General features: G+C 35.7%; 54 protein-coding genes and 1 pseudogene (1 of these 55 only partly in view). 34 read left to right on the top strand and 21 right to left on the bottom strand.

Annotated features, from left to right (window positions below; translation table 11 throughout):
• From CIK00_RS03575 to CIK00_RS03540, 8 genes are all read left to right on the top strand, one after another.
• A protein-coding gene (locus tag CIK00_RS03575) for a ParB/RepB/Spo0J family partition protein (RefSeq protein WP_101767564.1) crosses the window boundary here: on the top strand, positions 1-1360 show its 3' portion. 488 nt of this gene lie to the left of the window's left edge; only the last 1360 of its 1848 coding nucleotides appear in the window; the start codon falls outside the window, past its left edge; the stop codon is at positions 1358-1360.
• A gap of 93 nt (positions 1361-1453) precedes the next feature.
• Positions 1454-1960 carry a hypothetical protein gene (locus CIK00_RS03570; RefSeq protein WP_101767563.1) on the top strand — a complete coding sequence of 169 codons (507 nt, stop codon included), beginning with the start codon at positions 1454-1456 and terminating at the stop codon, positions 1958-1960.
• 50 nt (positions 1961-2010) lie between these two features.
• Positions 2011-2226, top strand: a complete 216-nt coding sequence (locus CIK00_RS03565) for a hypothetical protein (RefSeq protein WP_101767562.1) — start codon at positions 2011-2013, stop codon at positions 2224-2226.
• Positions 2227-2291: 65 nt separating this feature from the next.
• A complete protein-coding gene (locus CIK00_RS03560; protein ID WP_101767561.1) occupies positions 2292-3656 on the top strand; it encodes a hypothetical protein in 1365 nt (454 codons plus the stop codon).
• Positions 3657-3787: 131 nt separating this feature from the next.
• A complete protein-coding gene (locus tag CIK00_RS03555; RefSeq protein WP_101767560.1) occupies positions 3788-4009 on the top strand; it encodes a hypothetical protein in 222 nt (73 codons plus the stop codon).
• Positions 4009-5304 (top strand): hypothetical protein, encoded by a 1296-nt coding sequence (locus CIK00_RS03550; protein ID WP_101767559.1) that lies wholly within the window; start codon positions 4009-4011, stop codon positions 5302-5304. Before CIK00_RS03555 ends, CIK00_RS03550 begins: the two co-directional genes overlap by 1 nt.
• A 175-nt stretch (positions 5305-5479) precedes the next feature.
• The gene (locus CIK00_RS03545; RefSeq protein ID WP_101767558.1) at positions 5480-6235 is read left to right on the top strand and encodes a hypothetical protein; all 756 of its coding nucleotides are present in this window, start codon (positions 5480-5482) and stop codon (positions 6233-6235) included.
• 226 nt (positions 6236-6461) lie between these two features.
• The gene (locus CIK00_RS03540) at positions 6462-7235 is read left to right on the top strand and encodes a PRTRC system ThiF family protein (protein ID WP_167388504.1); all 774 of its coding nucleotides are present in this window, start codon (positions 6462-6464) and stop codon (positions 7233-7235) included.
• A gap of 180 nt (positions 7236-7415) precedes the next feature.
• Here CIK00_RS03540 and CIK00_RS03535 read toward each other — a convergent pair whose 3' ends face one another.
• Positions 7416-7595, bottom strand: coding sequence for a hypothetical protein (locus tag CIK00_RS03535; RefSeq protein ID WP_101767556.1), 180 nt, complete (start codon positions 7593-7595; stop codon positions 7416-7418).
• Positions 7596-7661: 66 nt separating this feature from the next.
• On the opposite strand from CIK00_RS03535, the gene CIK00_RS03530 reads away from it, so the two are divergent.
• A complete protein-coding gene (locus CIK00_RS03530; protein ID WP_101767555.1) occupies positions 7662-10049 on the top strand; it encodes a phosphoadenosine phosphosulfate reductase domain-containing protein in 2388 nt (795 codons plus the stop codon).
• On the opposite strand, the gene CIK00_RS03525 is transcribed toward CIK00_RS03530, so the two are convergent.
• Entirely contained in the window at positions 10046-10867 is an 822-nt protein-coding gene (locus CIK00_RS03525; RefSeq protein WP_101767554.1) for a hypothetical protein, read from the bottom strand. The two genes, CIK00_RS03530 and CIK00_RS03525, sit on opposite strands and share 4 nt — an antisense overlap.
• Positions 10868-10951: 84 nt before the next feature.
• A pseudogene (gene lepB / locus CIK00_RS03520) lies at positions 10952-11467 on the bottom strand (signal peptidase I); the annotation flags it as partial.
• A gap of 341 nt (positions 11468-11808) precedes the next feature.
• Here lepB and CIK00_RS03515 point away from each other — a divergent pair.
• Positions 11809-13731 (top strand): BRCT domain-containing protein, encoded by a 1923-nt coding sequence (locus CIK00_RS03515; protein ID WP_101767552.1) that lies wholly within the window; start codon positions 11809-11811, stop codon positions 13729-13731.
• Between the two features lie 73 nt (positions 13732-13804).
• On the opposite strand, the gene CIK00_RS03510 is transcribed toward CIK00_RS03515, so the two are convergent.
• From CIK00_RS03510 to CIK00_RS03490, 5 genes are all read right to left on the bottom strand, one after another.
• On the bottom strand, positions 13805-14521 hold the full coding sequence (locus CIK00_RS03510; RefSeq protein ID WP_101767551.1) for a hypothetical protein: 717 nt from the start codon (positions 14519-14521) through the stop codon (positions 13805-13807).
• On the bottom strand, positions 14522-14908 hold the full coding sequence (locus tag CIK00_RS03505; RefSeq protein WP_101767550.1) for a hypothetical protein: 387 nt from the start codon (positions 14906-14908) through the stop codon (positions 14522-14524).
• 231 nt (positions 14909-15139) lie between these two features.
• Entirely contained in the window at positions 15140-15682 is a 543-nt protein-coding gene (locus tag CIK00_RS03500; protein ID WP_101767549.1) for a DUF6884 domain-containing protein, read from the bottom strand.
• A 117-nt stretch (positions 15683-15799) separates the two neighbouring features.
• Complete coding sequence (locus CIK00_RS03495; RefSeq protein WP_101767548.1) at positions 15800-16372, bottom strand: hypothetical protein; 573 nt, start codon at positions 16370-16372, stop codon at positions 15800-15802.
• Positions 16372-16689 carry a hypothetical protein gene (locus tag CIK00_RS03490; RefSeq protein ID WP_144043143.1) on the bottom strand — a complete coding sequence of 106 codons (318 nt, stop codon included), beginning with the start codon at positions 16687-16689 and terminating at the stop codon, positions 16372-16374. Before CIK00_RS03490 ends, CIK00_RS03495 begins: the two co-directional genes overlap by 1 nt.
• A 250-nt stretch (positions 16690-16939) precedes the next feature.
• On the opposite strand from CIK00_RS03490, the gene CIK00_RS03485 reads away from it, so the two are divergent.
• The gene (locus CIK00_RS03485) at positions 16940-17242 is read left to right on the top strand and encodes a ParE family toxin-like protein (RefSeq protein WP_101767546.1); all 303 of its coding nucleotides are present in this window, start codon (positions 16940-16942) and stop codon (positions 17240-17242) included.
• A gap of 19 nt (positions 17243-17261) precedes the next feature.
• Entirely contained in the window at positions 17262-18932 is a 1671-nt protein-coding gene (locus CIK00_RS03480) for a DUF6884 domain-containing protein (RefSeq protein WP_101767545.1), read from the top strand.
• Positions 18933-18977: 45 nt separating this feature from the next.
• On the opposite strand, the gene CIK00_RS03475 is transcribed toward CIK00_RS03480, so the two are convergent.
• Positions 18978-20261: an L-cysteine desulfidase family protein gene (locus CIK00_RS03475; protein WP_101767544.1), complete on the bottom strand. Its 1284-nt coding sequence runs from the start codon at positions 20259-20261 to the stop codon at positions 18978-18980.
• Positions 20262-20270: 9 nt separating this feature from the next.
• Entirely contained in the window at positions 20271-20645 is a 375-nt protein-coding gene (locus tag CIK00_RS03470) for a Rid family detoxifying hydrolase (protein WP_101767543.1), read from the bottom strand.
• 227 nt (positions 20646-20872) lie between these two features.
• Between CIK00_RS03470 and CIK00_RS03465 the strand changes: the two genes are divergently transcribed.
• The 7 genes from CIK00_RS03465 (at position 20873) to CIK00_RS03435 (ending at position 25408) form a co-directional block, all read left to right on the top strand.
• A complete protein-coding gene (locus CIK00_RS03465) occupies positions 20873-21607 on the top strand; it encodes an AzlC family ABC transporter permease (RefSeq protein WP_101767542.1) in 735 nt (244 codons plus the stop codon).
• Positions 21607-21933, top strand: coding sequence for an AzlD domain-containing protein (locus CIK00_RS03460; RefSeq protein ID WP_101767541.1), 327 nt, complete (start codon positions 21607-21609; stop codon positions 21931-21933). Before CIK00_RS03465 ends, CIK00_RS03460 begins: the two co-directional genes overlap by 1 nt.
• A gap of 167 nt (positions 21934-22100) precedes the next feature.
• Entirely contained in the window at positions 22101-22724 is a 624-nt protein-coding gene (locus tag CIK00_RS03455) for a WGR domain-containing protein (RefSeq protein ID WP_167388503.1), read from the top strand.
• Positions 22725-22796: 72 nt separating this feature from the next.
• On the top strand, positions 22797-23072 hold the full coding sequence (locus CIK00_RS03450) for a hypothetical protein (RefSeq protein ID WP_101767539.1): 276 nt from the start codon (positions 22797-22799) through the stop codon (positions 23070-23072).
• Between the two features lie 8 nt (positions 23073-23080).
• Entirely contained in the window at positions 23081-23821 is a 741-nt protein-coding gene (locus CIK00_RS03445; protein WP_101767538.1) for a hypothetical protein, read from the top strand.
• 125 nt (positions 23822-23946) lie between these two features.
• Positions 23947-24645, top strand: a complete 699-nt coding sequence (locus CIK00_RS03440) for a hypothetical protein (protein WP_101767537.1) — start codon at positions 23947-23949, stop codon at positions 24643-24645.
• A gap of 391 nt (positions 24646-25036) precedes the next feature.
• Positions 25037-25408: a hypothetical protein gene (locus CIK00_RS03435; protein ID WP_101767536.1), complete on the top strand. Its 372-nt coding sequence runs from the start codon at positions 25037-25039 to the stop codon at positions 25406-25408.
• A gap of 543 nt (positions 25409-25951) precedes the next feature.
• Here CIK00_RS03435 and CIK00_RS03425 read toward each other — a convergent pair.
• On the bottom strand, positions 25952-26653 hold the full coding sequence (locus CIK00_RS03425; RefSeq protein ID WP_101767534.1) for a hypothetical protein: 702 nt from the start codon (positions 26651-26653) through the stop codon (positions 25952-25954).
• 192 nt (positions 26654-26845) lie between these two features.
• Here CIK00_RS03425 and CIK00_RS03420 point away from each other — a divergent pair, with 192 nt between their 5' ends.
• Positions 26846-28105: a PD-(D/E)XK nuclease-like domain-containing protein gene (locus tag CIK00_RS03420; RefSeq protein WP_101767533.1), complete on the top strand. Its 1260-nt coding sequence runs from the start codon at positions 26846-26848 to the stop codon at positions 28103-28105.
• 574 nt (positions 28106-28679) lie between these two features.
• A complete protein-coding gene (locus CIK00_RS03415) occupies positions 28680-31091 on the top strand; it encodes an Ig-like domain-containing protein (RefSeq protein ID WP_101767532.1) in 2412 nt (803 codons plus the stop codon).
• A gap of 53 nt (positions 31092-31144) precedes the next feature.
• Here the strand turns inward: CIK00_RS03415 and CIK00_RS03410 are convergent, their stop codons facing one another.
• Positions 31145-32218 (bottom strand): RepB family plasmid replication initiator protein, encoded by a 1074-nt coding sequence (locus CIK00_RS03410; protein WP_167388502.1) that lies wholly within the window; start codon positions 32216-32218, stop codon positions 31145-31147.
• A gap of 1251 nt (positions 32219-33469) precedes the next feature.
• Between CIK00_RS03410 and CIK00_RS03400 the strand changes: the two genes are divergently transcribed.
• Positions 33470-34150 carry a DUF223 domain-containing protein gene (locus tag CIK00_RS03400; RefSeq protein WP_101767529.1) on the top strand — a complete coding sequence of 227 codons (681 nt, stop codon included), beginning with the start codon at positions 33470-33472 and terminating at the stop codon, positions 34148-34150.
• Between the two features lie 76 nt (positions 34151-34226).
• Here the strand turns inward: CIK00_RS03400 and CIK00_RS03395 are convergent, their stop codons facing one another.
• Positions 34227-35342, bottom strand: coding sequence for a coiled-coil domain-containing protein (locus tag CIK00_RS03395; protein ID WP_101767528.1), 1116 nt, complete (start codon positions 35340-35342; stop codon positions 34227-34229).
• Positions 35343-35500: 158 nt separating this feature from the next.
• Here CIK00_RS03395 and CIK00_RS03390 point away from each other — a divergent pair, with 158 nt between their 5' ends.
• From CIK00_RS03390 to CIK00_RS03380, 3 genes are all read left to right on the top strand, one after another.
• Entirely contained in the window at positions 35501-36700 is a 1200-nt protein-coding gene (locus CIK00_RS03390) for a hypothetical protein (protein WP_101767527.1), read from the top strand.
• Positions 36700-37035 (top strand): hypothetical protein, encoded by a 336-nt coding sequence (locus CIK00_RS03385; RefSeq protein ID WP_101767526.1) that lies wholly within the window; start codon positions 36700-36702, stop codon positions 37033-37035. The genes CIK00_RS03390 and CIK00_RS03385 overlap by 1 nt, the downstream gene beginning before the upstream one ends.
• A 1630-nt stretch (positions 37036-38665) precedes the next feature.
• Complete coding sequence (locus CIK00_RS03380; RefSeq protein WP_101767525.1) at positions 38666-40957, top strand: hypothetical protein; 2292 nt, start codon at positions 38666-38668, stop codon at positions 40955-40957.
• A gap of 788 nt (positions 40958-41745) precedes the next feature.
• On the opposite strand, the gene CIK00_RS03375 is transcribed toward CIK00_RS03380, so the two are convergent.
• Positions 41746-42759, bottom strand: a complete 1014-nt coding sequence (locus tag CIK00_RS03375) for a replication initiation protein (RefSeq protein ID WP_101767524.1) — start codon at positions 42757-42759, stop codon at positions 41746-41748.
• A 1230-nt stretch (positions 42760-43989) separates the two neighbouring features.
• Here CIK00_RS03375 and dnaN point away from each other — a divergent pair.
• The 3 genes from dnaN to CIK00_RS03360 all read left to right on the top strand — a co-directional run bounded on the left by dnaN (position 43990) and on the right by CIK00_RS03360 (position 46250).
• On the top strand, positions 43990-45141 hold the full coding sequence (dnaN, locus tag CIK00_RS03370; RefSeq protein WP_101767523.1) for a DNA polymerase III subunit beta: 1152 nt from the start codon (positions 43990-43992) through the stop codon (positions 45139-45141).
• A gap of 64 nt (positions 45142-45205) precedes the next feature.
• Entirely contained in the window at positions 45206-45526 is a 321-nt protein-coding gene (locus CIK00_RS03365) for a hypothetical protein (RefSeq protein ID WP_101767522.1), read from the top strand.
• A gap of 106 nt (positions 45527-45632) precedes the next feature.
• Positions 45633-46250 (top strand): hypothetical protein, encoded by a 618-nt coding sequence (locus CIK00_RS03360; RefSeq protein ID WP_101767521.1) that lies wholly within the window; start codon positions 45633-45635, stop codon positions 46248-46250.
• A gap of 58 nt (positions 46251-46308) precedes the next feature.
• Here CIK00_RS03360 and CIK00_RS03355 read toward each other — a convergent pair whose 3' ends face one another.
• Together CIK00_RS03355 and CIK00_RS03350 are read right to left on the bottom strand one after the other, a co-directional pair.
• Positions 46309-46887 (bottom strand): porin family protein, encoded by a 579-nt coding sequence (locus CIK00_RS03355; RefSeq protein ID WP_144043142.1) that lies wholly within the window; start codon positions 46885-46887, stop codon positions 46309-46311.
• On the bottom strand, positions 46881-48365 hold the full coding sequence (locus CIK00_RS03350; protein ID WP_101767519.1) for a hypothetical protein: 1485 nt from the start codon (positions 48363-48365) through the stop codon (positions 46881-46883). The genes CIK00_RS03355 and CIK00_RS03350 overlap by 7 nt, the downstream gene beginning before the upstream one ends.
• A gap of 552 nt (positions 48366-48917) precedes the next feature.
• On the opposite strand from CIK00_RS03350, the gene parM reads away from it, so the two are divergent.
• From parM to CIK00_RS03325, 5 genes are all read left to right on the top strand, one after another.
• Entirely contained in the window at positions 48918-49877 is a 960-nt protein-coding gene (gene parM / locus CIK00_RS03345) for a plasmid segregation protein ParM domain-containing protein (protein WP_167388501.1), read from the top strand.
• A 16-nt stretch (positions 49878-49893) separates the two neighbouring features.
• Entirely contained in the window at positions 49894-50454 is a 561-nt protein-coding gene (locus tag CIK00_RS21430; protein ID WP_193435450.1) for a hypothetical protein, read from the top strand.
• A gap of 518 nt (positions 50455-50972) precedes the next feature.
• Positions 50973-51938 (top strand): porin, encoded by a 966-nt coding sequence (locus CIK00_RS03335; protein ID WP_101767517.1) that lies wholly within the window; start codon positions 50973-50975, stop codon positions 51936-51938.
• A gap of 90 nt (positions 51939-52028) precedes the next feature.
• Positions 52029-52235, top strand: coding sequence for a hypothetical protein (locus tag CIK00_RS03330; RefSeq protein WP_101767516.1), 207 nt, complete (start codon positions 52029-52031; stop codon positions 52233-52235).
• A 2-nt stretch (positions 52236-52237) separates the two neighbouring features.
• A complete protein-coding gene (locus CIK00_RS03325) occupies positions 52238-52945 on the top strand; it encodes a DNA topoisomerase family protein (RefSeq protein WP_101767515.1) in 708 nt (235 codons plus the stop codon).
• Positions 52946-52990: 45 nt separating this feature from the next.
• Here the strand turns inward: CIK00_RS03325 and CIK00_RS03320 are convergent, their stop codons facing one another.
• Together CIK00_RS03320 and CIK00_RS03315 are read right to left on the bottom strand one after the other, a co-directional pair.
• A complete protein-coding gene (locus tag CIK00_RS03320) occupies positions 52991-53941 on the bottom strand; it encodes a hypothetical protein (RefSeq protein ID WP_101767514.1) in 951 nt (316 codons plus the stop codon).
• A gap of 35 nt (positions 53942-53976) precedes the next feature.
• The gene (locus CIK00_RS03315; protein WP_101767513.1) at positions 53977-54171 is read right to left on the bottom strand and encodes a hypothetical protein; all 195 of its coding nucleotides are present in this window, start codon (positions 54169-54171) and stop codon (positions 53977-53979) included.
• Positions 54172-54405: 234 nt separating this feature from the next.
• On the opposite strand from CIK00_RS03315, the gene CIK00_RS03310 reads away from it, so the two are divergent.
• Positions 54406-54993 carry a hypothetical protein gene (locus CIK00_RS03310; RefSeq protein ID WP_101767512.1) on the top strand — a complete coding sequence of 196 codons (588 nt, stop codon included), beginning with the start codon at positions 54406-54408 and terminating at the stop codon, positions 54991-54993.
• A 75-nt stretch (positions 54994-55068) separates the two neighbouring features.
• Here CIK00_RS03310 and CIK00_RS03305 read toward each other — a convergent pair whose 3' ends face one another.
• The 3 genes from CIK00_RS03305 to CIK00_RS03295 form a co-directional block, all read right to left on the bottom strand.
• Positions 55069-55620, bottom strand: a complete 552-nt coding sequence (locus CIK00_RS03305; RefSeq protein WP_101767511.1) for a hypothetical protein — start codon at positions 55618-55620, stop codon at positions 55069-55071.
• Complete coding sequence (locus tag CIK00_RS03300; RefSeq protein WP_101767510.1) at positions 55617-55988, bottom strand: hypothetical protein; 372 nt, start codon at positions 55986-55988, stop codon at positions 55617-55619. Before CIK00_RS03300 ends, CIK00_RS03305 begins: the two co-directional genes overlap by 4 nt.
• A gap of 381 nt (positions 55989-56369) precedes the next feature.
• Entirely contained in the window at positions 56370-57590 is a 1221-nt protein-coding gene (locus tag CIK00_RS03295; RefSeq protein ID WP_167388500.1) for a conjugal transfer protein TraF, read from the bottom strand.
• Positions 57591-57671 lie beyond the last annotated feature (81 nt).

Below are 57671 nucleotides of genomic sequence, written 5' to 3'. Positions count from 1 at the left end.
CGAAGCTGTTCTGGACGCATTAGCAGATCCCTCAACTCCTGTTACTGCTGGTCATGCGTTAGTGTTATCAACGTTTGATGAAAAAATGCAAAACATCACTCTTGATGCAATCATCAAAGATCCAAATACGTACACAGTCAAAGAGTTAAAGATTCGAGCGTCAAAACGTTTACTGCCACTTGCTAATGCCCCATTCAATAAGACCGAGTGCGCGACTTGTATTCATAATACGGGTGAACAATTATCACTAATGGCATTTTGTGATGATAACGATTCAGATCAGAAATGTTCAAACCCTGCTTGTTTTGATAAAAAAGCTAAAGAGTGGGTTGCTACCACACGAAAATCAGCAATCGAAGAAAAGTACGGAAAGACGATTTTGTGGGATGTAAAACCAGAATCAGATCGTATTGAAGTTAAAACTGATGCTGTGGGTGAGCAACAATATAACGGAGGCTGCTTAAACTGTGAAAACAAAGTGAATGTTGTAGACGACAGACCGATGCGGTGGGGTAATTTCTTGCTTAACCAATGTATCGACACCGACTGTTACAAACAATGTGTACGGAAACGCCAAGAGAAAGAAGCCGAAGAAGAACGATTGCAGATAGCGGCAGATAAAGAGAAAGAAAACGCTCAAAAAGCCGCAGCCGATGAAAAATCTCGTTTATATCGTGAAATGCTATCAGGCGGTGATTGTTCTATCAAAGAAATGCACGATACCGTCAAAACCATTGATCAAGGTGTTGATGATGTAGTTAAACAACAACAGCAACAGATTGATGATGTTAAAAACGAATATGAAATTACAGCGAAACAATCGACAGGACAGCAACAAGATAATCGACTGGTTTTACGTACTGCTAGTGCTAAACGATTAAGTAATGATCCTCAATTTCGTATGGCTCTTACATTAGCGAGTCTTGCTCATTCTACTGGTTATAAGGAATTAGGCTCTCATTCGTCACTTACTCAACTTACAGCAACATGTATGAAATTATCAATTAAAGATATTCAATTACACATGACTCGTGCCGTTGAGTTTTTCGCTTATGAAAGTGAAGCGAATAATGCGACAGATTTAATGATTCACGTACTATCACAAACAGATGATAGCAAAACGTTAGCAAAAAATGAGTGGCAACCAACTGATGCTCGATTATCTATTTATAACATCGCACAGATTAAGCAATTGTGTAGTGCAAGTGGATTTGCTGTAGCTTATGAACAACAAAATGGTGATGGTTCTTTTGATAAGTTGTTTAAGATGAAAAAAACAGATATTACAAAAAAAATATCGTCTTTCAACTACGACTGGACGGACTTTGCTCCTAAAACGCTAATTAAACAACTTAAATAGTACGAGTTGCGCGTATAGAAAACCATGTAAAAATAGTTACATCGAGAGAGAGGGTGTTACCTCTCTCCTATTGAATTTATCAGGATAATAAAAATGAACTTACAACATATCTGCGACTTGCTTAAAAATGCTGGCTCTGAACGCGCAATTATCACTATAAATACTAATGGCGATAATGCTTCTGTAATTCTAACAGTACCAACATCAAACACTGTTGTTGATATTAAAAATTCAGCACAGGTAGAACTTCGTAATGCACTATCCATTCCGTTAGCTATAAGTGGTCAAGTTGCAGAAGTTGATGCAGCTTTTAATGAATCAATCGCAGACTATGCGCAAGTGTTTATCTTAAATAACTCTGAGTTGAAAAATTCAGTTACTACAGTTAAGCCAGTAACTAACCGTTCGAATAAATCAAAAACAGCAGAGGTAACAGTCAAACCTACAACGCCAATTAATAACGTTCAAGAATCTCCAACGGTTAAAGTTAAAGACAATGCCAACGTTAAATCTGAGCCAGAAAACGCAATTAAGACCCCTACACCAGCACCAGATGATGCTTTCAGTATAGGTTCATTTTTCGATGTTCAACCTCTTTAACAGCTAAAAACAACACTCAATCTTAACCGCCAACCTTGGAGATTCAAAAAATGGCTACTATTAAAAAAGCTGAACGTAAGTTTAAAATTGGTATGACTGAAATTAACTTTCCTGCACCAGATGCCGACTTACAAACAAACGTGCGCATTATTGCAAATCATTATCCTCAATTGCGATTCACTCAGGTCTATGAGGAAGATGCACAATTGCTAAACGGTTGCATTGTTTATCCAATTATTATGCCACCAGTAAAAACGAATGGTTAATTAAAGAAAAGGCGTAGTCGAGTTACTGCGCCTTTTTTACTTATTAATATTGTGGATTAATGACAATGACAACATTTCAAATTTTACCTAAAGCTAAAGGCGCATTTAACACTACCACTGCTAATGTAATGCCACTACAACAAGTTGAGACTCCGTTTTACGCTAAGGCGGTAAAGTCAAAACTACGCCTATCAGAACAAGCCAAAGCTAAAATTGGCATATTTGACGAAGCAGAATATGTTGCTCCAATTTGTAATGAAGTTACTTCCGAATATGGCTTTTGGGGTAATTTGTGCAAGTGGTCATTGAAAAATGATGTAATTAACAAACAGCAAATCAACGACTTCATTTCTTCGCCAATTAACAGCCAACAAGATGATAAGGCGTTAGTTCTTATTAATGATGTAATGGGTAGTATCAATAAAACCGCCCAGTCTTGTTTAAAACGTTCAGCGACTATTTTTTCTGACATTGAAATTAATGAGGTATTGGCTCAATGGTTTAAAGTTGATGATAGCGAATGGGGGATGAATGTTAGCTTTTTTCAACAGGGTGAGTTTGGTAATGATTGTGATGAAAACGGTGAGTCAAATGATGGAATGGCGATTAGGCTTGCTAGTGATTGTTTTGTAGGAACCCTATCGTTTGATATAGATAATGGTAATCCCAAAATTTCAAACACACTATATAACATGCTTACAGATTTAGCTTCGTTGGCATATAAAGCGTCTACTTTTGAAATGATTGAGCATTATGGGGTCATTGCTTGGGATTTGGCTGATTTTGGTGAGGATGTTATTACTGACTTTGCGAAAGAAATAACGCAAGAAAATTTTGATGAATTTTCAAAAATTATGGAATCATCTGAATATAACGAAATTAAGGACGAGGTTAGTAAATTAGCACCAAAGGCAATGGCTAAGTACGGTTTAGATTTTCACGATGAACTTCCCCTTCGTTCATTACAAGAATATTTAGACGCAACTAAATGCCTAAGTCTTTATGTACGTAAAATACCCAAAAACAATTCATCAATTACAACGTTATTTGCTGCCTACATCCAAGAGATTAAATGTCATTTACGTCATGTGAAATGGTACATATCGGAACGCGAACAGAAAAAACTCAACTCTATCGTAATGGTCATACAGCGAGTTATTGATAATTATGATGCCTCAGCCGAGGGTGATAATAACGCATGGATTAATGGTTCAAATATTTCGTTGTATGAGTCAAATTTTATCTCGTTTGGAACAAGCACCGAAGATTATTTTTTAGATAATATGCAAGATAACAATCAATGTACTGGTGAATTAGCTTGTCTTAAACTTAATCTGCATAGTGAACATGATTATGAGCCATTATTAAAAAACATCTGTTTAATTAATACTGCTCTCATAGCATTAGCACAAATAATCAATCAAAATTAATTTTTGTAATGTCCTTACAATAATCCCGTAAGGACAGTTCCCCTCCTTATATTGCCCCCCCTTAGTACAACTAGCGCACATCAAAACTCATGTAATAATACTTGTACATGAAATCATGGTGATCATAACCGATGAAAGAAAATGATTTAGAGCTACTCGCTAAAATAGATTCTTGGCAGCTATCGTGTGCCGAGAGTCAAAAGAAAAAGAATCCACTCACAAGATCTAACGCAGGGGAACAACAATGGAAAGAACATCAGCAAGCATTAAAAATCCACTCTCATTTCAAACAATGCAAAACTTCAAGTCGAATTTTGGATCTACCAACCACGGCACTACCACCGCTAATGTAATGCCACTACAACAAGTTGAGACTCCGTTTTACGCTAAGGCAGTAAAGTCAAAACTACGCCTGTCAGAGCAAGCCAAAGCTAAAATTGGCATATTTGACGAAGCAGAATATGTTGCTCCAATTTGTAATGAAGTTACTTCCGAATATGGCTTTTGGGGTAATTTGTGCAAGTGGTCATTGAAAAATGATGTAATTAACAAACAGCAAATCAACGACTTCATTACAGCTTCACTTGACACTCAAGATGATAAGGCATTAGTTCTTATTAATGATGTAATGGGTAGTATCAATAAAACTGCTCAGTCTTGTTTAAAACGTTCAGAGGATATTTTTTCTGACATTAAACTTTCTGATGATATTGATCATTGGTATACACGAAATAATGATTACGGATGGGGATTTAATATTGAATATAATAGTGACAACTGTTTTGGTGATGGCGAGGATGAAAATGGGGATAGTAATGAGGCTATGGCGATAAGGCTGACCTCTGAATCATTTGTTGCAACAGCAGGTATGGACATAAGCAATTATCCAACTGCTATATCTAATAAACTCTATAATATGATCACAGATACAGCAGCACAAAGTTACAAATCGACCACTTTTGGCATGATATTCGATTATGGATTAACGTATTTAAACTATTCATTTAGTGATTGTGATGAATCTATTGTTGATGATTTTGCTATAGAAATAACGCCTGAAAAACTTCCAAAATTGAAACAACTACTCAATGAACAGTTAGATATTGAGGTTCTCTGTAATGCAATTACAGAAATAGCTCCGAACGCAATAAAAACTCACGGTAAAACCATTACAGAAACGGAAATAGTCGAATCGTTATACGACAATCTTGTAGCTACAAAATGTAATACGCTATTTATCTCTGAGCCTGTTCGTTCTGAGTTAAACTTTAAAGATCGTCTAAAAGTTCATTGTACTGAATTAAGCGAAATGATTGACACTTTAACTATAAGTGACAATGACAGAAATAAGTTAAACATCGTGTTGTCTATATTTACTCGCGTCCATGAAAACTTCGATATTAACGAATATAACAACACTAACGCATGGATAAACGGTTCAGATACCACTCTTTATGATTCTAATTTTGTTTCATTCGGTACAGATATTGAGGACGAGTTTTTGAATAATATACATGAAAACGTAATGTCGAATGGGGAGGATGCTTGCTTAAAATTAAATTTAATGACCGATGAATCATATATACCAATGATAAAAAATTTCACATTAATTGATCGTGCGTTAATTTCAATGTCTGATTTATTGTAACGTCCTCGACATTCCCTGAAATTGGGCGAGGTAATTAACTTACGATGTTACGGGGGGTAATTAACTTACAATTAATCCCTTATTCATTCCTCTATTTAAAATATTACAGGGTTGCGCGTACCAAAAGTCATGTGACAATAAATGCAGTTAATAATTAAACATTTAAGGTTTCAACATGGCTCTTACAGTGCAAAATGAAGTAACAGATATATCATCACAACAAACTGTGGCACAGCCTAAATCAGCCGCACCAGATTTCGCTATAGTGTTTTATAGCGGCACTATAGGTCAAGAGTTCATGACTCGCCATTCATTTAACAAACAGAATGAAATGGGAATTGGAGAGCTTATTGATGGTGAGCAGCTTCATTCCATTTTCAATAATGTACATTACAAAATCAAATCAGAGCAGAAAGAAAAAAAAGTAAAGCAGTTAATTCCTGACAATGTTTTATTTGATGATTTTGAACAAATGATTTGGTACACAAAATCACAAACACGCCCTATGTGGTTTCGATTCGCTGGCTTACCTCCTTTTTGCTGCAACGTTGTGTGGACTCCTATGTTATGGTCACTAGACAAAACTAACAAGAGATTACATGTTTTTGCGTTAGATTCAAACGACCGTCCAACGTTAGATACGTGTCTATATCTTCCACCGCTTCCGAACGTAAATGCGCATGGTTACTTATGTCAAGGCACTGCCAATTTACCGACTGATCTCAATTTTTCAAACATTCAAAACATTGAGGCTACATTATTTGATAGCGCATTTGCTCACTGGTGGAATAACCAGCCATTTACTTCTTATGATCCAGCCGCACCAGTTAAAGACTCTTTAAATTTTTGGCGTAAGCGTGATGGTAAGGATATGCCTGTTGAGATCGAAGAATTGATTTCATTGAATATCAAAGTTAGCGATTTAATGTAATTAATCGACAAAACTCCAAGATAATCATAAATAATCTCTCATGGTTTTTAAAGGTTACAGGGTGTAACAAATGTTGCACCCAATCGACGGAGATGCACTATTCTGAATTGTTTGTGCATTACGATACTGGTGAACCTGTAGGGTATCAATGGTCACGCAGTTGCGCACCTGATAAACCATGAGAAAATATTCACATCAACTAACTATTCTTTTTGGACTAATAAAAATGACAACTCAAATGCTAATGCCGATTTCATGGGGTGATAAAGTTATAAACATTACGCTTATTGGTTGTGGTGGAACAGGTTCAGCTATGTTAACTGAGCTGTTTCAAATGAACGGCATACTGAAAGCTCTAGGCGGCAAGGGCATTCATGTTACAGCGATTGATGGTGATGAAGTTAGCACTTCAAATGTATTTCGTCAGAACTTTTGGGCGCACGATGTTGGCTTAAATAAGGCTGAGGTTCTTATTTCAAGATTTAACATGTTCGGTGACTTGAATTGGGATTTCATACCGACATACATTACAGAGTCTTCATCGTTACCATCAACTGATATAGTTATTACCTGTGTTGATAAGGCATCGGTTCGACTTACTATTAATGATGTAATTAATAGTAGAATGCGTCATCTCGATGGCTACTGGCTCGATTTAGGCAATGATAATCACACAGCGCAAGCATATTTTGGTAAAGCGTTAAGTGGTAAAGAGATTCCGTCACCGTTCGATTTATTCGGTAGTCAGTGGGAAACAATTTCTGAAACTGAGCATGAAGTACCATCATGCTCAACAGAAGAAGCAATAGCAAAACAAACATTTGGTATCAATTCAATGTGTGCTAAAAGCGCGGCATCCATGCTCTTATTCCCGTTCTTCCGCCAAGGTCGATTAGAACATAATGGTATATTTATCGACTTGCATGAGGCGACAACAACTCGCATGAATGTCGATCCTATTGAGTGGGGATTTTATGGATGGAAGCCAACAAATAATTAATACTAATTTATGCACCTATTGCTTGCGATATTAACATTTAATGTTAGTATGCTTTAAGGGAATGGATTCCGCAGCAAATACCAGTATCAATATAAAATCTACGAAAATCTTGTCCGATATTTTAAGCATGGTATCGGGAATAGGTGGGAAAACCGAGTATTATATACTCGGTTTTTTTTATTATTTGTATTGTAAGTTACCCACGAACAACCCATCGTTACCCACGAACAATTCATCGTTACCCACGAACAATTCATCGTTACCCACGAACAATTCATCGTTACCCACGAACAATTCATCGTTACCCATGAACAATTCATCGTTACCCATGAACAATTCATCGTTACCAAAAACATTCATCTTGCGCCTATAAGATACCGTGTAAAAATAATTTAACGGTTTTCTTTTTTATTGGGGGATTTAAAAATGCACTGCGACGAAATTAACATTAAGAATGTTGACGAATGGGATTTATGGGAAACAGGAATAGACAATGCTGATATAGAAATTGGTAAAGAAGCGATCTGCGCCGTTCTTCGTATTTATCAATATTTGCTTGCAGGTAAAATATTTCAATTAAATTATTCAGGTGGTAAAGATAGTGAGGTGTGCCTTGGGTTATTAATTCTGGCATTAATGAAAGCAAAACGTAATGGTGACAAGATTAGCCCTCACTCTTATGTATTACACGTTGACACCCGAGTTGAAAACCCTGAAGTACACAATCTAACGTCTAATAAGTTAGATAAACTACGTAAGTTCATTACAGAAAATGACATCCCATTATCTATTGTAATTGCTCAACCATCACTGAGTAGCAGTTGGTTAATGCGAATAATCGGGGGGAGAGGACTGCCGACTTTTGTTAACACTGAATACCGCCAATGTACTCACGAATTAAAAATATCATCAGCTAATAAGGCTAGGGCTAACTATATATCTAACATTGATAGATCCTTGCATAAAGACATTGTGATGCTGTTGGGTAGCAGAGACAGCGAGAGCGTGCATCGAGCAGCCTCAATTGAAAAGTTCAATGGTAGCAGTACGTTATTAACATCAGAAAAAAACTGCGATATTGCAACGTTATATCCAATAAAAGAGTGGACTGATGGTGATGTTTGGGATTTTTTAACTAACGCAGGAATTAATAGTAAGTACCGTACAATACCCTCATACCTTGATAATCACCTAAGAACCGTTGATCTGTATCGAGATAGTGGCAATGGCGAATGCGTGTATTTTCAAGGACAAGAGCAAGGTCGAAGTAAGAGTCAATGCTCAGCTCGGCATGGGTGCTTTATCTGCGTTGCTAGTGGTGACGACAAATCGATGCAAAAGCTATTAGATACTAATCCTGAAAAATACGGTTACATGCGCGGTATAAACCGCGTTCAGCGATTACTATATCTAACTCGATACGATTGGTCATATCGGCACATTGTCGGTCGTACAATCAGTGATGCCGGTTATATTCAATTAAAGCCTGACACTTATCATCCATCGTTTGTAGCAACACTTCTTCATGCGTTAATTTCGTTTGATTACTTAGAGGTTCAACGTGCAAAGGATGTAGCTAACAAACTAAAAAATGGCGATATAATTAACGATAGTTACAATCAGAGAATGTCACAACCACAATTTCAATTTGTTACAGAACAAGACATTGTTGGTATCGAATCTTTGTGGTCCCTTCATGCATTTCAAGATAAGCCATTTCAAGCTATGAAAATTTGGCATCATGTTTACTCGCTGCATAAACTAGAAACGCTAAATTTTGTTGATAATCTTGAAGAAACACCTCGTACACCGATCCCTGCCGCTTTGTGGTTAAGGATAGATCAATGGGCGACGGGTAATTATTGTGGCTTACATGACTTAGCTGACGATATGACGGCATTTGATGTGGATTTTAGCTCTGGTCGTCAAGTTGTGGTTAATGATGATAATACAGTTACTCATACATGTAGCTTCAATGAACTCAGATCATTCAGTGTCGATGAGGACGGTGCTAAATGGCTTGTTCACGATGAGTTTGTTCGGCTATGGCTCAACGGCGATTTGGATTGTTTTACGCATTCTTACTCGTTTCAGATGATGCTTCGAAGTGGGATCTTATCATTGCCGAAAGGGAAAATTAAACTGTACAACAAAATGGCAATGCGGGGGCAGTGTTACTCACAACTTAAAATTTCTGGGGCGAAAACCATTGAAGATATACTTGCACTACCTGATCTTAAAATCATTGGAGATAAAGAACATAAGATTCTGAATTTAAAAGCTAAAAAAACAAAAGAGCAACAAATTATCAATGATAAAAAGATAAAAGAACAACAAATTATCAATGATAAAATGCATAGGTCGGTAGCTAATAAAATTAGTAAAGGGGTAGCGTTCGATAAATATAGCGAGAATGAAATCGTTGTTTACAAACAACAAATGGAAATCCAAGTGCAGAACGTGCTTTCTCAGATCAATCTTGCTATCAACATCGCGTGTGAAGAATTAAATTCAAAATTAAAAGGGAAAATAGCGAGGCAACAATACGTATATAAAACCCCAATTATTCTTGCATTAAAAAAACGGATAACGGAGAGCAAGAGAGAATTAGGCGATTATTATCATCAGCAAGTTTTACTTCAGCAGAAGATGAGCATTCAAAGCTACTTATCCATTTTTGAACGTGGCTCATTTAATGATTTTGATTCAGATCACTTAAAAGAGTTGGCGATTGAAAATCCGGCCATTTTTAAAGGTATGATGTTAAATACGATTAGCCAATGTGATGCAACATTGGCTGATTTCTTGTTTTAATAATTATCTACGCAACAAAATTGCGAAAAAAAATCACCTAGTGTTTTATCAATATCAATGTCGCCTCTTGATTTGATGATTAATTTCATTTCTTTAATGGGCCTAATATTTTTTTCATTAAAGAGCACGCCATCATCAATGAAAATATGAGCTCTAAAGTGATGAATATAAAATTGAGATATAATTTTTGTCGTTGGGCAAATACGACGAACACTATGACGATAGCCAGAAAACGTTAACCAGTCATCGATAGCGCAGGCAAGTTCAGTATTGAACATGTGCCCATCAACTGATTGATAATTAAGAGTGCTATCGGTTATGCTTTTTACTTTTTTGATTGCTTGTCTAAATTTAGCATCCCGACAAAGTGTTTTTTTCCATTTGCAAATTTTACCAACACTATCAATATCATATTGTCGTCCATACATGCTTCCTGCAGTGGTCAGCAACAACTCGTTATTAATTGATTTATGGATGTACCCTAAAAACACTAGGCAACTAATTACCTGATCTGAAGATATCGCAAAATCATTACCAATTTCAGTTGTTGTTACGTAGAGATTTTTGGCTGTATTTAAAAAATCGGGGGTAATGGTAATAGACTTTATATCAATTTGACCATTATCCATTATTAATAAATTGTCAGGCCAATAGATACGCGATTCCTTGCCTTTATAAGTAGCGCCCAGACTTTCAGCATATTCCGTTAGCTCTAAATTACTATCCATCAAACCAGCAGTCACAAGTTTTTTTACCATAAGTCGATAATATGTATTATGTTTTTTCGCTATAGCAGACGTTGTTATAAGTTTTTTCATCTTAATTTAACCAATATATTTTGTTTGGAGTAACCATTTCTTAACGATCACAATGCAACCGTTAAAAGATATTCACTCAAAAACCTTTCCGATCAAATTTTGCTTAGGGACAAATCCCCAAAAACGGGAATCATGACTATGATCTCGATTATCACCCATGACAAAATAGGAATTATCAGGAACGACCCATTCATTTGCTTTCATACCGTCTTGTTGGAAATAATATTGTTCTACGCTCATTGCTTTTGAGTCGGTTATAGCATGGTCATTAATTCCATTTATTCGTTTTCCGCTTACATCAGTGACTATTAATTTTTTATTCTTATAACTAATCCGATCCCCAGGTGTACCGATGACTCTCTTGATAAAATTAACTCCTGGGGAATCAGGCATCCGAAAAATAATCACATCACCTTCTTTGGGTTCATCGTCATTGGCATACAATACTTTGTTAAATAGCGGATCATGGACACCATAAGCGAATTTATTTAGTAGTATCGAGTCACCCACCTTGTATGTTGGCATCATACTCTCTGACGGAATATGCCAAATCTCAACCACGAAAAATCGTAATGCTAATACAATTGTTAATACAATTAGCAATATATGACTAAAAGTGAACACTCTCGAAAACAAAGGAGGCAAGACCTCGACATCAGGATAGAGTTCTCCTGTTTTCTTTATTATCGTTATCGCATTACGACGAAAGCTAAAAAAGTAAAATGTACTAATTAAAAGCACCTCTACCCAAATAAAAACCAACGTTAAATTAAAGAAAGTATACATACAACGCCTTACGTTAAATTTGTAAGCATTATATATTATTGTTCGTTACTTACTACACTTGATTTATGTGACAATTATTAAGTCATGTACGTGACTAGCTCAGATCAAAACTTATGTAATAATAGTTGCAGATGAATTATTTGGACATTTGAAAAATGAAAGAGTTATTAGCAAAACCTGTAATGTTTATTAGCAATGATGAGTTAAGTGCTTTATGTATTTATTTGAATGATGAATATAGAAAGGGCTGCCCGTTAGTATCAGATAATGAATTTGATGATATTTATCTAGCAGAATTAAAATTCCGTCAACCTAACCACCCGTTATTAACACATCCTCAACCTGAAAACTTTGGTGTTGAATCTACTCAGGTAGATGTATCTGATCGCATAAAACACGCTATACCGATGTTATCAACTAATAAAGCGTATTCTGTTGACGAAGTAAGCAACTTTGTTGCTCGCTGTGAAGCAGCAGCAATTGAAGCAGGTGTAGAGCCATCATCACTTACCTACAGACTAAGCGCAAAATTAGATGGTATTGCTGGAAAATTACTTAACAGTGGAACTTTACTTGTAACTCGTGGTGATGGAGTTGTTGGTAACAACATTAGTCATTTATTGGAAAATGGCTTAGTCATAATGGGCGATGGTAGTAAAGATAGCGTTGGTGAGATTGTAATGGAGCAGGCATATTTTGATGCTAATTTAGCGGATAAATTTGCCCACCCAAGAAACGTTGTCGCTGGTATTGCTGCATCACGAAACATTAACGAGTTTGCGCTAAAGGCACTAAAAGACGGAGCCGTTAGACTCGTTATTTATAGAGATATGCCAGTAAAAACGGTTGATAAAGAAACTCTAATTCAGCACATTGATTTATTCTCTGAAAAGTTTAAAGAATACACTCAATACCCAACGGACGGACTTGTTATAGAGATCACCGATGAAGCAACAAAAGCTGTTCTTGGTTCAACATCACATCACAATAACTGGATGTTAGCTAAGAAGAATCACGGTGAAACAGCAATCGTTGAAGTTAAAGAGGTTCGATACCAAGTTGGAAGGACTGGGAGGATAACGCCAGTCGTTGAATTTGCAAGCGTTTTCCTTAGTGGTTGTTCTATTGAACGTGCGACTGGGCATCATGTACGTAACATTTTAGCAAACAAAATCGCTATTGGTGCAAAAATTGAAATCGTAAGAAGCGGGGAGGTGGTGCCATCTTGCTTGAGGGTTGTCTCTGTTTCTGATAATGAACCAGTTGATCCGATATCTTGCCCTTGCTGTGGTCATAAGGTTGAATGGGTAGAGTCTAACTCAGGTGAGTTACCTTTATTTAAAGAATGTCAAAATCCTAATTGTTCAGCTCAAGCTGTCACTACAATAATGTATCACTTTAAAACATTAAAAGCGGATCTTTTTGGTGAAAAAACGGTCGAAAAATTAGTTGATGGTGGTCACGTTAAGATTGAGGATATTTATCATCTTACTATTGATGAAATTCAGAAATGTGGATTAGGTGCTGGTCAAGCTGCAAATTTAATTTCTGAAATTGAACGTATTAAATCATCAGAAATTGCAGATAACTTGATTTTAGCCTCTCTTGGCATCCATAAATTAGGTCGTGGTCAAGCAAGTAAAATGCTTGAGCATCACACCATTGCTGATATTGCTAGTAATGGCATTACAGCAAAAGAGTTAATCAAAATTGCAGGCTTTGGTAAATTAATCTCAATATCTATTAGTGACTCTATCAATGAACAACTGTTGCGATTGAACTTCTTAATTGGTCAATTTAGTAAAATTGTTGATACAAAATCAAGTGTGCCAATAGATACAAACGGGGTACTTAGTGGCTTAAATGTTGTTTTTACAGGGGCAATGGAATCTGGTAGTCGTGACGAAATGAAAGCAAGGGCTAAACAGTTAGGTGCAAATGTGCAATCAAGTGTTAACGGTAAAACGAATTATTTGATTTGCGGCAATAAAGTCGGGGCTAAAAAGATTCAAGAAGCCGAAGCGAAGGGAGCTAAAATGATTTCAGAGCATGAGTATTTAATTATGATCAATAAATAATTAGCAATTGCCAATTAGGTAAAAAAATCCTAGCTTAACGCTAGGATTTTTTTTGTTTAGTAACCCAAAAACATTACGCTTGAGTGTCGTTAGTGGCTGACAACTGATGGCAATTATTGTCAAAAAATAAATCTGTAGGTAACGTACCATTTAGCAAATATTGTTCAGTGATTTTAATTGCTTCAGCACAACCAAAAGCAAAAGTTGCCAAGTAGCCCATAGTGTTTAACTTACGAATAATACTCTTCTGCCTTTCTTTTGGGGCAGCCTGAGCTGAACTTCTACAGCTATACCCACAAGGTTGACGTTTGAACTCAATAAATAGACCGAATTTATTGTTTGCTGGATACATTATCTGTACGTCAGGCCAACCTTTATTTAAACCTTCCGCACTTAATGAGTAGCCATCCATCCCAACTCTTTTTGAACCGTTAGGTACTGATGCAGCCACATCACAAATTTGGGGGTGATTATTTAGTAGCCATTTAAAATATAAGCACTGTTCGTAATGTTCCAACATCTTATTTTTAATTACTGGATTTGCATCAAGCCGCTTAACTTCGCGCGCGTAAATGCTGTCCTCTGAGAGTTCAAGAGCGGCTACTTCTTTTTTATATTCAGCTAAGCTCATCTTTCTGTTGCTATTGCTGTTACTCGGCTTATCCGTGGACGCACGAGCATTGGTACTAGCAGATTTACCTGTAGGCAAAGTGTTTCGCTTACTTGATGATTTTGAATAACGACTATTTGATAGTAATTTTTGTCGTTCAGTGATAGATAAAACAGCCATTTATTCGTGGTATCCTTTTTCAAATTGATCATGTTGATTACTGAATTTTGGATAGGGGTTCATATATACGCCTTTACTCGCTTTTTGTTTAACCCCTGCTCGGTATGCCTTATTGAGCATTACAATGTTATAAACAGGCATTGAAGCCGAAAATAAAGGGAATAACAGCAACACATAAGCCCACTCGATACTGAATCCTTTATAAAAGAATATTGCAGATGTTAACCAGAAAATTAAATTAAATAGTCTTGAGTTCCAAAGGGACAAAACAAACAACCAACCAAGCACTTTCACACTTCCCAGTTTATTGTTTGGATATTTAATGTTTCTATTTTCTATCTTGGAGAGAATCTTCTGCGCAACTGTTGTGTTTTTTCTTGTGTTCATTCTTGATTACTTCAATTTCAACGTTTAGCGTTATATATTATATTGTTTCTTTATTTTGATATACACCATGAAAAATAACGCTAATGAATCAACATTGATAGGATAAGTTTTTTGAAAGATTGTTTGTTAATGACAACCCAATAACGGAATCACAGAAGGATCTCTGTTATGTCGTAATGGAGTTACGAAAAGGCAATCAGAACATAATATATATGACTGGTATGGCATCGTTTAACTACTACTTTCTCCGCCGTTGATAATATTCAACTCTGCCTCTGTCTTGGCAGTGTTAAGTAACCATAATGACTGCTTAATGGCGTTGAGGTTTCTCATTGGCATCCTTATTTTGGCTCCTACATTACTCAACAATTCACTTGCCTGACGTAAAGATGGAGTGTCTCCTATAAGAATAAATGTCACATTCGACATTGAAGATTTACCTTTCCTTAATTCCTCATTGATTATGTCATGGCTTAATACACCGACTGAAATCAATAACTTTTCTATGTTTTCCTTTCTTAAATTATTCTCTAATCGGGATATTCTTTCTTTCCTATTCATGGAGTTCGATGAGTAGGGGGCAATCATTGCACCTTGCCAGATCAAACCATGGTAGTCTGAAAGTATTAACCAATTATCGTTATTCAATACCTTCATATATCTTTTGCTCAAATTGAAAAAATTTGAGTTATATAATTCCGATGCTGAATAACACTTTTCAGTATCATTTTGCAGTTCGCATCCAGCTAATATATATATCTTTATTCGTGCCACAACCTTGCTCCATATGGGTGCTGTACTCATGAATATATTATAACTATGAATTTAAATATCGTAAGTAAAAAACAAAAAAAGACACATTTTAAATGTGCCTTTCTTCAAGTATTCAATCTAACTTGCGTTCCTCCAAGTACCATTAATATCTAATGATACAGATTTAGCTAGTTCATCAACGGTCATTGAAACGATAACATTATCCGTCGTATTAATAGTGCTTTCTACTGGTCGCCAAATCAACTTACCATCACCAGCTATTTCGTTACAAATTTCAACTCGCACCGCTTTTGTCAGTGGAATTTCAGAAAACGTTACCCACCAGTCGTTAGGATTTGATGATACCAAATCAGCACGTTCCAACAATAAGTCACGTCGTTTACGACTCATTCCTGTATCTCGACGGGCATCGTTCCAACTGCGAGCATCAATATCGTTTACTAAAAACACATAACGTACCAAGGCACCAGTTAAATTTATCATTTCATCCATAGACATTAGGTGTTGCTGCTGTGTTCTAGGATTAAAGGCTATTTTGCGAGCTGAATTTTCAAAGTTGTCATTGCTTGACAACCAAACTACAGGCTTTTCTTGACGATCAGGTTTTAGCGGTGAACGTTGCAGATAACCACTTTGTTCTATATCAGCAAATTTAGAATTGATTGTGTAATGATATAAATTAGTTAGCATTAAAAACTCCATTGAGAGATAAATTTTTCAAACGATTGTCCATCAAGGTGATTTTCTCCAACGTGGAATCCACAACCTCGATCATCTATTATTAACCAACAGCCAATTTTGGTATCAAATTCAAGGGAGAATAGATTGCCATCAACCTCATCCCTGCATAAATTAAGTCGCTTACATACAGCATCGTAAATAACATCTTCTGAATCACTAAAGATAAAACAGCAACCTTCTTCAATATCTCCCAAGTTCATATAACTAGGAGTTTTAATTTCAAAATAATGGTTAGTGCAAGTAATCATATAAAGTTTATTGTTCAACGAGATAACCCTTATCGTTAAATTACTTATTTATTCTCTCATGCATTTTTATACGCGCTAGTGGCGGGGCTTAATAAAGTAAACGCGTATTAGTTGTAATTTATCGTAAGGGAGTAACGATATTTGTTTTGGAGTATGTGATTTTAAATCGTGGTTGCAATACGACGTTAATCCCAAGCAGTAGCGCAGATAAATAACCATGTAAAACTAAGTTACGCGGTTAAAACGCATTAATAAGTAAGGCTAAATAATGGGACGTCAGATAAAAATAGATCAATGTAATTTTGAGCGAGCTTTTAAAAAAAGTTTAAAATCAATCACACAGCCAATTTCATTACGAGCGCAAGCCATCGCTGATGACATTAGATTTAATAAGGTAAATCCGAACAAATACGACGGCAAAAGGCTAAATATAAATCGTAATATCATTACAGTTAAAGTTGGTAATCGTCATCGTTTGTTAATGACTGAAACTAACAATGAAATAATTCCGTGGCAATGTTTAACTCATAAAAATTACAACAAAATGTATATGCGAATCAGCCATATTTAGTTTTTGAGAGGGAAGGAAAATGTCATCTATAGATTATGAAATCGGCAAACATAAACCATTGATTATTGTGCCATGTAGTAACAATAAAACAGCTAAACATTCATTAGCTATTGAAATGTATGATGGGAAAATAATCAATCAACTGAAACACTTGCATCAATTAGCAGATATCGCAGTATTGTCAGCGAAATACGGGTTAATCGATGCAAATGAAAAAATTGATACTTATAACGAGCGATTACACAAACGTAAAAGTAAGGGCGCTGAGGCGTTAACAGACGAGTTTGTAGCAAAACACATGGCATCATTTGAAAATTTGATGAGATCTTACGTTCATCACAAAGTTATGGGGAAACGTAAAATTCGTCGGACAGTATATGTTCTCCTTCCGTTCGATTATCTTAATGTGCTCGACGCTATGCTAAAAATAGCGCCTCAATCATTAACTAACTCTTTCGATTTTATTATATCTCGACAGCATCGAGGGATCGGTGATTTGATTGGTTACGCATCAAAACTAGAAAAAGAATTAAAGGCACCCCAAAATCCAACTCTATTTAGAAGTTGCGTTGCGAATCTTGATGAAGCTATTGGTTATATGATGTCGGGCCAAGATATGGGGATATCATTACATTACGTAAACGAGACGAAAAATTTATCAATATTTCAATATATTATTCAGGCTGCTGAAGCTGGTTATAAGATTTTTGTCGATACTGGTTTGATATCAGCTTTAAACAAAGGTTGCAAGATGACGTCATCTATAGAAATTTATGAGCATTATCAGCAAATACTCAAATTAGTTAGACCATCAGCTCGTAAAAACTTTTATTTTGTACTTAATGACAATCCAATGGATCATGAGAAACAACGAAATGAGCTGATCGCGCATCGTGCACAGATACGCAATATAGCCAAACATGCAAATGTTATTCTTCCTGTGCACCAATATGCTGTTGACGATATCGTTGATCATGCAACGAAGATGCTAGATTCATTAGGAATCAAGGATGTAATTTTAGGTATTCCAACACGAAGCATTAAAATGCCTGACGGTAAGCCCATCGCATTAACCAATAATAATATATTGAAATTACTTTCTGCGAAGAGGGGAAAAAACGATTATTTGTTTTCTCGCACCCATTGCCTCGGTATGAGCGAATGCAATCCTAAGTTTAACCACATGCATAACTTTCTTAAAATGTTTGGTGTAGAACAATATTTTGATGCTGTTCGCACCAGTAGCATCTTTACGTCAGGTCAAAAAGGCTACGTTAAAAAAGCCGACGTGCGCAGAGAAAGAATGATTACTCGTGTTGAAAAATCCGAATACTTCTTATCTCATATCGAAGATGATACTGATTTTCCGATTACTGAAATCGCTATTGAGATGATAAAGGACAATCCCTGTAACTTTGCTAAGACCTGGAATGAGCAATGTCAACGTATGATACAGAAACCGGAACCTTACAAAATAGCGGAATCAAATGATGAATGGGATGTCGAAAATAGTTTTTATTTCATTTTAGCTAACGCGAAAAATAAGGTAGGGGCTATTTTAAAGCGATTATTGTGGCTAAATTACACAAATATGGATGATTCAAGTGTTTCATCAACGGAAGTGCGTTCGGAAATTATCACTGAATTATTTTCAAGAGAGAGACGTGCGGTACAACTGAATATTTTTTAGCAAAACGAGCTCACTAAGCTTACTGGGCTCGTTTTTGTTCAAACATTAAGCTGACATTATATCAATAATTTCCGTATCTACGGCAGAGATGCCATTAGTAACTAGACGCCCGATATTTCTAATGCTTTGCTCAACATTTTTGGCAACGATACCTTGTTCACTGGCACACTGATCATGCATTGCTAACAAGAAAGCTGCACATGCAGAACAAGTTGCTGATTTAACTTTCATGGCACAAGTAGCTTTCGCTCCATCACAGATCATCCCTGCGACATCACTAATACAATTCTGAAGAGCTGAGCAAGATTGTTCAAACGTACCGCCAGCTAGATATACCATTGCCATTGAAGCTGCACCGCTAGTAACTGTATTACCACAGAAACCAGATAATGGCGGATAAAACGATTTGATATAAATTGCAGTCAAATGACTAATAATCAATGCTCGAGCTAAGTTCTCTTGATCTTGGTTATAGTAATTAGCAGTGATAACCACAGGGATTGTTGCGGCTATACCTTGATTACCTGAGCCAAAATTACTCATTGCGGGAAGAGTTGCACCACCCATACGAGCATCTGAAGCTGCAGAAGTTCGCATGATAATATCATTCATTAGATCATCAGTAATTATCCCTTCATTCATCGCGTCGGCTAATGTACGGCCAATTTCCAAGCCATAAGGATGTTCTAATCCGTGGTTAGATAAAGCGATATTGATATCAGCTGCGTCTAGAATGAATTTGATATTTTCAAATTTTTCCGTTGTTGCATATTCATAAATGTAAGCTAAGGAAATATCCACATCGTCGCAAACGGATCCAGTTGAAACTAACTTATTTTGTGGTTGCTCAAATACAACTACATCATCTAGAATTTTTTTAACGATTTGAGTATGCCCGCCCTGAAGCTCCACTTTTGCAACATGATTACCATCAGTCATTTCAATAAAACAATAGATAAATTCTTTTGTTTCTACGTTTCGCTTAACCGTAACCGAACCAGCATCAATTAGATTTTGTGCGCGATCGACATCAGACTGATTAATACCGGCAAGCACTTCAAGTCCATATTCAGGATTCCCATAGATAGCACCAGCTGCAGCTGCGATAGCTAAACCAATTTTACCTGTACCTGGGACAAACACCCCCATCGCATTTTTAAACAGATTTGAGCTAACTTCGACATGAATTCGAGTTGGTGCAGAGTGAAGCATTTCAGCCGCAACAGATGCAGCATAAGCCGCAGCGATAGGCTCGGTGCAACCAAGCGCAGGTTTTACAACGGTATTGATGATCTTTTTGTAGCTATTCCATTTAGTTTGATTTTTCATGACATTCTCCTACTTTCGGCAAGCAATTGCTTCTACTTCAATAAGCGCACCCAATGGCAAATCTTTTACAGCGAAACAAGATCGTGCCGGGCAGTCAGATTTAAAGAATGTTTTGTAAACTTCATTAAAAGCCGCAAAATCATTAATATCTGCTAAATAACACGTAGTTTTAACTACAGTAGTCATATCTGCATGTGCAGCTTTCAATACATACTGAAGATTGAGTAGTGATTGTTTTGATTGTTCGATAATACCACCACTAACAATTTTCCCTTCAGACACGGGTAATTGGCCAGAAGTAAAAATCATTGCACCGAAAGCATTCGCATGAGAATAAGGTCCGATAGCTTCTGGTGCTTGTTTTGCATTAATTACTCGTTTCATTTTTTCTTTCCGTCGAAATAATCGTAGTTAACTAACGATAAATTTGTTATTGCTCAATTGGTATATTAATACTTATGACAAATTGAGTATGTATTGTAATGATATATTTAGATATATGTAATAAAAGAGACATTGATCGTAAATGCCAACGTTTATTGTTGAAAGCGTAAGAATCCAGTAATAGCCTAAAAATAGAGAGAATAAAATAACGAGGAAATTATAATTTTATGAAAACAACTAAAGTAATGATATTGGGCGGATTGAAAGCGATAGGTCCATTATGCGTAGGTGCCTTTCCTTTTTCATTTATCGTCGGTGCACTTAGTGTTACAGCTGGAATGACAATTGCTCAAAGTACCATTTGGTCATTTACTGTTTTTGCTGGCTCGGCACAAATGGTTGCGATCGGACTCGTTCAGGCATCTGCAGGTATTGCTGTTATAGCATTCACTACATTCGTCATTAATCTTCGCCATTTATTATATTCGGCGTCCATGTCAGATCACATGAAAGAATATCCATTTTACGTACGAATGCTCATGAGTTACGGATTAACTGATGAGGTTTACGCTTCGACCATTAATCACATGAAAGAGGGGAAAAAATCTCGGCATATTTTTTACTTAGCAGCCATGTTTGGTTTTTGGCTAAATTGGGTAATTGCAGATCTTCTAGGCGCAGCAATCGGTTCATCATTTCCACAAATCGCAAATTATGGATTAGATTTTGCGATGATCGCTGCGTTTATTGCTATCGTAATTCCACAACTACACAATCGAGAATGTATTACTGCTGCAATTGTAGCAACAATATCTGGATTATTACTATCAGGCTTACCTTATTCACTAGGTCTTGTTATTGCTGCCATTCTCGGCGTGTTTGCGGGATATAGAATGGATGTTGCAACGGAGAAACAGGCATTGGTAAAGAATCACAATAATAACGAAGGGGCGGTTTTATAATGTCTAATTCATACTTTATTTTACTATGTGTAGCAATGATAATGGCTACTTATATTGTTCGACTATCCGTTATAGGTCTCGCTGGACGTTTTGAAATGTCTGAGAGATTCAAGAAAACACTTCGATTTGTCCCTGTTACTGTTCTTCCCGCAATTATAGCTGTTGAAATATTGGGGACTGCGCCACATCTTGCGTTCACTTTAGATAATCCAAAAGTTTTAGCAGCCATTGTTTGTACATTAGTGAGTCTAAAATTCGATCTTATTTGGGTTGTAATTAGCGGCATGGGATCATTAATGCTATTTAAAATATTACTTGGCGCCTAAACGTAAATCGTAATGCACAAGTGATGTGAATTATTGTTTGTGCATTACACCCCCACCAATTGTAATCCAACTACGACACTAGCCAAATTGGGCGAGGGTAGCGCGATTCGAAAACCGTGTGACAATAAATGCAGTTAATAATTAAACATTGCAATGGAGCAATAAAAATGTCTGCATTATCAAACGATTCAATTTTAATTGAAAAGATAGAAATGAATTTTCAAGATTCAGTTACAAATTCAGATAAATTCTATAACGTTTCTACTCTGCAAGATCAAGAATCAAATGAATACACTGTTTATCGCCATTATGGACGTGTCGGCTCAAATACTACACCTCAACCTATAATGACGACCGCATTCCCTCAAGATGCTGCAAGGGCTGTTCAAAAAGCGGTATCAGCTAAGCGTAAAAAAGGTTATGAGATCTCTAATCATTACAAGCATGAACGTGCGTATCTAATTGATAAATCGACTCAAGTTAATAAAGATACAGATTCAGGTAAAGGCGTTTATGTTGCAGATAAAAATAACCTTTGCTACTTGCTTTGTCGTAAACAAAAAAATGGTAACACTTATCTATCATGCTATGACCCACAAGGGATTGATTCACCTTGGCGTACTTGTGCCGTAGCTGTAGGCGACACATCATCGTGTGATGAAACATATTTCGCACAAGTATCAGTGTTAGATAAGTTATATGAGGGATTACAAACAGTTCTTATTGTCCGCTCTCTTGAAGATATCGAAGATGCTGGCGTTGAGGAAGAAGATTGTCAGCTAACGAAGTAAACATGCCGTGATAACTAAAATTTGTTCTCTACTTATTTAGTAGGGAACAATCAAGATACTAAGGAATTTAAAATGCAATCATCCAGCCATCAATTAAAAGTTAAAATTCCGCGTAATGCAGCGTACAAATTGTTGCGGAAAGTGGATATGAAAAATTTGGGGTGTAGCAACAACGAAGAACGTAGAGCAGCCGCAAAATTAGCTGCATTACCAGCCTCACGGATCGTTGATCAAATTCAACAGTATGCTGATTCTGTGGATCAACGAATTGAAATGACTCGACGCTGCCGAGTCGTTGGTTTGGATTTTTATTCAGACCTTGATAATCATGTTCAATTTAAATTATAGGTAAGCAAATGTCGTTAGAACCATTTAAATGTTATCGCTTTAATCATCAAAATGATAAAGCTCAATATTGCGATCTTGATTGTGTCGTTATTCCATTACAAATTGATAGTGATGCACTTACGCTTATTGAGGCAGGACTATTTAATCTTAGTTGGAGCGGTGTACCTATTGATACCATTGAAAATTTTCGACGTAATACACTTACATTTCCATCTTGCACAGCAGCGTTAGGTAACGCTTCGCTATCTAACGCTGTAAAGTTAGCTGAAAAATTAGTGCATTTAACTAATAATGAACTTAAAGCGTATTTAACACGCAACGTTGAAGAAATTGATCGGATTTATTATGCCGTTCACGAAATTAGCCCTACCGAATGGCAATTAGTTCTAGCTGCTTATGTCCCCAATCCATTAAAGCTAGCAACTATCATCGAAAGTCGCAAGGATGCTAGCTGTGAGGATGAGTATATATTGGCTGAAGTTAATATTATAGCCTCGGTGACTAAAGATAAATTTCAAGAACTGAAATCAAACGAGATTAATAAAGTTAATAGCAAATTACACAAGATGGGGTTCAACTATAACGTTGATAGTGACGCAACCACACCAAACTTGTGCTTTTATCTTGCCGTTTACCCACACGAGTTAAAATCTGCACTTAGTGTAATACGTTACTTACTTACCACATTTAATATTCGCAATGATATTGATATTAATACCGGCTATTTAACCGTTCACTACAGCATCTAACAAATTAGGTATTTGCCTTACAATAAAATTATCCAATGTATGTCCAATGTATATTGGAGGCACTAGCGCATACGGGAGTTAATGCCAAAATATTTGTACAAGTCATAATTGATTAGTGATTACTAATGGAAAATTTTAAAGTAAAAAAACAAGTTTTAAGTGAAGATGGATGTGAAAAGGAATTAAGCATCATTGCTCTACCGTTTAGTTTAACAACGGATCAATCTCGTCAATTAGTAAAAAATGTACCTGTAATGCTTAATAAAAATCAACGTCAGCAAATAGAGGCGTTTCGATTTAATAAAGTTAATTTCAAAACAGGTATGCGATGTCTCGGAGCGTGCTGTACTGATTATTTCTGTTCTATTGTCATTAATAGCGGTTCCGACGAAACGATCTATCAAGGGATGGTTGATGGTTGTCATCAGCATGGTAACGTATATACAATTATTAAAAATAGTGACAACTCTCATCAGATATTACTAGCGGCCAAAACAATCAGCCCTTTAGCCCTTCAGAAATATTACCTTGACGTTTTCATTGATAAAAATATTAACGTTATTTTTAACCTTAACATTGAAAATTTACCCCTCGCTCGTCGTCAATCAGTTATGTCGTCGGCTATAACAGCATTATTTTCGATGGCGAAGAGTGAGTTAACTGATTATTTAACAATGGACGTTTATTCATCCTCTGTAGTAACTATAGTTAAACCGTCAAAATTGGCTATTATTCTTCCTGCAATATCTAAAGTGATAACACAATTTAATATCAAATATGATTATCCTTTAACGGATGTTAAATTGAGTGTTATATATTCATGAACAATTGTCATTAAAAACGTAAGATTTAGGTGGTAAAGGTTTTGGATATTTGCAAAATATGCTGTAGTGAGTTGTTGTGTGATATTAAAGAGTGTAAAAATGGTTTTTTAGCTAATTATACTTGTTGTAACTGCCATACATCATACGAAAGATTCTATCAGTTCGTTATTAGTGTTAAAAAATTAAATGGGGATGACAGCTTTGTTGTCAGTAGCATGAACAAGTGTCCAGACTGTAACTCGTTTGTTCATGCCGCATATTTTGATGAATTAAGAGTTGGACCATTGCTATCAACACAATGTATTTACTGTTGTAAGTGCCAAACTATTTGGCAACAGCAATTCAAATATATTGCATTTTCACTGCATTTTTAGAAGGATAAATACTAATTATGTTTTACTTAACAAGTTCTGGCGATATTTTGCGCCAAAAAAACGACATTTTCGTATCCGTTATTGATAATGTAACGTTTACATCATATGAATCAACATCTGGCATTCGCCTGCCGCTTGATAAAGGATTACCAATCTCCGGTTTTTTAGTTGATCAACTAAAACCCGCAACGGGTATCCTTACGATAGACCATATACATAACTTATCTTGGTTAACTAATGGGCAATGGGAATTAGCTAACGACCTCATTTATCTTGAAGATGCAGTTAGTATAAGAAAAGAATTTTTTGATACTAGCCATGGAACAAAACCAAGTAACTTTTGTGTAGCTAATGCATTGAGTTTATTTGAAGTGAACCAATCATGTTGAAATTAGATTTTAATTGGGCACCTGGGACTATTATAGCCTTCATTACCGCCATTTTAATGCCTATGTACACGATTTCGATACCAATACTTTCGAAAATCAGCATTTATGCTGTTAATGCTGCAACCATCACTACGCTTGCTTTATTTTCAGCTCTCACCATTTTATCTGGCAATAAAGCGAATCATTTTTATGATGATACTGAGGCACGATCAACATACAACACGCTAAAGCGAATAAACTTAATATCCTTAGTATTATTTATTATATTCATTACTGGCGTGTTCACACAGGTCATTCTTGCTGAGGAATTAAGAATATATCCTCCACATTGGGATTTTATCTTAAATCATACGGGGTTATGCACATACTACATCGTATTGTTTCCTAAAATCTTACCTCCTTTGACGTTGATAATATTTATCGTGTCGTGCTTTTGGCCTTTAACCACTGTGTTTTTCAAGTCAAAATCGTAATCTGAATACAACAAAAAATCCAATCAAACCGAATGCACTGTTGTTTGATTGGATTTTTTTCGTTTGTAAATTAACCTTCTTTTTCCACGTTTTGATACCAATCCAGATAACATCGCCCATAGCGAGATGCAGGTTCAGATGTTAATCGATAAGGGTTGTAAACTTTCATACCCGTAATGTTATCAATAAAATAATCGTATGATTTAGTTCCTACGACAATGTTATGCTCAATACGTTTCTTCTCTAGCAGATCCATTGTTGGGGAGTAATAATTCTCTCCAAAATCACCAATAATTGTCTTGTAAAGAATGGTTAATTGTTTATTGATCGGCAACTCATAGAACCAACTGCCAATATATGTTACATCAGCAAAATGCGCACAATTATAAGATTTATTAAGTACCCGCGCATCCTCAAACGCTTTCTCTAGCGTGAGTGCTTCAGTAGTAAGCTCAATAGACTTATTGACAACAAGAGTTATAACAAAAGAACTTACACCTTTGCGGGAAATGGTGATAATAGGGAATTTTTCACACACCACATCCAGAACTTTTAGTAATGATGTTCTGTATCGGGTACAAATATCATTAGCTTTTTCTATATCTGCTGCTATTTTTTTTCGGAATGTATCATTAAAAACCAATGTTAAAAATTGATCGTCAATAATTGATTTTTCTATTACTTGGTATTGTTTATTGTATTGTAGCCACTTCAAAACTGAATATGGTGAATTACCTGTTAGTGATAAGTAACGTTTTTTTTCTGTATTCATAACCTGAACATTCAATGATAAAAATAATAACAATTAATAGTAACGCTATTTTTTGAACGTGCAAGTTCTTACTTGGTTGTAAGTGCATTACTTTAAATGATGTTATCCAAAAACTTATCAGCCACTAGCGCATATTAGAACTCATGTGATAATAAATACACAGGTTAATTGATTGAATTTTAGGGGTTTATTATGTTTTCAATGGGTAGTTTATTTGTCGATGTTATGGATAGTAACTGGAACCCTGAAAAGGGAATGATAGAAAAAATCCAAAAAAATATGCCGAAGATCGTTAAAGTAAAAGGTGTTGAAGTAACTAATAAATCGGCATCCACCATCACTCCCGTTGTGAACTCTAAATCACAGGAATTAACAATTAAATCAGGTCTAATTTCAGCAAAAAGAGCTGATATTGATGATATAAACGCTAAAGCAAATTTTACCGTCAAAGCGGGCTATGACGATCAAGGTAAGCCGAACTTTCTTGATGCTAATGGCGATTTAATTGCGGGTATATATACTGACATTCCTAACGATGTTTATCATTCACTGCCAGCATTTAGCTCTAGTATGATAAAAAAATTCTTAACTTCTCCCGCGCACTATTATAGACATTACATCGATCCTGTTAATCGAAAACGAACATCAAAAGCGATGGAATACACCTTGGATGCGGGTACTTATGCTCATGAGTTAATCTTAGAACCAAATGGTTTTTATGACCGTTATTTCCGCGAACTATCACAAGCAGAAAATCCAAATCTATTATCTTCAAGCGAGGATATTAAATCTCTTTGTAAAGAGAATGGGCTTAAATTATCAGGAACTAAAGCCGTTCTTATCGAACGCCTAATTGAACATGATCCTTGTCTCGGTGAGTTTATATTCGATGTAATGCAGCAACGACATTTAGAGGCAAATCAAGGAAAAACAGGCATTGATGCTGTCGTCTGGGATGATGCACATCGAGCATGTAAAACTGTACGTAATAATGAGTGGGCAGATACTTTACTATCAGACGGTATATCAGAACTATCTGTTATAGCTCTTTGTCCTGAGACTGGGCGCTGGCTAAAAGTGCGTTTCGACTGGTTATCTTACGATGGCGTACCTGTAGACTTAAAAACCTCTCGCTCGGCTAATCCATTAAAAGTTATTTATTATTTTGCTGACTTAAAATATGACATACAGGCGTACATGTATAGCTATGTTGGTCGGTTGGCTGGCATTCCAATTCCCCGATATACATTTCCGTTTGTGTGCGTAGAGTTTATTGATGCCGATATATGCGAGGTTTTCGAGTTATCACATGATGATTTTCGTATCGCAGGAAAAAACTATCATCACGCAATAAACGAATTAATGGAATGTTTAGAAACGAATGATTGGTATGGTTACACCGATGAAATTGGCTCAACTAGAATAACCCTATCTAAAAGGGGTAGAGTTTAACAAATAGTTAATATGTTTAAATTAACTAATCAATTTCACATAAAAAGCTAATAAAGTGACAAATAATAGACTTTATTAGTTTTTTTTGTGTTTTTTTTTCATCCAGTGTCGAACTCGGGCAGATTTTAAGACCTCTATTATTAATGGATATTTTTACTATCTGAAATCGTAGTTAACATACTAAGGTCAACTTACAAGCTGTTGAAGCCATTCATGCTAAATAACAGAATTAATTAATTATTTGCATTAATAATGCCTTTTTAAGTTGATTTTTACAATGCAAAAATTTGCGTTGCTTTTTGATGCTGCTTAACAAACTGATTAATAAAAATTATATTTTCTAACTCGGGCAGGTTTGAAGATTACGAACTCAAAAAAAGTTGCAATAAACGATAGTAATAGCGTGAGTTATTGCTATCGTTTATTGTTTATTCCCATATGCCAATATTAACAATATCCCCGTAGTCACCTTACGATAATTTCAATAAGCGGTGGCATTTAAGCCTCATTACCACAATTTAAATATATAAATATTAGTTACAATAACGCTAAATATTAAAATCGTGGTAAATAGATGATGATTAACAAGAAAAAACTTGGAATATTGATAGCGTTATTAATTAGTTCGACAGCAGTAAACGCTGAAGTGATCTCTATCGGTTACACTGATCAACAAGGCGAACATAAAGAAGCTGCCTTATCTCAAAAATTCTTCAACCCTAATGGCGATGTAACCATTACGATGAGTGCAGGATTAGATCGTCGTATGCGCATGACAATAAAAGACGCGGGTGATCTTACTATTGCGACTAAAACCAGTCACGTCATCAATACTCATGACCGACTTACAGTAAATAACCAAACATTTTATGGCGTGCAATTTACTGTAAGTAACAAACTGCAGTCAGGTGAATACTCTATAATTAGTGAAACTCTTGATTTGAAAGGGACGTTAATTAGCACTACAACCGACAAAATTACAATCGATCTAACTCCGCCAAAAGTTGGTCCTATCGTCGCGCAATCATACGGGGGCCTCGGCGGAAAAGATGTTCCTCCTAATGTTTGGTATACCGGTTATTGGGAGGATAATAAATATCGGGCGACAGAAATCTCAGATGAACTCTCTGGGATTAGTGAGATATTTGCCATTGTTAAGCGCGAAGATGGCTCCGTATACAAGCGATCAAAAGTTAATTATGACAGCCAAGGCAAAATGGCATCGATTGGTAATGGTAGCGGTTGGTTCCCGTCTAATAACGCAACTGAAATATACACATTACAGTTTGAAGTGCATGATAATGCCGGTAATACCGAGTATTCACTCGCGCAAAAAATGTATTACGACAACGTAAATGGCAGTGCGTCATTGGTGGCTATATATAATCCAAACTCAGATCAATCGATTGGTGGAGTCAAAGGCTTTGAAACGTACAAGCCTGGTATGAAGGTCTTCACTAATCCCGTCAAAACAATGTATCAAGTGCCTTATGATAACTTTCACACTCATGCGAGGGGTGGATTAATTCCCAAAGGTCATTCTCAGATCATTGATAATGATAAAGGGGAACCAGTATATGTGATTTATACCGATCCTTATGGATTTACTGACGGCAACTACGTATCAATGCATGATAAAAGGCAGTATGGCGGCATATACATTAATGGTTACAATCTTAAACTAGCAGAAGACGTCGTAAAACAACCTGTTCGTCTTGGCAATAGTTATGAATATTCAGATATAGGCTGGTCGTCATGGAGTCGTCACATTAATGTCAATGAGATGCCCGTTAAGATCTTGGCATCAAAAATTATTGCTCAATCACGTCCATATGAACAATTTTTCGAACATATGGGTAATTGCACTATCCCTGCAGGAGAAACTTCTTGTGTTATTACCTATGATCCACCAAAAGAAATCAACAAGGGAACAATAGGTAATTGGCACTATGGTTCCACTCTAAAAAATAAGGACGGCTCACTGTTCTCACAACCAGGATGGGCGAGTGTTCATTGGAATAACTCGGCACTACCAATAATTACGTCAACTGAATGGGAGCCATCAACTAAGATAGTAACCGTTTTAGCTAATCAACCAAGCCGAGGCTATTATTTTGACTCCGTTCGTATTACTGACGCTTATCTCAATAGCAACGGTAAAAAATTAAATGTGCCTCGTACAAAATGGGAGGAAAATTCAGATAATTACAAATTCGCATTCGATTTATCAAAACTGCCTGATGGCGTATATGATATTGATGCTGTCATAATGGAGGCACACCGAAACTTTACAACAAAAAATGTAGCAAAATTCACTAATGATGCTGAGGCACCACAAATAACTATTGATTACAACGGCCAACCCGTTAAAGGGATGGTTCATGGCATTAATGGATTAACTGTAAATATTGCAGATATGTCTGAATCACGGATTTTAGATATCACTCTGAAAGGTGGACCATCGAAAGATAACATTTATCTTGCTTATCGTAATATCGATAAAAATAAAATTAAAATTGAGCAGCCTCGTATTTTCCCTGCGATGATTGAGTCTCAACAGTACACATTAACAGTTCGTGCAAAAGACGCATTCGGTAACATCGGAACATCTAGCGTTACATTTATGTATACGCCTGATAACTGGATTAAATTAAAAGCTGTTACTGCATTACCTATCTCCCGAAAATTGTTACTAAAGAACGACAAACCCGCAGCCGTAATCACATCTTCCGTGTTGCATACTGACTCAGGAAACATAGCTACAGGTCCTCAAGAGGGCATAGTTACTGTCCGTAGTGATGCCAGTTTTGGTGTGATTATTAATGAACAACATGTAGGACCGGGTGAAACTGAGCATATTGGTTTTAATCTGCAAGGGGATAGCGGTAAATTAGAGCTCCCAATTTATCCCGATAGCGATGTTAAGGATGGTCACGCAGAGTTTATGTTTGATGTTCAGCAACTTCGATCTCTCTACGATAAATAACAAACAAGCCTGTTTAGTCAAACAAACTAAACAGGCTCGTTTTTGCTGCAACATTAAATATGACCTTTTGACGACAAAAAATTATACTCTTGTTCACTAAGCACTTTTTTTGCAATATTCATATATTTAAGATCAGGCAGTAATCCTGTAACAAATTTATGAGCATGAATAAAATGTGTAAACCATGAAGGTTTTGGTAGCTCTAATTTTGCACCATTACTAATAATAGCGTTTAGATAATCTTTACTAGCAAGGATAAAACATTCTGTTTGCATTGACTCATAAAGCGGCATTTGTAGTGATGCCGTTTTAGTTTCAATATAATCGTTATCGCATAACGATTTCTTGCTTTTGTTCCGACGCTTCTTACTCCAGTAAAAAGTTATAGATTCTAATACTATTTTTCTCCCTTCTCGACGGGTATGTTCTTCAAATCTAACGTCTATATCCGTTTTATCTGTAATTTCTTTTGTTGCTACTCGTAAAAAACGTTTACGAAAATCAGTAATAACTCGCAAGGATGCCGGCAATTGATAGCGATCCATTATCCACTCATAACTAAAAGTGACTGATTGTTCGTTTCGTTTCATTCTGTTATGCCATTGCATAATGCTTTCATACAATCGCATTGAGATAACACGATCTAAACTAGCCACATCTCGCAAATAGTAGCCAGTAAACTGATGTGTGGCCAACATAAAATCGGCTACTTCTGCGTTTATTGATAATAACGTTAGACCCAATTTTGGTCGCGTTCCTCGTTTGACTGTCCAACTTAATCCATCAAGTGCAATATCGTCTTCGCTATCACCATCACCATTTTCTTCTGGAAGATAAAAAATAACTTCGCGTGTATTTAAGAGCCGAGACGCTTCATTTATATCACGCGCAACATTATTGCCGCCGCCAAAAAGCCGATGATAATAGCCATGGTGAATTTCAATGTCATAACGGCCACGGACTTCTGGAATATTATTTGTCGTTAAGATCTCTACAACGATATAAATCAATCGTTTTTCATTGCGCGTTAATGTATATGCGGCCGTAGTTAATGCATTTGATTGTTTCAAAAAACAGTTACTACCTGTATCTGCAATCGCAACTTCATCGCATTCAATTTTTGACATTAATAAATCCAACTCAGGCAAGAAATAAAACGATTTGCCTGAGTTTATATTCATTTTTCATTCACAACAACTAATTTTAAAGTTGTAAGTCTAATAATTAATTATTGCTTGTTTTTATTTCAACAATAACCATTAAAATTGAAATTGATAACATGTATATAATGTGTACATAAGCGTTGTATAACCTGTTACTTAATACAGCTCATAGTCTTCAAACCTGCCCGAGTTAGTCTTCAAACCTGCCCGAGAAGTCACCTTTCAGCCCTTTAAATTCAATAACTTAACTAACCCAATAAAAGATCTTAAACAAAGGTCTTAAACAAAAGGCATTAAAAGATTTAATTATTTAAACTCACTCCAAATCTTCGATTTTTCTTGAGTTCAAACAATTTAAATGGGCAATTGTTATTATTTTGTTTTATTTGTTTTGATTATGAAAAATACACAACAGCAAAAGACAACCTGAACTATAATTTTAAGTTCAATACCTAAGTTTTACATCATATTATGTGTTTCTTGATGCCTGTAAGCTGCATAGCTGGCTTATCTATAATTTAATGATAAATGCTAAAGGCTATGACAGTTGATCGCCTAAGAATGCGAATTAGAAAAATATATCTTTAAAAAATCAAGCGGAGCGAGAGATAAAAACGCAGTCGTAAAATACGTATAAAGGAGGGGATAATTTGGTACTTTAAAATTAATATCATTTTATGCTGATTTATTGAATATTAATTCATATTTAACAATCAGCGTTATTATTTATTTTTTCTGGGGAAAGCATTTACAGGCGATTACATAAATATAATTTGCACTCGTTCAAGATAAAATATCCTTTTATTGAACGAGTGATAATTAAACATGACAAGCAACTCTGTATTTCACGAATTTGAAGTTGATAAAGCAATTATTACTGATTTGATACATTCGCAGAATGGCACTATTTCTACAGCGTTACGCGATTTCGTGCGCTCTGTACTGACACTACAGGACTTAAATCATTCGAATACAACTCCTTACTAAACACGCGCACGATCGGCACAGCAATGTGCTTACATTCATTTCGAGTTAGAGATTGGCAATTAAATAAAACCCCATCGATTCTGTTTGCAAATTCAAAGGCATTAAGAACCGAATATGCGATTAAAGGCATCACTAAAATAGTTAACGGGATCATTGATAAAAATGAACGAGATTCTTTCGTACAAACGTTTTTTACTACTAATTTAAAAAATCATATTGAGTAAAGTTATGTCGTTGAAAATATTAAAATTGATAACTGCAAGTTTAATCACATTAGCTGTAAGCGGTAGCGCATTAGCTAATACCGTAACCGATACTAATACCGTAACTAAACATCATTTTGAGCTTGGTGCTTACGATGCTGACAATAACGGTATACCTGATGAAGCTGATGCGTTAATTGAGACTAAATTTGGGAGCAACCCAACCCAAAAAGCTGCTGCGCAAAAATACATTAGATCGTTAATGGCTCAAAAACTGGCAATAAAAAACCTGGCGAGAGATCTCGGTCATATGAACATAGACGTTGAAACGGAAACCAACGATTTAACGGGTGTTGATGCAGATAATAACGGTATTCGTGACGATATTGATGCACTCATTAAAGAGAAATATTCCGACACGTTGAATCACAAACTAGCAACTGAGCAATTTGCACGAATAACTCAATATCAATTATCAGTCACTAATTATGATCGAGCTACGACAGAAAAATTTAGAATCGAACTCATGGACAGTACACACTGCATTTTTTCCGTGTTTGAACAGGTTGGTTCAATGCCTGATGCTATTGAACACTTAACATTGAATAGTCGAGCAAGACGCGCAAAAGCATGGAAAATGTCAAGAGCGTTGAGTGGTAGTGTTACACAGCTTCCAACTAAAAATACGTGTTATTTTTTAAATTAACTTAATGATTTTTGATGTCTAGCTTGATTGAAATATGAGCTAGACATCAGGCAGTGCAAGTAAATTATTCTAAATATCAGATAGTTGATTCGATATTATCATTCGATTCGATATTATCATTCAGTTCATTATTAATTTGGCTTGCGACAAGGCTCATTTTATCTAATACATCAGATTTTTTGTCTTTACGAGCAGTTTTCTTTTCTAATTTTGCTAATAATTTATCTCGTTCACCTTCAGCTAAATATTTAGCGTCCACAGCTTTCATTAATCGATCTTGTGAATCTTCTAATCGCTGTTGCTGATCTGAGTTTTGCTTAATGAGGGTGCCCATACGCTCTTCGAACCCCTTTATTTGTTTTTTTAGCTCCACTTCAGTTGTTTTAAGTGAGTCAATTTTATTTTGCGACTTATCTAATTGTTTCTGGTCTGGGCTCCGTTCTTTCATTAACTGAGCAACTTTGGTTTCTGAAGAAGCCAACTTTTCTGTAAGGGCATTACACTCACTTGTTAGCAGTTCAATTTGTTCTAACATTTTACTATTGCTAGAAGATACGTTATTTACTGTTTCTATTAATTGAGCGTTATCTGCAGTTATTTTCTCGATAAGACCTTCATCACTGCCAGTTTTAGCTTCACTGCTAGTTATTGCAGCTTTTATAGCATTTTCAATAACTGAAACCATATTAACATCAATAGTTCTATCACATTCGACGTGCTCATTACGTAATTCCGACATAGATATGAGGCTACTTAATGAGGTTTGAATGTTTTTTATTTCTAAGGCGTAATCAATAACATCAGGTATTGGTGCATCTGTATTGTTTCGGCATTCTGAATGGTCGTCAACGACGTTCGCTATCGAGGATGGAGTTTGTTTTGTCGAATTAATTAGATGGACAGCATCCGTTAAGTTTAGCTGCATTTGTACTAATGTTTTGAATAGCTCTAGTTTCGTTTGACTCGCAATTTTTATTGCAGCATTTACTGCGAGTTCCTTTTGCTCTGGATTTAACGATAATGGCGAGCCTTCAAACTTACGCGTAATACTCTCTAGCTCTAAAGCGGTAATATCACTATATTGAGATAGTAACGGTGCCCATACAAGATAATCAGGGGATGATTCTATGCAATCATTCGATTTTTGAGGATGAGAGGTAATCATATCAATAAGATTTTTTGCTCTTTGCATTTATCTGTATCCCTTAATAACGTTAATTTTTTATATTGTAAGCATCATAGGGTTAACAGAACAATAAATTTGTAGGTTAATAACGATACGATAGCTATTGCGCATAAAGCTAATCATGTAAAAATACATGTATAAATTTAATTAACAAGGTTATAAAAATGACAATTAATCACATTGAAACGTTAGTTAGAGGCGTTTTTGATAAAATGGAGACCTACTGTGCGGGGTCTGCGAAGAAAAATATTGGTGACTACAGTGATCAGTTGAGTGCAAATGATTCATTTAAAGATAAAAATAAAATCATTGATTTTTACTGTTCAATTTTCAGATATTATGAACAAAATGGTTTATCTAAATCTGTCGTTGATCGATTATATACTGTATACGGGACTAATTTTGGTTACGGGTATGGTATTACTCCCAATAAGATCATATCACTAGGGATTGGGCAGCATGGTAGTGATGCAAAAATAGTTGGCGATGAATTGCCTGACATTTCAATCAAAAAACTATTCGAGTCGTTATTTAAAGGTGTTGCGAAGAATGAACCTCTACCTGAAATTTTTCGTCCATTACAGTTAACAACGGATTGTGAGACTCTCGATTACGCGTTCAATACAGTGAAGCGCGCCAGTATTAATGAACTCTATCAAAAAAAACGCGCAGCAATGATTAATAGTAACAGTTGGGATGACGGAGAAATAAATTCAGCCCATTACAGTATTACAGCATCTCAACACGCTGCTTTTATTGAGGATGGTGATTTATGTCCTCTTAACACTAAGAACCTCATGAAATATCACAAATACAGTCAGCAAGATGCAAAAAAGATGTATTCAGTATTAACGTTTTTAGCTGATGGAGTAAAACCAGTTAAAATCCTAAAGCGTCCTAAGCAACTTCCTCCTCTACAAAAAATATTATCACTAGGTCTTGATAGTGATCATAAATATTACGCATGGGAATTAGAACATATTGAAGAGTGGGCATTATATAACAAAGAACATTTAAGCGAAGATGAGAATGAATTGTTATTAAAGGAGCTGGACGCGCCTTTACCTATCAAAAGCTATAGCTTTTGGCTACAAGCAACTAAAGAATGGTATGAGGAGTCACATCGAGACGGTTGCGAGTGGAGCTTATTGGCCACACAAACAAAACATCGCCACATTGTTAATATGATTCGACACAATGCGGTAGGTTACTGTCAAATTTGGAGATACGCATCTGACATGAATCGCAGTTGCTATCATGAAAAAGCGAAGACCACCATTTTAACAAAAATACTAAAAGAATTTCCTGTACTAGCAAGTGCGTGTTTAGCTCAACTTAGCGGTAATAACGGTAGGGACGACTAATGTTAGATCAAAAAGAAAGCGTGAGTTATTCTCAAGTTGTAACTCATATGATACGTAATAATTTTGCTGTAAGTGCACTACTTATTATTGTTCAGATTATTGGACTGGCACTTTTCTTCAGTGCATTACCCCCACATCTAACTGATGTGGAGTTGGGTTTCTTAATACTAATGCTACTGACGTTCTATACCGGTTCTGTATTTATTTACCTAGCGCAATACAAAGCGAAACTTGAAACAGGCATGACTAATCCTATATGGAGATCAAGATATAACAAAATGACAGCAATGATAGTTTTGGCTGTTGTCGTGTTTGCTATCATTAATATTAATTAATGGTCTCGATACGCTCGTTATAATGGTAGGGCGAACGTATTTGATCTCTAGTGTTCACTTTAGAGTTAATTTAAGACCAACTCTAAAGTGAACCCTTACGCTAACAACCAACTCTAAAGTCAACATCACAATCTATACGCCAACTCAAGTTCTTACATAAATACTAGCTAGCTAAAAATATAAAACCTTATCATTCAATTGGTTAGTTAATTAAATGTTCACTTTAGAGTTAATTCAAGACCAACTCTAAAGTGAACCCTTACGCTAACAACCAACTCTAAAGTCAACATCACAATCTATACGCCAACTCAAGTTCTTATATAAATACTAGCCAGCTAAAAATATAAAACCTTATCATTCAATTGGTTAGTTAATTAAATGTTCACTTTAGAGTTAATTCAAGACCAACTCTAAAGTGAACCCTTACGCTAACAACCAACTCTAAAGTCAACATCACAATCTATACGCCAACTCAAGTTCTTATATAAATACTAGCCAGCTAAAAATATAAAACCTTATCATTCAATTGGTTAGTTAATTAAATGTTCACTTTAGAGTTAATTCAAGACCAACTCTAAAGTAAACCCTTACGCTAACAACCAACTCTAAAGTCAACATCACAATCTATACGCCAACTCAAGTTCTTATATAAATACTAGCCAGCTAAAAATATAAAACCTTATCATTCAATTGGTTAGTTAATTAAATGTTCACTTTAGAGTTAATTCAAGACCAACTCTAAAGTGAACCCTTACGCTAACAACCAACTCTAAAGTCAACATCACAATCTATACGCCAACTCAAGTTCTTATATAAATACTAGCCAGCTAAAAATATAAAACCTTATCATTCAATTGGTTAGTTAATTAAATGTTCACTTTAGAGTTAATTCAAGACCAACTCTAAAGTGAACCCTTACGCTAACAACCAACTCTAAAGTCAACATCACAATCTATACGCCAACTCAAGTTCTTATATAAATACTAGCCAGCTAAAAATATAAAACCTTATCATTCAATTGGTTAGTTAATTAAATGTTCACTTTAGAGTTAATTTAAGACCAATTCTAAAGTCAACAACACTGGATCAATGTCTCAATAATTCACTTCAGAGTAGTTTTTATGCCCATCTAAAGTGGACGTTGACAACAAACTCTAAGGTCAATGTATGATGTTTTACTCTAAAGTGAATAACTAATATTAAGCTCTAATGTGAAGTTCTAACTAGCAACTCTAATCTTAAAATGTTATGTATAACTCTAAAGTGAATCTATGACATAATACTCTAATGTGAATTTACTGCTGTATTCGCAATTCTACTTCATAAAAAACAGCATATTTTCAACTTAACTTGGATATCCCTGTGGATAACGTGTTGTTAAACTGTTAGTTACATATAAGATCAGCTGTTGTAAATCTAAGATCAGTAACTATAAAATAGAGATCAGCACATCTAAATCACTGATCAGTAGGTATATTTATCAGATCAGAAAGGTTTGATTCATTGATCAGTAGAAAGGTTGAGTTTCAAGGTGTTGATTTATAGTGTTTTTTTGAGGTTTTACAAATGACCTATATCTTATGTAGAGATCAAAGATCAAAAATAAATATCTTTTTAATGGAAAATAGAAATGATTTTGTTTAATCAAGAAAATGGTTTATTCGAAGAAAAATTAAGACCAGCAAACCACGGTCCTGTCCTCTATTTTCCTAAAGAGCTATCTAGTATCGAATCAATTGATACTGCATCACTAAATAAGAATGTTGTAAAAAAGTTAACAACATTATTTGAAATTATCAAAGAAACAGAAAAGAGATGTTTTTCTGCACAAGAAATTTCGCAACTTTTTAATGTACAATTTAACACCGCAAGAGCATTTCTTCACAAACTTAAAAACTCAAATATTAGCCAAACAGCAAGTAATTTTAAACATTTCAATAACTCAAAGAATGCTTCACTCTATTTAGTAAATAGTAAATCTACTACTTATAGTAAAACTGTTCTGAAAAATGGTGAAATGACAACTATTAGTAACGAAAATCGACATTTACTAATAACAAGTGATTCTAATCCATTGATTACACCGAATTTATCTGTTAATGATAATGGATTATTAAAAGCATTTTTTAATTCCACTCAAGTTCCCGATCACACACGTTTATCTAACATTTTACCGATATCGGGTATTAAATTTGATAATCAATCCTCTTTTGAGGTTCGTCATAGTGAAACATTTTCGTCTAGAATTCTTGCTGCTGACCCAACTACTGAAATAGCAGATATTGAACATATTCGTTTTCTATATTTAATTATTAATTTAACGATGTCTTACTTTGAATATCATAAACAAGCATTTATATTAAAAAATCACGTTGAGGCAATTTGCAGTATTAATCGTGATCAAATTCTAACGTGGTTAATGGTCGATAAAGATAGCGAACACTGGAAAAGTTTTGTAGATAAAAACTTAGCGATATGGGCTAACACGTTATTTTGTTGTAGCGAACTAATTGAGAGTCAATGGATCAGTGAAGCAACTAAACCTCTATTCCGTATTGAAAAAAAATTAGCACATCGAAAATCATCAAAATTCCCACAGGTTTATGTACTACGGTGGGATGTTGACGCACTAAAATTTATTCTTAAGTCAAAAGGGCCATATTTATTACCGTGGTCAGTCATCAGTGGTAGTGATTTTAGTTTCCTTTTATATCTCGATGCTCGTCTTAAATGGCCAGGTAAGAAGTCTGCTTCTCAAAGAATAAATTATTCAGCAAAAGAACTAAAAAAAATATTCCCGATGGTGATTGGTAGGGAACAAGTACCTCAAAGTTCAGAAAAGTTTGCTCATTATATTGTTACAGCACTACATGAACATGCGACTCGTTTTAAAAATTTCACGAAAAAAAATCCATCTTTTTTATTTAAAAATGAAGATGTAATCAGTTTTTATGACAGAAATCATAACGAAGTTGAACTTCTCTCTGTATTAAAAAAGAAGCACTATATATCGCAAATAAAAGCCTATATTGGTGGAATTTGGTTTGATTTTATAATGGATGGAATAGGGGCTAATAAAGAAGCATATTTGGAAGTGCACTATAAATCTAAAAATGTAATACGCAGCTCATTACCTGCTAGAATTTTACCGTCTATCATTGATAACGACAATGAATGTGATTCGACAAAATTGAAAGCAAAAGGGTATTACTCGTATTCTCCTCAATATTATTTTTCTGAAGAGTTAACATTACATGCTGATAAACTTGTAAATCCTGGTTTTAATTACAATACAACAGCAGGGGATCAATCTTTAAACAATGTACCTGATGATATTGTTGATATTATCGTCGATCAATATCAAAACACTGATTTAGGATTAGCCGGGCCACTCTTAAATGAACATACAGTTGATCTACCAAATTTTCTTAATGGTGATATGCCTCCCATTTTAGATCCAAAAATTATACGTAATGTAGAAGCACGTAAATTTGTGATTGCAAGATTTCCTGCAGGTAAGAATGTCGTCATTCATTACCATATCTGGATCACTATTACTAAAGATGAACCTAAATTGCTGCTGAGCTATTATTCTACAGATGATGATATAAATAAAACTGTAGATGAATTAGTGCAACGGACTGGGGATTTTAAAGATCGTATTCTGGAGAGGATTAAAGCCAGTTACAGTACATTACAACCGATTTCTGTCGGCGAGTATTTAATTGATCGTGTCTCTATGAGCAATATAAAAGAAGCATTAAATACATTCTTAGAGGATGATCTTAAACTTGCTAGTAATGATCAACTTTATGCTCTCATTACTAACAATAAACGTCATATAGTGAGATACAGCCAATCAGTGAGTCCAATTGCTGATCCTCTAGGTTTTGCGTCAAAATTTAAGCATTATATTAAATAGTGATGTTTACTTTAATGTCAAAAACTCTATCATGCTAAAAAAAAGCGATCCACTGCGCTAACAGTTAATCGCTTGAACACTAAAATGTGCGCTAACACATTTTAGTAAAGGGTTATTTCTGTTTTAATGCTTTAATTAAAGCTGCTAGTGCACCGACTAAAGTAGCTATAGCTAAAATTAAATCGATCCAGTCTTTCAAGAATGGACTCCTTTAATAACCCCTGTCCCCCAGCAGTCAGTCAATTCTGGGGCCTTCAATATATTATCAAATACCCCTCAATCATCACTATAAGATTATGATTTTTTTTATATTTTTAAGCTTATTTAATCCATTAAATATATTTGCTGTCATTGAATAAAACTAATTTCTGGACTGGAAGTTGGTATGGTCTACATGACACTATTGTTGATTTAGTTGACGTAGAATCGACTCAATAGTAAGCGATCGTATCTACTACTATATTTAAAAAATCCCTCAATTTTGTCATTTTTAAAGTAGATAGCGGGGGATATGTGGATAAAAATAATTACTATCTCATTGTGGCATATAACCCTATAAGCAAAAACAGCCTCACAGGACTACCTCTGCACATGCTGACGTTATCATTAGCGGCACCTTAATATCCCAATACAAGCATGTTGAGTGGATAATTAAGGGACTCGCTAACACAATCAGAAAAGATTAAAAGCGCATCCAGTGAATATAGCTCATTCTTAATCAGGCACATTTGAAGTAAGCCACTAACAACCGATAATGGTCGTTAATCTTTTGACGGTGGCATCAATAGTTATTGATCAATTGTGATATTACTTTTTAACGTAACAACTTTTGATATAAACGCTCCAGCATCGACTTCAAAATCCAGATTTTTATCTAGCATCATTTCTCCAATCATTTTCAGAGCATAATTCAAAGTATCTTCGGTGTACTCGATATCAATTCCAGACATAATATCTTTATAGATTGATACAGCATCAAAATATGTGAATTCATTTGATGGTTTTACACTTTTAGTCGCGGATGTTCGCCACGAGAATAAGAATTCTAGACCTGAAATCTTTCGACCTTCTTTAGTGTACTTAAATCCAAAATTACCGGTCTGACTATCAATCAAAAATTCTATATTTTTATCTCGTTCTGAAATTTCTTTGATTGCGGGTTTAATGATCCGCAGGATGAAATTAGCGGTAATTTCATAGGTTTTTTTCTTTAATTTACCTCGTTCATCAAGTAAACCGAAGATCCCATGTAATTCCGTTAGAGAAAACGGGTGTAGTCGTCCGAACGATCGCCATCTTGATAAGATTGTATACAAACGTTTTGATGACTCCAGGTTTAAATCACGAAATTCTTTATGAGATATTAAAGAGTATCCATTTGAGGCCCCAACGAACACATCAACGAGTTTGTAATTGGGTGTCAGCGTTAATACACCACCTTTGTACGTGATATCGCTAAAAAGAGGTCGGTATTGAAAATCGCCTTTTTTCTCCATAGGAATGCCGATAGAAACACTAGCTAGCATTTGACATGGTTTTTTCAAAGTTGAATACAAATTAATTTTTGCCGTTTGAAACCAATCACTCAAAAGGTCATTATTAAATTCATAAGATGGAACATCTTTTAGATTTCCATTATTTTTATAATTGTCCCAATTTTCTTTTTCAATCCTAGCGAGGAAGAGTGCAAAAATATCATGTTGAATTGGTGTTAATGATAATTGGCTGAAAACTAACTCGTGACTTTTTTTAAAAAAATTTGAGCTAATTATTTTAGTATTACTTTTAATTATGTTTCCCATGCGATCTCATCCCTAACTGTGAACTATTACTACCTCTTTGGCTTAACCACCAAAGAAGCAGTAATAATACGAATATAACGGGTAAAAGCAACAACAAAAACCAAAGAGATAGTAATAGTTAGATACCAACGGCAAAGGTTTAGTAATAATTGGAATTTAGGGGGTGATATCAATGTTATTTTGTCCACAACTTATAATTAACACCAAAGACTTAGTAATAGTTAACCAGAATTTTCGTAATAGTTAACCAAAGATTTAGTAATGGTTCACCAAAGATTTAGTAATGGCTTACCAAATAGATAGTAATGGTTCACCAAAGATTTAGTAATAGTTAATCTCTCAACATTATGATTTTAAATGAAAAAACGATACCCTATATCTCTTTATATCTCTTTATATCTTTTTATATCTCTTATAAAGATCTATATTATTTTATAGTGGGGGATATGTGGATAAAAATAATTACTACCTCATTGTGGCATATAACCCTATAAGCAAAAAACAGCCTCACAGGACTACCTCTGCACATACTGACGTTATCATTAGCGGCACCTTAATATCCCAATACAAGCATGTTGAGTGGATAATTAAGGGACTCGCTAACACAATCAGAAAAGATTAAAAGCGCATCCAGTGAATACAGCTCATTCTTAATCAGGCATCTTTGAAGTAAGCCACCAACAGCACCAGCTCATTCTTAATCAGGCATCTTTGAAGTAAGCCACCAACACTAATAACGGGCACATTTGAAGTAAGCCACCATCAGCACCAGCTCATTCTTAATCAGGCATCTTTGAAGTAAGCCACCAACAGCACCAGCTCATTCTTAATCAAGCATCTTTGAAGTAAGCCACCACCAGCACCAGCTCATTCTTAATCAGGCATCTTTGAAGTAAGCCACCAACAGCACCAGCTCATTCTTAATCAGGCATCTTTGAAGTAAGCCACCAACAGCACCAGCTCATTCTTAATCAGGCATCTTTGAAGTAAGCCACCAACAGCACCATCTCATTCTTGATCAGGCACATTTGAAGTAAGCCACCAACACTAATAACGGGCATCTTTGAAGTAGGTCACCAACAGAAAAACTATTAATGTAATTGGATAACAGCATAAATAACAGATAGTTACCGAAATGGAGGGGGTGGCGCGTATCAAAAACCGTGAGACAATATTCACACGAAATGAAGATGGTTACTTCATTAATTAGATGTTTTATAGGTGATAAAAATGGAAATCAAAGCGACTAATAATCTTGAGTTACTTAAATTTTGTGGTCACGCATGTAGCAATGCTGATTCTCGTCAAACTGGTATTGATGCTTTTAATTTTGTACTTATCGTGAACGATGAATCAGGTTTATCTATAACTGCATCAAACGGGAATCAATCATTTATTCGTAAGTGCGAAGCTGATGATGTTACAGCTACAGAATACGGTGCAATTTGTCTCGATGCCGCTAAATTTTTTCAAGTAGTACGCTCGCTTCCAAAAAACACACCTGTAAAACTTAAAACTGTGTCTGACAAAGATCGCGCACTTGTATCTTGTGGTCGCTCTCGATTACAGATCAAAACCATCGACAGCAGCACTTATCCAACAATCCCGTTGCTAGATAATGAGCAACAACATTTTACAGCAAACGCTAATCTTTTAATCGACATGCTCAAGCGAACAATGTATGCGACAGGAAAAAAGGACGTTAGGGCGTATTTAAACAGCGTTATGATGCAAACGATTAATAACTGTTTATTTGTTGTTGGTACTGATGGACACCGCCTTGCAGCTAATCGACATATGCTAAATGGCGAAACAGTTAATGACAGTCAAATTTTAATCCCAGTTAATGCCGTTTCTGTATTAACTCGACTAAGTGAAGATGCTGAAAATATTGGTATATCTATATCTGATAATCGAGTCGAATTTACGTGGGGATCATTAATCTATCGCACGAATCTTGTGGATGCTAAATATCCAGACATTCGTAGAGTTTTACCAGCCCCATCAAATAAACGAGCAACAGTCAGCCGTATTGGTTTTATCGAAGTATTAAACCGTTTATTAGTCATGTTGGCTGGCGAAAACGCGCCAAAAGTTAAAATGACATTCAATCAAAACTCTATTCAATTAACCACGGTTAACTCCGAGCTTGGCAAAGATACTGATGATAACGAAAATTTGGGATGTGACGAGATCACAGCAACCATTACCGAAGAAATCGGTTTTAATTATCACGTAAATCCGCGTTATTTAATTGATGCTTTGAGTAATACACCTGATGATTTTGTCTGCATTGAATTAACTGATGTTACATCACCAGCTTTGATTATTCCGTCTACTCAACGTTCATCACTTAATCTTGTAATGCCGTTCAGAGTTTAAGAATTAGGGCGGTAAGTTCTTTACCGCCTCGTTTTTATTCACATATCAATGAAATAGGTTCTCAATGTTTGAAGCACAGAAATATTTAGCAGCAACTAAACCAGCTTCTATCATGGTTGAAAAAAAACACTTCAATATCGTTATTGAAGATCAAAAGGTAACTGTTTATCACGAAACTCGCGGGATTAGTGCAGTTCTGTATAACTCTGACATAAAAAATTTAGGCGTAGCCAAAATTATACTAAGCGCCTCAAAAAAGCGTTGTGCTATTAGCTTGGCTAATAACAATAGTTACATTGAATTGCAGACCGTGACGGGTAATTTAGTTGTATCGTTATTTAATATCAGAGGGGAAATACTAACTCAGTTATTAATAAAAGAATAAATCCATTATCACAGCATCTAACTAATGCGCTGCCTAACCAGCAGCCGACTGACGATAACTATTATTGTCAGTCAATTACAACAAACTAAACTTTCGGACTAAAAAAATGTGTAAAGAAATTAAAGTGATACGCGCTAATGCAATTGAAAAAATAAAAGCATCCATAAACACAGCATTAATTATCGTACTTGATAATATCGACATTTCTCATGAACTACAGCAGCAAAAGGACGTTGTAATTTGTACTGACGATGTGTTTTGTGGAGAGCAAAGTTCTTACTGGAACAAATTTGGTTTCGTTGCAGATATTGTTGCAGATGATATTGATTACGATGTAATGGACATACAGCAAACATCATCAAAGGAATTTGAGTTTTATTATAATAATCGTTTTCGCAAAGAACATGCACAACGCATTCATCAATATTTTGAGCGTATAGATGCCTTACCCGCTATAAATACAATATATGTTGCATGTGTTTCGCGTACATCAAGAGCAGCAGCTATTGCTCGGTATTATCAATTAACGCATAAAATGCCATTAATCGGAGATTATCGAAGAATAAATCAATCAGTGATGAATCTGCTTAATGACCCTTGTTGTTTTGACGATGCGTTTGCAAATAAAAAATTCGATGAAAAGCATCCCGTTGTCGCAAGCATTAAATCGTTGTTGCATAACATCATAACTCCAATAGATATGTCGCCAATCCATAATTTATAGTTTTAGTTCAATAGTTAACCCACTCATCAAAAGAGGTGAGGGGGTTAACTACGTTTATTTAAAAGTGGACGCCAACACCCAAATAAATATTGTTATAAATTTTATTTTTTGGTGTTTGGCTTACAGCAATATCGAACAAGCCATTCACGTAGGGAATGTTAATCTGTACTCCAGCGCTGTATGTTAACAACATCATTGAACCTGACGATGTAGAGCGTTCGTTAATATTATGAATCGTTGTAGCACCAACTAGCACGTATGGACGTAACCAATTTAAAAGGGCTGGCTGATAAATCGGTCCGAACCCCATGCTAAAGATATTCTGTGTTACACCGCGATCTTTGTTATTTTTTAGCGTTGCCCCAGCAGACACAATTACCCCAACCGTTTTCAACTCAGAGCTAATTGCCGCGAGGTGGATTGTCGCACCAAATAATTTTTCGGTCTTATTGATCGTTGTAATCGAGGTTCCCAAACTAAGGATTGTACTTTCACTTAACTCATCAGCACTTATCATCGATGAGAACAAACCCGTCGTTAAGGAGACGAGAATCAATATAGTGCTGAATATTAAATGCCAGTTCACTGAAATAATTGTAGCTAACTGACTATTTTTACCTCTTGATTTAGCTAACAATTCATACCCCCAACGAAATCTGGCAAGGTAACGTAATCATTGTCTAAATATTTAACACGGATTATTTGTAAATTTCGTTTAGCAGCTGATATAGATGCTAAACGTTGACCTTCAGCACTATTCGTCAGACTATCAACTGATCCTTTAGGTGCGAAAATGAAATAAATGTTTTTACAACATGCCAAATTACGAAGAATATAATTAACTGTATATTTGTATTCTGACTTTGTAATACGTGATGTATTTAACGTACTACCAGATCGTAACGCGTAAATAAAATTAATGAGATTTTCATCTTCAATGATGATACCAATTGTCTTTCCTTGTTTTCGCTGATGATATTTTCTTATGCACCAAACGATATCACTCAACGTATTTATCATACTATTTTCCGATGAAGCTTGAAGATACGCGCCCTTCCATAGCTCATCATTGTTGACACCCCACACGGATAAACCCTTAGTGCAGGATGAGTTATTAATAACATCAACTGTGCTGTACGCAAAAAGTTCACCTTGAAAGTTTTGTATTAAGCGGTTAAAACCAAATGATTGTTTATTAATAATTAATACGTCTAAACCAAAGAATGGCGGAAATTTAACACCTTGTTTTTCATCTGATAAGAGGTTAGTTGACATATATAGACCATCATTAAAAAGAAAACCAACTATATTGGCATGTTGTAATTTCGTTCTTAATTGATTGCAACTGAACTCTCTATTCGTACTAATATGATCAGAGTTGAGGTAGCTAAGTCGTTCTGCTGTAGCTATCTCTGAATAATAATCGCAGTTGTTAATCGAACGGTAATCAGATGCATGAATATCACTATCTAAAAACACCAACGTATAGCGATGTCTAATATCATTATAACGACGCTGCAGGAAACAAAGACACTCTAGCCAATTTAAGCCGTTTGTTTTATCGCCAGGATCACCTTCAAAAATATTATTACTAATTTTAGTTAAGATATTAATCAGAAGTGGATGATTAACAACAAGTGTCACTTTCCCTGCAGGACAGTCCACATCTAAACGGTGGAATATAGAAATTAGGAATTTAACAAATATCAATGCCGAATTTGAACAGCCACAAAATGGGTGTCCTGTTGATAAATTAGGTAGTCCATCATCATTAATACGTGAAATTGTTAACCCAAATTTTGCAACGGCTGCATTTTTATTGTAATCATCATCCCATCCACCAACACAAAAGGCTGACAAGAAAGCTAACGAGCTGGTGGTCTTTGTTTGTTCGTAATGCTTATTTAGCTTCCTTACCGATGCACCCCTAAGATCAACAATATTACTATTGTGTTCACTGGCGGATAAAATTAACTCTCGTCGTATAAAACCTAAAGAGTCATCAATTTGTTCTTTTGTTTCAAGGAGGAAAGGAACGCTTGATAACTCAGGGATTAAAATTGATTTTAAAGCACCATTTTCATTAACACATATAGTTGATCTAAGTTCTTTCATTGCATAACTCTAACTGTTGAAATCGTAGTAGGTTAACAACTATTAACGGCTGCATCCATGATTATAATGTGATTTGTGTATTTCCATATCATAATAAACGATCAATCTACAACACCATTGTTTGTTAATTACATTTACTCATCACGCTATTTTATATAAAACGCCATTCATTCTTAATGCGTGTTTGCCTTACAATTAATTAGTTACCGTATTTTAGTAACAATATTTGGGGGATATTTGGATTACGAGGCATTCACCGACTATTCACCGACTATTCACCGACTATTCATCAACTATTCATCAACTACTCACCAGAACTGATATTTAGACCTAATGTATTTAAAAACAATCAATTATAACAACTTTATATTCATAATCCGTCAGTAAAAACAACTAAATACCAGTAAGTAATAGGTTATTACCTTATTTTGAACTTTATCTATTGACATATTTATGTGGTGGATTAATAATGCAGCCAACCAAAAGGAACAAGGAAAACATGTATTACCTTTCTTGTTTTAAACTTTACACATGCAACTTGGAGAATTAAAAATGGCAGATATTTTGCGTGCATTTATTGATGATGGCTCAACTGGAACTAAAATTACTTTAGTTAAAAATGATGAGCTTAAAACAGCTACAATTAGTAACCGCGCTGAATTTGGTATGGGTGTACTAGATACCACTGATAAATATGGCGGCACTTATACTGTTACAACACCTGATCGTAATGTCGTTTACACTTTCTACCCTGAATGTCGCGCAATTCGTACAGCAAACGTTGAGTATCAATATAGTAATCTGAGTGTGGCAGCTATTCATCACGCGCTACATTCTATGGGTTGTAGTGGCCACGAAGTAGAAGTCTGTGTAACACTTCCAATTTCTGAGTTTTATGATAATGGTCGTATCAATAAAACAAATATAAAACGCAAATGTGATAACGTTAAAGTTCCAGTCACATGTGAAGGGAAAAAAGACATCATCATCACTCAAGTCAGCGTTTATCCGGAAGGAATACCTGCTTCATATATCAAACTGACTGAGGGCGGAAAATCTGCATCTGACGACGATATAACATTTTTAGCAGATATGGGTGGTACTACATTAGACCTTGCATTATTCGCTGGTCCTGCAACTCGTATCATGAAATGTGCAAGTTATCCTGTCGGCATGTATAAGACATACAATGCAGTTAAACAAGCGATTAATGTTCCAGATTGTCGAGACGCTCGAATTGAGGCATTACTGGTAACAGGTGAAGCGAGCAATGGACGATTTACTATTAATCGTAACGATGTTACCGATCAAGTAATGAGCGAGGCATTTAATTACATTCAAGACTTCATCTATGCTGAGGGTCGTATTGACCGATTCTTGTTAATTGGCGGCGGGGCTGAACTGCTTTCTGACTTCTTAACTTTACAGGGTATTGAACACGAACTGATAGAGAATTCAACTACCGCATTAGTAACTGCTATTGCTAAAATTGAATTATCAAAACGTCCATAGATAAAGGTGTCAAATAATGGTATCAACAACTATTAAAGGACCTCAATTCTATTTTCAATCTGACAATACAGCGCATCAACAGATCGTTACTTTCCTTGATGGATTAAAAGCATCACAACGGGGGAGTAAATCTCAAGCCATTACTAGACTGCTACAAGCTGGTTTATATCTTGAGGCGCTGGATAGCACATTACCGGATCTGATTGTGCGAGATTTAGAAAGGGGGTTAGCGCCTGATTTCAGTCGGTTAGCCAAGCTTTATAAAGTGCTTCAAATGTCGAATGTTGATATTGATGAAGCCATGACTAACGAGGTTCTACCTACTGTTAGTCATAAGCCCGAGCCTAAGCCCGAGCCTAAGCCCGAACTTGAACCCAAGCCTAAGCCTGAGCCCGAACTTGAACCTGAGCCTAAGCCTGAAATACAACTAAAAACTGAATCAATACGACCTGCATCTTCAGTAGATAAAGCGAGGGGTACTCAATCAATACCGATTACATCTGAACATATAGTTACGAATCAGAATAATCAACCTTCAGGCTTTTCGGCTCTTGCAATGTCTTTTATGGACGACTAAAAATTTAGTCCGTTACAAAAAAACGCCAATTAGAAATTAATCTAGTTGGCGTTTTTTTTGATGAAAATAAAGGGGGGTAACATTAACTAATGTCTTATTGAAAAAAAACGGTAATAACCATTCCTGGTTATTACCGTTTTTAAGATTAAAGATTTTTTCCCATTTTACTGATTATTGGTTTTGGTAACCCCATCCAGTACGAATTTAGAGTTTCGCTTCTCGCTCTCAGAATGCGTTAAAACATCAACACAGCATAATGATACAGCGAAGCAAGTATAAGTTAACCGTTACGTTGATGCGACTTAATTAATATCACTTGGTTAAATATCAACCTTAATTATGTAAATATTACAAAATTAAGCGTTATTGTTCATTGGTTTTTTGATTCAATTGTTTTATTGATTTCGTTTTGACTTGCAATGTCAACGTGTCACGTTACAATGCGGTGATTCGTCGTGTTTCAATTACGACAAAAAGTTCCGTAATGCGATAACAATAATTTTTTAAGGATTAAATGCATGAAAAAGCACATTATTGCTATAGCTGTGACTACAGCTGCACTTGCACTTTCAAGCGGTGCTTCTGCATCAACCATATTTGCCAATGATGCTTTATCTGTTGATTTAAACGGACGTATTGAAGCAAATAGCATTCTTGCTAATCATGATATGACCGCCACTAAAATTGGTCGAATTGGTATCTTAGCTCAAACTCAAATTACTGATTCTGGTTATAGCGCCCTTGGTTACATCGAAAAAGACTTAGCCGTATCTCAAGATATCGAAAAATTACGTTATCTGTACGTTGGTGCTGGTAATGCAAATAACCAACTGATGTTTGGTAAAACGGATAGTGCCCTTGGCCTTGTGACTGATTTTACTGACATCCAGAATACTGGCTCAAGCTTTGCAGATACCAAGTTGATGGATCGTGAAGATAATCAACTTGCGTACACCGCGACCTTTAACAGTCTTACTGTTGAAACTGCATACAAGTTTGATGGCGGAAAGTCAGAAGATCACAATAATAAAGCTGGTGGATCACTCGCAGCAAAGTATGACATGGGATATGGCGTTACTTTAGGCGCAGCTTATGCGAACAAAACTGTTGACGGTCAATCAGAACAGCGTGATGAACAAACGATGCTTGGTGCATCATATTCACTAGACAATATTTATGCTGCGATTGTTTATCAAGACGCCATCGTTCACGACTTTGGCCCTAATAAGCATATTCGTGGATATGAATTAGCGACGTCATACGCTCTAAACGAGCAAATCGTACTGTCAGGTTCTTATTCATATTTAGAATCAGTACATAATGGTGACGCGGCTAAACTCATAGCTGCAAACGAAGCAACTGTTAACGCATCATATTATTTCAATCCTAATTTCCGCACTTATGCCGGTTACACAATGCAGATCGGTGGTCAACATGACAACGCTCATAACGAACTAGCTCTAGGCGCACGTTTCGATTTCTAATTAATATTTGTATCGCCAAAATTGATTTTTTAAAAGTCGGCATAAAAGTCGGCTTTTTTTACGTTTAAAAACTGTATGGGGTAATACTAAATGAATATTTTTATTTCATTCATAACAATACTAATGCCATTGGCTTTATGTATTTTCTTCGGCTGCTTTGTTGTACTTAAACTACAGAGCATAAAGAAGACACCGACACCGACACCGACACCGACACCAACACCAACACCACAGTCTACGCTTAAAATTAAGATTGGCTTTAATACTGAATGTGAAAAGAATAAGGACGAAAAATAATCATGGATATGACTTTATTGATATTATTTTTAGTTCCACTTTTAATTATTGGTAAGTTAGTACAGATAAAAAGAGATAAGGGGAAAAGGAGAGTCGAAGAACAAGCACCCAATGCTAATTCAATACCAACCAATACCAATAATCCTGGTTCTTCAGTGAACGTAACAATAAAATCCAACTTAACTTCAGAACCAAAAACACAAATATCGTTATCGAATAACGATATTTGTGATCGATGTGGGGGTGCTTTGCATCCTATAACGATAATGAACGGAGAGTTAAAAGGCTTTACTATTTTAATGTGCGAACATATCGCCTGCAAAAGAAACGAAATAGCGTTATCTTCGGCTAAAAATGTTAAAAGACAACAACTAAAATCAAAAAAATTAAAGGTTAAAAAGAAACCAGTAACTAACAAACAATGTCCAGAATGCGGTTCAGGTTTATCGTTCAAAAAAGGAAAAAGAGGGAAACTTTCCGGGGCAACTTTTTGGGGGTGTGACAATTTCCCAAAATGCTGTTATCACAGCATAATCACGTTACCAAAAAATAATGATAAAGATAAATCGATCCCAGTAACTAACAAACAATGCCCAGAATGCGGCTCTGGCTTATCATTTAGACGTGGGAAAAGAGGTAAACTTGCACATATGGATTTTTGGGGATGTGACAACTTTCCCAAATGCCGTCATTACGAAATAGCAGAGTAGTTAACTAATATTAATCGCTGAATGCCCTGCAAATGCATTTAGCGATTAATTGAACACACCTTGATAACGCTCTTTTTCATGTTCAATACTACCAACTTTCCCTGTGATATTTAATGGTCGTTTCTGTTGATTATGGTTCATCCGTAAAGAATAATTTCTGCTCATTAGACGATTTAGACCTACACGCTGAAAATAAGCCCAACCACCAGCCTTTGATCCTCTCAAGAAGTCATAAACAATAACATGGTTATTATCAACGATATCTATTGCTATATCGTCTCCTAAACGTACATCCACACTCTTCATCATATCAAACCCATTAAATCTGTGTTTAATGTATAAATTCGTCTGCACTTCGTTTTTAAACGTGCCAAGCATATCTTCGTAAAAACGATAAACAGGAAATAGTGAGTGTTTTTTAATACCGTAACTATTATCGGCACGAGTAATAAACATTAAAGAATTATCTCTATATGACTCAACGCATTGCTTGCGATAATCGCGGCCACGTTCTTGTAATACAGAGTATTCGTATAAATGTTCCTGAATCATCATTTCTTGATAATTATCGTAAGCTACAAACGATTCCATACTCATATCATGACCACCCCATAAACCAACACACATAGCAGTTAGAATCCCATCCTTTTGGTTCCATAAACGTTGAAAGGATCTTCCTAACTCAGCGTCTTGAGGATATTGACGCTTTATATTAAGTACCGTTGTCGCGTTACCGTATCTAATATCAAAAAAATCTGTTGGTTGAACGTTGGCATAACGTGAATTGTCACTCGTCTTAATGATTTGCCACTGTCCAATTAACGTGGCCATCGCTTGTTGCTTCGATTGAATAATCGCTCCTGCATTACCGATTAATATTCCACCTTGCTGTACTGGTTCAATATTATAGCCACCAAAAGCCAGTGAAACGGAGGGGAGAGACAGAGAGATAGTTATGGCTAATATTTTACAGAGATTATTAGGTATTACGCCCATGCGGAATGGTCCTATAGATTTATAATAATTTTTGTTCACGCTAAGATTCTGATATCGACTAATGAACAACCAATAAATGATGCTGTATTAAACCAACTCCCGTCAAACTCCTGTAGTAATACAGCCAAATATTCTTTTGCCTCATCAATGTCTACAGGATCCTTTGATGCTATCGCTTTATTTATTACGACCTTGTGGTGCTTAAATGCAATTTCATTTAGATTAAACATTAAAATTTTTTCCTTGGTTATGATTTTACGTTATCTACGCTAACGAATGGTAAATAATATTCGAGATAGCTCAAGAGGTCATCTTAAGCGTATGGCGAAAATACCTTGCGAGGGCAATTTTACTTGATATTTGCAACATTAATCAAATACACCTCATTTTTTAATCAATGAAATTGTAAGTTAATGACCCTATTATTATAATCTTCTTACAATTTTAATAAGTAGTGTATAAAAATGATTGAGTTTGTGAATTTTATCCCTTTGCGTGACGGATTAAAGATAACACCACAACCTGATGTAGCATACATATCAATTCATGATGTTAATCATGAGGATACAAGTCGTAAAAATGAAGCTTGGGGGGCTAACTATGAAAAACAGTGGGGTATGTATTATTCATTTGGATTCGAAGATGCTGCGTATGACGAAGAATTGATCAAAGAATTTGGTAAAGATTTTCCGAAATATTATGCGGATTGTTTAATGCCGGATAAAGCGCTCGACATAATCGAAGCTATCATTGCGATCACATCCAATCCTAACATTAAAAGCATTGTTATTAATTGTGATTCAGGACGCTCTCGTTCCGCTGCTGTGGCGTTATTTATTAATACGAAATACAACATCCCGCTTCTACACCCAGTAGAATATCCTAATTCATTAGTCACTAAGCTTCTTAACGACCCAACATGTTATGATCAGGTGTTTGAGGAATTTGTTAACCAACCGTTAGAGGGGATGAAAAAAAAGACAGCCGCATCCAGTAAAAACGACTTCTTTTCAAAATTGAGTAAGTTGCTAACGGTGCTTATGGGTAAATAGTTATTTGTTGCGTCAGGCGGCAGAAAGTAAAAAACCGACAATAAGTAGTCGGTTTTTTCGGTATTTGGCTTACGATTATTTCAATGGGAATTGGTTCGCAACTAGAATATCTACTTTTTTAATCGCTTCATCAGTCACCTTTGGTTGACCTACAAAGCCATCAACACTATAACCAATCAACATGTATAACTGCTCAAAATCTTCGCTGCTAAAATCATCTTTTTTCTGCATAATATCCATCAGAGTTGTACTATTTTGTATTAAAAAATAGTCTAATATCTCGTTGGATTTGAAGTGTACCACGCCATTATCATCCATTATTAATGGTTGCCATGGTGATTTGAAATTTTGCATACCATATTCATCACGTTCAATAATACCTTCAATATTCTTGATTGTATTATTTGATACGTAACCCAACTCAAAATAACCATCAACGCTATAGCCAATCAATTGAGCGAATTGTTGCAAGTCATTTGGGTTGCTATTGAAAAATTCAGCGACAATCTTATTCATGTTAATATTGCCGTTATCCACCCACCACACTACGATCTCGTTTTCTTTGAAACGTAACACGTCATCTAAATAAATAGGCTGCATAGGAAAGCCTGCTTTAGCTGCGTTCATAGAGTTAATCCCTCATCAACAGTTTTTAATTCAAAAATAAATATCGCCTCATTGCCTGACTTATCTTTCAGCGTTATCTCACATTGAGAAGAATACGGATCAACCTGATTATCTATTATCTCAACAGGACAGTGATCATTGGCAAATTGAATTTTGACGGCATCATTTATCGCAGTCTTGAAATCTTCCTTACTGTTTGACCATAGACGCAGGTTTTGAGAGGCATAGTTAGATATCGCTTCGCAGGGTTCGACTGTGATGGGTACTGCAATCCAACAATCCAAAATACCTCTTTGGTTATTATCACTATGCTTCTTAATATGCAGAGCAGGATGTAGCAGTTCTAAAATTAAAGCTGAGTCTTTCATTTTTAACATATTTCCCTTAACTGAGGTCTTGGAAATATTGTTACATGATTTTTAATACCCGCTAGTGCGGCAATTGGTACTGCTAGATGTAATTGGCATACCATTTTATCATTCTGAGCATCATTATCATTTCAGTAATCGTAATTTACTTACGATTTCTTGCTTGACGCGTAAATATATACTCACAAAAAGGTTATTTGTGAATTAATGAGTAATTATTTTTACACTTAACGAGGAATTTGAGATGTGTTATTTGTTGGTGGATGACAATTGTTTTGTGCGACTATAACGATAGAATTAAAACCTGATCACCACTATTCGCTAATGGCTAGTGATTCACCAGTAGCTAGTGAATTGCAGTAATCAGGTACAATTTTACGATTAAATGGTTAGTACAAACTGCGCTGCAACTGTGTAGTTGTTGTCTTGGCCATATTGGGCACCAATATCTACACCAAAAACACCAAATGGTTTAAGACCAATACCGGCACTGATCTTATCTTTAGCGTAATCTGTCATGCTATGACTATAACCAGCACGCAATTGCGCCCAGTCCCAGGCATTTAACTCAACACCGAAATTCGCAAACTGGGTATTCGTCGCAACCTCTTTAAAATAATGTTGTTTGTTAAGGTCTATATCAGCTGCAATAGTAACTAATTCATTAGAGAAGGATGTTCCTAACGTGTATTTTGGCTCAATGATGTAAGTGGCTGACGATTTAACGTTATTCGATACTTCAATGTTTGTTTCCAACTCTTGCTTAATTAAGTTGGTAGCAGCGAAACCAATCGTAACATTTTGCGCTGGCTTATAAGTAAAACCAAAATCTACGTTGAATGCTGATTTTTCAGTGTGATCATCACCAACGTTAAATTTAGAGTCTTCAAATTCGCCCATGTTCTTTTTATATTTAAGAGCGTAAATCTTTTGCATCTTCGGTGATATACCAACGGCAAAAGATTGGCCGTTAAATGGCAGGGTAAAGTTATGCGCAAGAGACAGACCAATATCCGCATAACCACCAGCTAAGGCATTAACGCTTGATTTGAGCTGGTTATTTTCTGGAGCTTTTCCATGTTCTTTAATGTAGTTGATATCAGCCTGATCTACATGAGTAGAAATAAGTCCAGTAGCAACTGCGCGAGTAAATAAAATCGCACTTGCATAATGATTGGGTACTGACACTGCAATACCGGCATTTACATCTACAGATACAGTAGAGTTATCGAGGGCGTTAAGTGCATCTATCCACTTAGCGATATCTGCTTCAGCACTTGTGGTATTAATCGAATGAGTGCCGCTTGTCGTTAAATTATTAATAGTGTCATTAATTGACTGGAATTCATCTATTTTATTGTACAGATCATTTTCGTCATGCACTGACAATACGACTGATGGCAAAATCATCCCGAAATCATCATTATCATGATATTGGGCCGCGAGCGCGGGGTTATAAAACCCAGAACTTAGATAATCGGCAGATGCAACACCAACACCACCCATACCAACACCACGAGCATCGTTACCATTAGCAAAAGCTGCTGAAGAAAGAGTTGCAGTAACGATTAAAGCTATATTTGTTAATTTTGAAATTTTCACTTGCGCGCTTAACTATTGTTTTTGATTTCGTAAGATGTTAATTCAATTTTCGTTAGTTGTCTTGGTTTTATTGTTTGGGTG

It is taken from the genome of Photobacterium carnosum (assembly GCF_002849605.1).
GTDB classification, from domain to species: Bacteria; Pseudomonadota; Gammaproteobacteria; order Enterobacterales; family Vibrionaceae; genus Photobacterium; species Photobacterium carnosum.
This window is presented reverse-complemented; position numbering and strand designations above follow the sequence as displayed.

What these genes read in the sequence shown, in the direction of transcription:
- CIK00_RS03425 (WP_101767534.1), bottom strand. Translation starts at nt 26,653, where the DNA reads ATGAATACAGAAAAAAAACGTTACTTATCACTAACAGGTAATTCACCA.
- CIK00_RS03305 (WP_101767511.1), bottom strand. Translation starts at nt 55,620, where the DNA reads ATGAACGCAGCTAAAGCAGGCTTTCCTATGCAGCCTATTTATTTAGAT.
- CIK00_RS03310 (WP_101767512.1), top strand. Translation starts at nt 54,406, where the DNA reads ATGATTGAGTTTGTGAATTTTATCCCTTTGCGTGACGGATTAAAGATA.
- CIK00_RS03555 (WP_101767560.1), top strand. Translation starts at nt 3,788, where the DNA reads ATGAAAGAAAATGATTTAGAGCTACTCGCTAAAATAGATTCTTGGCAG.
- CIK00_RS03360 (WP_101767521.1), top strand. Translation starts at nt 45,633, where the DNA reads ATGTGTAAAGAAATTAAAGTGATACGCGCTAATGCAATTGAAAAAATA.
- CIK00_RS03385 (WP_101767526.1), top strand. Translation starts at nt 36,700, where the DNA reads ATGTTAGATCAAAAAGAAAGCGTGAGTTATTCTCAAGTTGTAACTCAT.
- CIK00_RS03350 (WP_101767519.1), bottom strand. Translation starts at nt 48,365, where the DNA reads ATGAAAGAACTTAGATCAACTATATGTGTTAATGAAAATGGTGCTTTA.
- CIK00_RS03550 (WP_101767559.1), top strand. Translation starts at nt 4,009, where the DNA reads ATGCCACTACAACAAGTTGAGACTCCGTTTTACGCTAAGGCAGTAAAG.
- CIK00_RS03565 (WP_101767562.1), top strand. Translation starts at nt 2,011, where the DNA reads ATGGCTACTATTAAAAAAGCTGAACGTAAGTTTAAAATTGGTATGACT.
- CIK00_RS03400 (WP_101767529.1), top strand. Translation starts at nt 33,470, where the DNA reads ATGTCGTTGAAAATATTAAAATTGATAACTGCAAGTTTAATCACATTA.
- CIK00_RS03465 (WP_101767542.1), top strand. Translation starts at nt 20,873, where the DNA reads ATGAAAACAACTAAAGTAATGATATTGGGCGGATTGAAAGCGATAGGT.
- CIK00_RS03410 (WP_167388502.1), bottom strand. Translation starts at nt 32,218, where the DNA reads ATGTCAAAAATTGAATGCGATGAAGTTGCGATTGCAGATACAGGTAGT.
- CIK00_RS03435 (WP_101767536.1), top strand. Translation starts at nt 25,037, where the DNA reads ATGTTTTACTTAACAAGTTCTGGCGATATTTTGCGCCAAAAAAACGAC.
- CIK00_RS03460 (WP_101767541.1), top strand. Translation starts at nt 21,607, where the DNA reads ATGTCTAATTCATACTTTATTTTACTATGTGTAGCAATGATAATGGCT.
- parM (WP_167388501.1), top strand. Translation starts at nt 48,918, where the DNA reads ATGGCAGATATTTTGCGTGCATTTATTGATGATGGCTCAACTGGAACT.
- CIK00_RS03320 (WP_101767514.1), bottom strand. Translation starts at nt 53,941, where the DNA reads ATGGGCGTAATACCTAATAATCTCTGTAAAATATTAGCCATAACTATC.
- CIK00_RS03325 (WP_101767515.1), top strand. Translation starts at nt 52,238, where the DNA reads ATGGATATGACTTTATTGATATTATTTTTAGTTCCACTTTTAATTATT.
- CIK00_RS03440 (WP_101767537.1), top strand. Translation starts at nt 23,947, where the DNA reads ATGGAAAATTTTAAAGTAAAAAAACAAGTTTTAAGTGAAGATGGATGT.
- CIK00_RS03505 (WP_101767550.1), bottom strand. Translation starts at nt 14,908, where the DNA reads ATGAACACAAGAAAAAACACAACAGTTGCGCAGAAGATTCTCTCCAAG.
- CIK00_RS03330 (WP_101767516.1), top strand. Translation starts at nt 52,029, where the DNA reads ATGAATATTTTTATTTCATTCATAACAATACTAATGCCATTGGCTTTA.
- CIK00_RS03365 (WP_101767522.1), top strand. Translation starts at nt 45,206, where the DNA reads ATGTTTGAAGCACAGAAATATTTAGCAGCAACTAAACCAGCTTCTATC.
- CIK00_RS03455 (WP_167388503.1), top strand. Translation starts at nt 22,101, where the DNA reads ATGTCTGCATTATCAAACGATTCAATTTTAATTGAAAAGATAGAAATG.
- CIK00_RS03315 (WP_101767513.1), bottom strand. Translation starts at nt 54,171, where the DNA reads ATGTTTAATCTAAATGAAATTGCATTTAAGCACCACAAGGTCGTAATA.
- CIK00_RS03545 (WP_101767558.1), top strand. Translation starts at nt 5,480, where the DNA reads ATGGCTCTTACAGTGCAAAATGAAGTAACAGATATATCATCACAACAA.
- CIK00_RS03415 (WP_101767532.1), top strand. Translation starts at nt 28,680, where the DNA reads ATGATGATTAACAAGAAAAAACTTGGAATATTGATAGCGTTATTAATT.
- CIK00_RS03510 (WP_101767551.1), bottom strand. Translation starts at nt 14,521, where the DNA reads ATGGCTGTTTTATCTATCACTGAACGACAAAAATTACTATCAAATAGT.
- CIK00_RS03300 (WP_101767510.1), bottom strand. Translation starts at nt 55,988, where the DNA reads ATGAAAGACTCAGCTTTAATTTTAGAACTGCTACATCCTGCTCTGCAT.
- CIK00_RS03480 (WP_101767545.1), top strand. Translation starts at nt 17,262, where the DNA reads ATGTCATCTATAGATTATGAAATCGGCAAACATAAACCATTGATTATT.
- CIK00_RS03495 (WP_101767548.1), bottom strand. Translation starts at nt 16,372, where the DNA reads ATGCTAACTAATTTATATCATTACACAATCAATTCTAAATTTGCTGAT.
- CIK00_RS03535 (WP_101767556.1), bottom strand. Translation starts at nt 7,595, where the DNA reads ATGAATGTTTTTGGTAACGATGAATTGTTCATGGGTAACGATGAATTG.
- CIK00_RS03395 (WP_101767528.1), bottom strand. Translation starts at nt 35,342, where the DNA reads ATGCAAAGAGCAAAAAATCTTATTGATATGATTACCTCTCATCCTCAA.
- CIK00_RS21430 (WP_193435450.1), top strand. Translation starts at nt 49,894, where the DNA reads ATGGTATCAACAACTATTAAAGGACCTCAATTCTATTTTCAATCTGAC.
- CIK00_RS03375 (WP_101767524.1), bottom strand. Translation starts at nt 42,759, where the DNA reads ATGGGAAACATAATTAAAAGTAATACTAAAATAATTAGCTCAAATTTT.
- CIK00_RS03450 (WP_101767539.1), top strand. Translation starts at nt 22,797, where the DNA reads ATGCAATCATCCAGCCATCAATTAAAAGTTAAAATTCCGCGTAATGCA.
- CIK00_RS03515 (WP_101767552.1), top strand. Translation starts at nt 11,809, where the DNA reads ATGAAAGAGTTATTAGCAAAACCTGTAATGTTTATTAGCAATGATGAG.
- CIK00_RS03380 (WP_101767525.1), top strand. Translation starts at nt 38,666, where the DNA reads ATGATTTTGTTTAATCAAGAAAATGGTTTATTCGAAGAAAAATTAAGA.
- CIK00_RS03420 (WP_101767533.1), top strand. Translation starts at nt 26,846, where the DNA reads ATGTTTTCAATGGGTAGTTTATTTGTCGATGTTATGGATAGTAACTGG.
- CIK00_RS03475 (WP_101767544.1), bottom strand. Translation starts at nt 20,261, where the DNA reads ATGAAAAATCAAACTAAATGGAATAGCTACAAAAAGATCATCAATACC.
- CIK00_RS03540 (WP_167388504.1), top strand. Translation starts at nt 6,462, where the DNA reads ATGACAACTCAAATGCTAATGCCGATTTCATGGGGTGATAAAGTTATA.
- CIK00_RS03335 (WP_101767517.1), top strand. Translation starts at nt 50,973, where the DNA reads ATGAAAAAGCACATTATTGCTATAGCTGTGACTACAGCTGCACTTGCA.
- CIK00_RS03525 (WP_101767554.1), bottom strand. Translation starts at nt 10,867, where the DNA reads ATGAAAAAACTTATAACAACGTCTGCTATAGCGAAAAAACATAATACA.
- CIK00_RS03445 (WP_101767538.1), top strand. Translation starts at nt 23,081, where the DNA reads ATGTCGTTAGAACCATTTAAATGTTATCGCTTTAATCATCAAAATGAT.
- CIK00_RS03570 (WP_101767563.1), top strand. Translation starts at nt 1,454, where the DNA reads ATGAACTTACAACATATCTGCGACTTGCTTAAAAATGCTGGCTCTGAA.
- CIK00_RS03530 (WP_101767555.1), top strand. Translation starts at nt 7,662, where the DNA reads ATGCACTGCGACGAAATTAACATTAAGAATGTTGACGAATGGGATTTA.
- CIK00_RS03470 (WP_101767543.1), bottom strand. Translation starts at nt 20,645, where the DNA reads ATGAAACGAGTAATTAATGCAAAACAAGCACCAGAAGCTATCGGACCT.
- CIK00_RS03485 (WP_101767546.1), top strand. Translation starts at nt 16,940, where the DNA reads ATGGGACGTCAGATAAAAATAGATCAATGTAATTTTGAGCGAGCTTTT.
- CIK00_RS03560 (WP_101767561.1), top strand. Translation starts at nt 2,292, where the DNA reads ATGACAACATTTCAAATTTTACCTAAAGCTAAAGGCGCATTTAACACT.
- CIK00_RS03390 (WP_101767527.1), top strand. Translation starts at nt 35,501, where the DNA reads ATGACAATTAATCACATTGAAACGTTAGTTAGAGGCGTTTTTGATAAA.
- dnaN (WP_101767523.1), top strand. Translation starts at nt 43,990, where the DNA reads ATGGAAATCAAAGCGACTAATAATCTTGAGTTACTTAAATTTTGTGGT.